This is a genomic window from uncultured Hymenobacter sp. (assembly GCF_964243305.1).
In the GTDB taxonomy this organism is placed as follows: Bacteria; Bacteroidota; Bacteroidia; order Cytophagales; family Hymenobacteraceae; genus Hymenobacter.
Genome location: NZ_CAXTEF010000003.1, coordinates 1 through 56,263, shown reverse-complemented (window position 1 = coordinate 56,263; position 56,263 = coordinate 1). Strand labels below are relative to the sequence as shown.

Sequence of the window (56,263 nt, the reverse complement as noted above, 5' to 3'; positions counted from 1 at the left end):
TTCTTGATGATGTCGTCCAGCTCGGTCTGGTTGGCTCGCACCGTCGTGCTGTCTAGGGTTGGGAACAGCGGCAGCACTGTATTATAGTCGTTCACGCGCGCGCCGTACAAGGCTGTTTCCACCGCGCGCAGCTTTTCGCGGGCAATAAAATAGGCATTGTCGCGGGCCGCAATATTATTAAAGGAGTGCGAAATCAGACCTTTATCGGAGGCGCAGCCTCCCAGCAGCAGAGCCGGCAGCCAGACCAGCCAGAGCCAGCGAAGCGTAGAAAGCGAGGAATTTATCAAAGCAGAAGAAAAGGCAAACCTGCCGTAAGCTGAGCAGAGAAGAACCGCCAGAACGCGCCGCCCCGGCCGAAATGTTCAGGCCCGGCGGTCCGCGTCGACCAATTAACGCACCGGCTGGGGTAAAATTACGCCTTTCCAGCAGCCCGCCCCACTCCGCCCTAACTTTGCCGTTCCCTACCCCCTCAGCTACCGCTCATGCCCCCGCCGCCCGACCTGCCCCCGCCCGGTCCGCCCGACCGTCTGCGCGCCTTCGCTAAATACTCTGGCATTGCCTTCCAGATGCTGGCCACCATTGGCCTCAGCGCCTGGCTCGGCACCTGGCTCGACGGCCACTACCACACCCGCAACCCCTGGTTCACCATTTCCCTGATGTTGCTGGGGTTGCTGGCGGCCCTGTACCAAGTCATCCGCAGCCTGACCAAAGAGTAGGGGGGGTAGGAAGCATTACTAAAAAGCCGGTCATGCAGAGCGCAGCGAAGCATCTCGCGTGCGGTCGTCAGGGTAGTAACTCAATCGTTATTTACCGCTGAGTGCTGCCCGCCCGAGATGCTTCGCTGCACTCTGCATGACGTTCTAAATGTAACCAGCCATGCGCCGCTTCCTGCGCCAGTTTCTCACCTTCACCACCGGGCTCGGCCTGTTGCTTTACGCGCTGCATCGCGTCTTCGGGCCGGCGCTGATTCATCCACTCACGGGGCTGGTATTCGGTTGCTTGGCGCTGCTCACGCTACTCACTTACTGGGTCACGGCGCGGCTCGTGGACCGCTCCCCCGACAATTTTATGGGCGCCTATTTCGGGGGCGTCGTGCTGCGGCTGCTGCTCTCTTTAGGGCTGATGCTGACCTACCTGTTGCGCGGCGGCGCCCACGAAGGCCGGGGCACCTGGACCTTCCTTGGGGCCTTCTTCCTGCTCTACTTTTCCTGGGCTGGTTTTGAAATTTGGGCTATTTTGAGTAACTTGCGGCCGTTTTCGGGGAAGCAAGTAACGGAACCATAACACGTTAGCCCGAAACACGTCACTAACCAACTTTGAATGAAGCGCTTACTGTCGATTCTGCTTTGCTTCGTCTCCCTATCCGTTTTCGCTAGCGAGCCCGCCGCATCGGCTGCCCAAGAGCAGGCGTTCAATCCGGGCGAAATGATTCTCGAACACATCGGCGACTCGCACGAGTGGCACTTCGCCACCTTCGGCGAAGGCGAGCACGGCACTCACCTGAGCCTGCCCCTGCCCATCATCGCCTACCAGCCGGGCCAGGGCCTGTCAGTCTTCTCCAGCGGCAAGCTCTCCCACGGCCAGAGCCACAACGGCCTGAAGCTGGAGCACGACAAGCTTGTGGCCGCCGACGGTAGTGGAAGCAAAGTGTACGATTTCTCTATTACCAAGAATACGGCCTCGCTGCTGTTCAGCAGCCTGCTGCTGCTGCTCGTCTTTACGGCCGTTGCCCGCGGCTACCGTCGCAATCAAGGCCGGGCGCCCAAGGGCATTCAGTCGTTTTTTGAGCCGATTATCCTCTTCATCCGCGATGAGGTAGCCAAGAAATCCATCGGTCCCAAGTACGAGCGCTACATGCCCTACCTGCTCACGGTGTTCTTCTTTATCTGGTTCAACAACCTGCTCGGCCTGATGCCCGGCGCCGCCAACCTGACCGGCAACATCGCCGTGACCCTGACCCTGGCCGTGCTGACGCTGATTATCACTTTGGCCTCATCCAATAAAAACTACTGGGCCCACATCTTCGCCACGCCCGGCGTGCCCAAAGCATTGCTGCCCATCATGATTCCGGTCGAGCTGATTGGCATCGTGGTAAAGCCGTTCTCGCTCATGGTGCGTCTCTTTGCCAATATCACGGCCGGCCACATCGTGATTTTGAGCTTCATCAGTCTCATCTTCATCTTCAAGTCGGCCGCCCTCGCGCCGGTGTCGCTGGCTTTCGGCCTGTTCATCAACGTGCTGGAGCTGCTGGTCGCCATTCTGCAAGCTTATATTTTCACGCTGCTCACCGCCATGTACATCGGCGGCGCGGTTGAGGACCACCACGACGCCGACTTGCAGATGGGCTATGACGATGGCTCGCCCACAACGCACGTGGCCCACTAAAGCTCTTCACGCGGGGCCGCTGCCTTGCAATCCTTTTTTTCGGCCGGACTGTAGCACTCCCCCCCTCCCCGCTACGGGCTCAGTCAATTTTTTCTCTTTCCCTTTTCTCTTTTTTATGTTTCTTTCTTTGTTGTTGCAGGCCGTTGCTGAGGTAGCGAATAATAGCGGTGCTGGTTTGGCCGTGATGGGCGCCGGTATCGGAGCTGGTTTGGTAGCGTTGGGCGCGGGCCTGGGCATTGGCCGCATTGGCGGTAGCGCAATGGACGCTATTGGCCGGCAGCCGGATGCTTCGGGCAAGATTCAAACCGCTATGCTGATTGTGGCCGCCCTGATTGAGGGTCTGGCGCTGTTCGCGGTGGTCGTGTGCCTGCTAATTTCCTTTAAGCTCTAAGGAAAAACGAGCTACAACTCGGCAGCCCGTTGCACGTCGCTCCGGCGCCCGCTGCAACGGGCTGCTTTCTTTTTCTAATCTATTCGGGCGGCCATCGACTGGCGGTCAGCGGCCAAGAGGCCGGCGGCTGACCGCCAAAACAGCCCGGTACCTGATAATTTATTAATCCCATGCAAATCGTAACGCCTAATTTCGGCCTGATTTTCTGGCAGTTGGTCATCTTCCTGCTGGTATTGTTCCTGCTGGCCAAGTTCGCCTGGCGCCCAATCCTGCTCTCGCTTAAGCAGCGCGAAGACAGCATCGACAGTGCCCTGCGCATGGCCGACCAGGCCAAGCTGGAGATGCAGCAGTTGAAAGCCGGCAACGAAAAGCTGCTCGCCGACGCCCGCCTGGAGCGCGACCGCACCCTGAAAGAGGCCCAGACAATGGCCAATCAGCTCATCGAAACCGCCAAAACCAAGGCTACGGAAGAAGGCAGCCGCATGATTACGCAGGCCCGCGAAGCCATCCAGCAGGAGAAAAACGCGGCCCTAGCCGAGGTGCGCAACACCGCCGCCCAGCTCAGCCTCGACATCGCTGAGCGCATCCTGCGCCGCGAACTGGCCGACCCCGCCGCCCAAACCCGGCTCGTGGACGAATATCTAAAAGACGTTAAGCTGAATTAACTTGAGCTGTTAGCTAATAGCTGTTAGCTGTTAGCTCTGCGCTAATCACATCCCAAAAGCTAATGGCTAACAGCTATTAGCTAACAGCTAAAAACATGTCCCAACAACGAGCTGCTTCCCGCTACGCGAAATCCCTGCTGGACCTGGCCCAGGAGCGCGGCACGCTGGACGAGGTGAAAGCCGACATGGACTTGTTCGCCAAGACCCTGGAGGGCAGCCGCGACTTCCGGCTGCTATTGCGCAACCCCATTGTGAAGCACGACAAGAAGCTGGCGATTTTGAAAGCCATTTTCGAGGGCAAGCTTTCCGAGGTGACCATGCGCCTGCTCACCATCATCACCGAGCATAATCGGGAAAGTGCCTTGGAGTACGTGGCAAGTGAGTTTCACACCCAGTACAACACCATGCGCGGGATGCAGGCCGCGACCGTCACTTCGGCCGCGCCGCTGACCTCCGCCTCGCGCGAGGAAATCAACCAGCTCGTGCGCCAGCAGACGGGCTTGAAGGACGTGGAGCTGACCGAGAAAGTCGATGCGGACCTGATTGGCGGCTTCGTGCTGCGCGTCGGCGACCGGCAGATTGACGACTCGGTGCGCACGAATCTGCGCAAGCTGCGCACTTCGCTGACCGAGAATGCTTATCAGAGTCAATTGTAATGACGCACTCGGCTGCGTCCCGGTGTTGAAGGCAGGGGCCGCGCCGCTACCGAGGTCGCCTCGCTGATTCCCTACCCCCCTCGCTGGCGTCAATGCCAGGAAGCGCAGCCTACCCGCGCTTCTTTTATACTCTCCCTAATTCCCTACCCCCTCTTATATGGCTGATGTACGCCCAGACGAAGTTTCCGCCATCCTGCGGCAGCAACTGTCCAATTTCAAATCGGAAGCCGAGCTGGAAGAAGTCGGCACCGTGCTCCAGGTCGGCGACGGCGTGGCCCGCATCTACGGGCTGAGCCAGGCGCAGGCCGGCGAGCTGATTGAGTTCGAAAACGGCCTGCAAGCGCTGGTGTTGAACCTCGAAGAAGACAACGTGGGCGCCGTAATGCTCGGCGATTACAGCGAGGTGCGCGAAGGCGCCACGGTGAAGCGCACCAATAAGATTGCCGCCATTCAGGTCGGCGACGGCATCGTGGGCCGCGTGGTGAACACGCTCGGCGTGCCCATCGACGGGCGCGGTCCCATCCAGGGCCAGACCTACGAGATGCCCCTGGAGCGCAAGGCGCCCGGCGTGATTTACCGCCAGCCCGTGACCGAGCCGCTGCAAACCGGCATCAAGAGCATCGACGCCATGATTCCGATTGGCCGCGGTCAGCGCGAGCTGATTATCGGTGACCGCCAGACCGGCAAGTCGGCCGTGGCCATCGATACGATTATCAACCAGCGCGAGTTTTTCGAGCGCGGTGAGCCTGTGTTCTGCATCTACGTAGCGGTCGGCCAGAAGGCCTCGACGGTAGCGCAGGTGGTGAACTCGCTCACCCGCGGCGGCGCGATGGACTATACCGTGGTCGTGTCGGCTTCGGCCTCGGACCCGGCGCCGATGCAGTTCTTTGCCCCGTTCACGGGCGCGGCCATCGGCGAGTTCTTCCGTGACACGGGCCGTCCGGCGCTCGTGGTCTATGACGACTTGTCGAAGCAGGCCGTGGCCTATCGTGAGGTGTCCTTGCTGCTGCGCCGCCCGCCGGGCCGCGAAGCCTATCCCGGCGATGTGTTCTATCTGCACAGCCGCCTGCTGGAGCGCGCCGCCAAAATCAATGCCTCGGACGTCATCGCCCGCGACATGAACGACCTGCCCGAGAGCATCAAGCACTTGGTGAAAGGTGGCGGCTCCCTGACCGCCCTACCCCTCATCGAGACGCAGGCCGGCGACGTGTCGGCCTACATCCCGACGAACGTGATTTCCATCACCGACGGGCAGATTTTCCTCGAAACCAACCTCTTCAACTCCGGCGTCCGCCCCGCCATCAACGTGGGTATCTCGGTGAGCCGCGTGGGTGGCAACGCTCAGATTAAGAGCATGAAAAAGGTTGCGGGCACGCTGAAGCTCGACCAGGCGCAGTTCCGCGAGCTGGAAGCCTTCGCCAAATTCGGCTCCGACCTCGACGCTTCGACCAAGCTCACCATTGAGCGCGGCCGGCGCAACCTCGAAATCCTCAAGCAGGCGCAGTTTTCGCCCCAGCGCGTGGAAGACCAGGTTGCCGTCATCTACGCCTCGACCAACGGCCTGCTCGACCGCGTGCCGGTGAACCGCGTGCGCGAATTCGAAAAGGAGTTCACGCAGACCATGACCGCCCGGCACCCGGAGGCGCTGGCTTCGCTCAAAGCCGGTAAGCTCGACGACTCGATTACCGGCGCCATCCGCCAGACGGTGAACGATATGATGCCGAGCTACGCCACGGCGTAGGGAATAGGAAAAATGAAATAGCACGTCATGCAGAGCGCAGCGAAGCATCTCGCTCGCGGCAGTAATCAAGCTTGACTTCACGATTGGATTACTACCCCACGCCAGATGCTTCGCAAGCTCAGCATGACCGTCTTAATGTACTTTAACAGATAGCAGCCAAATGGCTAACCTTAAAGAAGTCCGGGCCCGCATCACGTCCGTTTCCAGCACCCAGCAAATCACCAAGGCCATGAAGATGGTGTCGGCGGCGAAGCTGCGGCGGGCGCAGGACAACATCCTGCGGATGCGGCCCTACGCCCAGCGCCTGAACGCCATGCTCGGCAACCTAATGGCTTCGGCTGACGAGGATGTGCTGGCCGAGTTCGGCACGGTGCGGGAGGTGCGGCGGGTACTGATTGTGGCCGTCACCTCGGACCGTGGCTTGGCGGGTGCGTTCAACTCCAACGTGTTCAAGGGCGTCAATGCCCTGATTCGGGAGCGGTACGCCAACCTGTCGGCGGCCAGTATTTCAGTGATGGCCATCGGCAAAAAGGCGCACGAATACTACACCAAGCGCGGGCAGGCCGTGGGCAACTACACCCACGTCTTCGCCCAGCTTTCCTTCGACACCGTGCGGGTGGCAGCCGAGGCGGCGATGGATGCCTACCGCGCCGGCCAGTACGACGAAGTGGTGATGGTGTACAACGAATTCCGCAACGTGGCAACCCAGATTATCCGCACCGAGCAGCTCCTGCCCCTGCTCCCGGCCGCAACCCCGGAGGCAGCTGTGCAGACCACCAACGTGGACTACATCTTCGAGCCCAGCAAGGACGAAATCGTGCGCACGCTCATTCCGCAAAGCCTGAAAATTCAACTATACAAAGCCGTGCTGGAAAGCAACGCCTCGGAGCACGGCGCCCGTATGACGGCGATGGACAAGGCCACCGACAATGCTGGTGAGCTGCTCAAGTCGCTCAAGCTGACTTACAACCGCACCCGGCAGGCGGCCATCACGACCGAGATTCTCGAAATCGTCGGCGGCGCTGAGGCACTGGCGGCAGGGTAGCGGTGAGATAGTGATTTGGTGAAATAGTGAAAGGCCCGTTTCCGATGTGGAAGCGGGCCTTTTGCGTGGAATATATGGAAACGAGGGGGCACATTTGGTGGTGCGGGTAGCCTATGCCCTAGCACTAACACCCTCTTTTCCTTCTTTATGAAACACGTTTACACTTTCCCTAGCGCTTGGCAGTTGGCCGCGTTCCTCTTCTTATGGCTCATCGGGCCTGCGGCCCGCGCCCAAGCTCCCGCCTGGCAAACGGCCGTACTCGGCAATGGCGGTTCGTCGCAAATAGCGGCTACGGCCGCCGACGCCAGCAGCAACGTGTACGTGGCCGGGTCCTTCCGTGGAACGCTCGTCTTAGGTAGCCTGACCCTGACCAGTGCTGGCGAAAGCGACGCGTTCGTGGCCAAGTGGAGCGCCGCCACCAGTAGTTTCACTTGGGCTCAGCGCGCGGGTGGGCCGGGGGTTGATAGAGCCTATGGGGTGGCCGCAAGCGGGGCTAACGTGTACGTGGTGGGGGAGTTCAATGGCACGGCCGGCTTCGGCGCCATTGCCTTGGTCAGCGTCGGGGGCAACGACGCGTTCGTAGCCAAGCTCACCGACACCGGCCCTAGCGCCAGCTTCACCTGGGCCCAGCAGGCGGGCGGGCCGAGTTTTGACCAAGCCAATGGGGTGGCCGTGAGCGGGGCTAACGTGTATGTAGTGGGGAGCGTGACGCCCCCAGCCAGCTTCGGCCCCTTGACCTTCGCCAGGCCAACCAGCAGCGACTACGGCTTTCTGGCCTCGCTGGGCGACGTGGTCCTGGCCACCCGGACCGCGGGGCCGCTGGCGAGCCTGAGCCTGTGGCCCAACCCCGCCCACGCCGCCGCTGCCGTGCGGATACCGGCCGTGCCCGGCGCCGCTCAGGCCACTCTCACCCTGCTCGGCGCGCTGGGCCGCACGGTGCGCACCCAGACTTTACGCCTGCCCGCCGCTGGCACGACAGCCGAGCTTCCCGTCACTGGCCTGACGCCGGGCCTCTACCACTTGCGCGTGCAGGCCGGGACCTATCGGGTGAGCCAACGGCTAACGGTAGAGTAATCGGAACCCTACAGCTTCATGTACGCCCGCTCCGAGCGCGCCTTGTCCGGCTTCGGCACGCGCGGATTCTGGTCCAGCAGCTCGCGCAGATGTTCCGGCCGCAGGCCGGTGAAGTCATTGATGACGTGCAGCGGCGCCTGGAAGTTTTTCTCCTTAAGCGACGAGAGCACGGCCACGCAGCGCATGCCGGCCTTGTAGGCGGCCTGCTCGCCGAGCACAGCGTCCTCGAAGACGAGGCAATTCTCGGGACCTACCCCCAGCTTTTCGGCCACCGTGGCGAAGGTGTCGGGGTGGGGCTTGCCCTTGTCCACATCGTCCTTGCCCACCACCACATCGAAGTGGCGGCGCAGGTCGAGGTGGTCGATGATGTAGCCAATGGTGTCGGCTGGCGAGCCGGTGCCCAGGCCGATTCGGAAGCCGGCGGCGCGGGCCGCCACCAGAAAATCGGTCAGGCCGGGCGTCTCGCGGCGCTTCTCATAATACAGCACCCGGTAGAGAAACTCGCGCTGAGCGGCGTATTCCTTGAGCTGCTTTTCCGGCACCGGGTGCTTGAAGATAGTCTTGAGAATATTGGTGGCCGGCATCCCGTTGAAGCGGGCGAGCAGCTTTTTGGCGTTGGTTTCGAGGCCGAGGTCGCGGAAGAGCAGCTGAAAAGCCTTGGCCTGCACGGGCGTGTTGTCGACGAGCACGCCGTCCATGTCAAAAACCAGGGCGTAGGGGTTGGAGTTGGGCATGTGGGGTTCAACGGCGGGCAGGGGGGTAGGGGTTAGGTTGAGCTTGGCGAGCAGCAGGTCCGGTACGTAAGTCCCCGACCTATCTTTGCGGCCCGCTTTGCCAATCTTTTGCTTTTGAAAAAGCTCCTTCTATTTGCGCTGGCGGCTCTGCTGGCCGTGCCGGCGCAGGCCCGGAAACCCAATTCCCTACCCCGCCCCAAGCTGGTCGTCGGCATCGTCGTCGACCAGATGCGCTACGATTTTCTTTATCGCTACTGGGATAAGTACGGCCCGGATGGCTTTAAGCGGCTTCTGAAGCAGGGCTTCAGCTACGAGTCGGCGCACTACAACTACGTGCCGACCTACACCGGACCGGGCCACGCCAGCATCTACACCGGCACCACGCCCAGCGTCAACGGCATCGTGGGCAACAACTGGTTTGTGCGCGAAACCGGCAAAGTCACCTACGTGACTGAGGACAAGTCCGTGCAGGCCGTGGGCGGCACCGCCGCGGCCGGGCAGCAGTCGCCGCGCAACCTGCTCACGACCACCATCGGCGACGAGCTGCGGCTGGCGACAAATTTCCAGAGCAAAGTCATCGGCCTGAGCCTGAAGGACCGGGGCAGCATCCTGCCCGCCGGCCACTCGGCCACCGCCGCCTACTGGTACGACGGCGCCAACGGTGCCTTCATCAGCAGCAGCTTCTACATGAGCGATTTGCCTGCCTGGGTGAAAGCCTTCAACGACCAGAAGCTGGCCGCCCAATACCTGAGCCAGCCCTGGAACACGCTGCTGCCGCTAAGCCAGTACACCGAAAGCACGGCCGACGACGTGAGCTGGGAATCAGCTTACAAAGGCGAAGCCCGGCCCGTGTTCCCGCACGATTTGCCCCGCCTGAGCGGCGCCCTACCCCCCCAGGTGAAGGCCACCCTGCAAGCTACGGGCGAGAAAACCGCCCCCGCCGGCTCGCCCGCCACCAACTACGACCTGCTTCGCTCCACGCCCTTCGGCAACTCGCTGACGCTGGATTTTGCCCTCGAAGCGCTACGCGCCGAGCAGCTCGGCCAGCGCCCCGGCATCACCGATATGCTGGCCGTCAGCTTCAGCAGCCCTGATTACGTGGGCCATCAGTTCGGGCCCAACTCGGTGGAAGCCGAGGATACCTACCTGCGCCTCGACCGCGAGCTGGCCCGCCTGCTCACGGCGCTGGACCGGGCCGTGGGCAAAGGCCAGGCCCTGGTGTTTCTGACCGCCGACCACGGCGCGGCCCACGCCGTTGATTTTCTGAAAAGCCAGCGCCTGCCGGCCGGCGCCGTGGGCCCGGCCGCGCTGCGCGACTCGGTGCAGCGCGCCCTGGTGCGGCGCCACGGCCCCGGCACCTGGGTCCTGGATTTCGAGAACCAGCAAGTCTATCTCAACCGCCCACTGCTGGCTCAGAAGCGCCTGCCACTGGCCGACGTGGAGGCCGAAGTAGCTGATTATCTGCGCGCCTACCCCGGCGTGGCGGCCGCCCTGCCCGCCCTGGATTTGCAAAGAAGCCACTGGACCAGCGGCCCGGTGATGCAGCAGGAAAACGGCTTCTACGCCCCGCGCAGCGGCGATGTGCTGGTCACGTTCGCCCCCGGTTGGCTCGAAGCCTACGCCTTTCCGGTGGTGAAGGGCACGACCCACGGCTCGGGCGGCGCGTATGACACGCACGTGCCGCTGCTCTTCTGGGGCTGGGGCGTGCGCCACGGTGAATCGGCTGCGCCGGCTCGCATCGTAGATGTGGCCCCCACGCTGGCCCGCTGGCTGCACATTCAGGAGCCCAGCGGCTGCACCGGCGCGCCGCTTTTGGAGGCAATGAAATAATCGACTGTCATCCTGAGCTTGCGAAGGACCTTCTCACGTGAGAAGGTCCTTCGCAAGCTCAGGATGACAGTCGATTTCTACTTCCCTTTCGTATTTCAATTTTCAAAAATCACCCACCCCCAAAATGGCCAACCATTTCAATTCCTGGCACGACGTCGTGCCCGGCACCAATTCCCCCGTCAACGTCAACGCCATCATCGAAATCCCGAAGGGCAGCAAGGGCAAGTACGAGCTGGATAAGGACAGCGGCCTGCTTAAGCTCGACCGGGTGCTGTTCTCGGCCGTGCACTACCCCGCCGCCTACGGTTTCATTCCCCAAACGTATTGCGACGACCACGACCCGCTCGACATTCTCGTGCTCTGCTCCGTCGACGTGCCCCACATGTGCCTGATGGAAGCCAAGGTCATCGGCGTGATGCAGATGGTGGACCAGGACGAGGAGGACGACAAAATCATCGCCGTGGCTGCCCACGATGTGAGCGTGAACCACTACAACGACATCAGCGCCCTACCCCCCCACCTGCTGCTGGAGTTCCGCCGCTTCTTTGAAGATTATAAGGCGCTGGAAAACAAGCAGGTAACTGTGGAGCGCTTCATGGGCCGCGAAGACGCCTACAACATCATCGAGGACGGCATCAAGCTCTATAAGGAGACCTTCGGGGAGAAGGCCGGGGTGAAGCTGCTGAAGTAGCTTTGGTTGCCCTTCGCCCTACCCCGCCCCGTCATCCTGAGCCCGGCGAAGGACTTTTTCCCGCGAGGAAAAGCACTAATCAACCGATTACTGCAAAATCATTCTGCTTTGATAAGCTCCTTCGCTGAGCCCCGAGAACCAGCAGCAAAGCGAGGCCGCCGTGAGCACCTGGAAGTAGCTAGCCACCGCGCGCTTCTGGTTTGAAAGCTCGCGAAACTGGCAGAGCGAGATGGTGAGCATCATCTCTATCGTGGGCCTGAGCATCTTCCTGCGTCAGCACGGCTCGCCCCAAAGCAAGCCCGTGGACGCCCCAATAGCCAAATCAGGAAGGAATGAAGAGTGAGGAATCATGGTCAGGCGCATCGTTTATTCGTCCCTTCTCATTCTTCATTCTTCGTTAAGCGCAGCGTTATATAGCAGCTTGTGGCTAGCGGCGGCGGCGGGCCTGCTCACGGCCGGCACGCTGCGTGAGTGGGGGGTAGGGCTGGGGCGGGGGGGTAGGGAAATAGCCCACCTGCCCTGGCTCGCGTTTGCCGCCACGCTGCTGGTGTATAATCTTGATGCGGCGCTGCCCTACAAGCACGGGCAGCCCGCCGGCGCCTCGGCCCGCCGGCAGTGGCAGCAGCAGCACCGCAGGCTGCTGCTGGCGCTGGCGGCGGGAGCGGCGGCGATGGCGGGCTGGTTTTTTCTGGTCGATGGCTGGTGGCGGCACCCGGTGCTGCTGGGGCACCTGGCGGCGCTGGCGCTGCTCTATTCGGTGCCAGTGCCCGGCTGGGCCTGGCGTGGGTTGAAGCGCGAGGGGGGGGGTAGGGGCCGCGCCCTGCGCGAAATTCCGCTGCTCAAGGGCTGGCTTATTGCCTACGTATGGGCCGCCGTCACGGTGGGCCTGCCCGCGCTGGCGCTTGAGCGGACTCTCGCCCAAACCTGGCCCCTGCTGGCCCAGCGGCTGCTGCTGGTGCTGGCTCTGGCCCTGGTCTTCGACATCCGCGACGTGAGCCGCGACCGGGCGGCGGGGCTGCGCACGTTTCCGGTGGTGGTGGGCGTGGCCGCGACGCGCTGGCTGGGCGTAGCGGCCCTGGCCTTGTCGGTGGGGGTAGGGATTTATCGGGGCGAAAGCCTGGCGGCGCTGCTGCTGCCGGCTGGCTGCGCCGCCGCCGCCATCGTGGGCGCTACGGAGGCGCGCGGCGACTATTACTTTGCCCTCTTCACCGATGGGGTGCTGCTGGTGCGGGCAGTGATGTATTTCGTGTTTTAAAGCTCGTGCCGGCCGCGGTGACTTTCTTATGGGCGGCCAACGTTAATTTAAAAGGCATAGAAGCGGGCGCCTGTCCCGCCGCGCCGGCGTTTTCTGGCGTCACCTGACCACTGCCGGAGCCCTGGTGATGAGTTCGACCGCCCGGTCGCGCAGCTCATCGTGCCCTGCCCGCAGCCCTGCTATGGTCGGACGCACGAGCACGTCGGGCACGAGGCCGACGCGCTGCGTCTCGCGGCCATCGGGATAGTAAACCCCGAGGCCGGTCATCAGCGTTTTCAGGTCGCCGGGCAGCGTAATGCGGGTTGAGTTGCCATCCGCGCCCGCCGTCTGGCTGCCCAGCAGCGTAGCGTGCGGCGTGGCTCGCAAGGCCATCGCCGTGAACTCGGCCGCGCTCCGGCTCACCTCATTGACCAGCACCACGACCTGACCAGTGTAGGGCGCCGGGCCCACGGGCTTGATGGTGTCAGCCGGAAACCACACGAAGCGTCCTGGGTAATTAGGGTCACGCTGCGTAAATTTCGCGAACGGGACTGGCCGCGCCAGAAAAAAGCCCGGCATTTCCGTAGCGACAAAATCGCCCGGATAGTTGCGCTGGTCCACCACGATGCCTTTCGTGTGGGCAAAGGCCTTCATAATCACGGCCAGCTTATTCGCCTTGATGCGGGCCATGTCGACGTAGCCCACGTCGGGCGTCAGAAACCGGTACATACTATCGGCCACGGCCGGCGCTACGGGCGGCACCGCTCCCACCTTCACGGCGGGCGCGACGAGGCGCAGCGGCCGGCCGGCGCGCACCACCCGCACGGCGAGCTGCGGCGTGGCGCAGTAGAGCAGGTTCAGGGCAATCGTATTCAGCTGCGCCGCCCGGTTGGAAGCCCCGGTTTCGGGCAGGCGCTGCTTCACCAGGGCGGCCACTGAGGTGCCCGCCAGGTGGGTCAGGATGTCGCCTGGCGCCAGCGGCGGCGGGGGCACGAGCCCATCGCGGCGCACGCGCACGACCACGGCCTGGTCATCCAGGAACTGCACGTCGGCGGCCACCTGGTAGGCGCCGCGCTCGGCTTCCAGCAGCGGGTCGGGCGGGTAGAACCGGGCGTGGCCGTCGTGCACGCGGGCAAACAAGGCCAGCGCCGCGTGCCGGTAGGCCAGGGGCGTGGTGGCTTCGGCAAAGCGGGGCAGCAGGTCAGTCAGCACGTCGGACCAATCCTCGTTCCAAGTATACGGGTAGGGGTAATAGTACTGGAGCATGTTCCAGTAGCGGCACAGGGCCAGCAGGCGCAGGCCCGGCGTGGGGCAGGCCTGGTCGGCGTAGGCTTCCTCGTGGGGAAAGACCGTATTGGACCCATTTTGGGTCACGTAGTAGGGCGCACCCTGGTAGCGGTTGGCCTCAATAAAGGCCAGCTGCTGGCGCAGCGGCGCGCTGAAGCGCTTCGCATTCCAGGCCCAGCGCAGGTCGGGAGCCAGGCGCACCGGCTTGGTGGGCGGTACGGCGCAGGCCGGGCAGGCTGGCACGGGCCCCAGGCCGGTAATCCAGGTACTAAGCAGGCGGCTGCACTCGGCCTCTGAGCGGCAGGCGAGCACCAAAGGCAGTTGGCGCAGCAGCTCGGCGTCCCAGTCGCGCTGGCCGCCCGCCACGGCTGGGTGAAAGTATTTTAGAAAGCCCCACACCTGACCCAGCGCCGCGACATGTTCCACCTGCCGGGGCGTTAAGCGAGGCAGCTCTTCGGTCGCTGCGGGGGGTAGGGCACCAGAAAGAGCCGCCGCGGCAAGCCCCGGCTGGGCGCGCAGACTGGGCACGGAGCAATTAAGCCCAAGGGCCAGTAAGGAAAGCAGGAAACGGGACATGCTATGAAGAAAGGAGAAGGTCGCTTGGATAGGGGGTGGCTTTTACTCTTTAGGGTGACGCCTGGTGGAGGACCAGTTGGTTTCCCTTTTGCAACCAAGTGATGGTGTGGCGCCACGCGTGCATTTTCTGAATACCGCGACTTGCCAGCAGGTGCCAGGTTTCGCCATTGGTACGGGTTTCCAGCACCTCGCCGGTTTCGGCCAGGATGTAGCCCGTAGGAGTGCCAGGCACAAACTCGACCTGCTCGAAGCTGGTGAACGGGGGCACGGGCACAGGCCGCCACTGCCCGGTGGTGAAGCGCAGAAGCTGTTTGGCGGGGAGCGCGACGTACTCAAGGTTGCCTTGGCTGAGGTGAGGCTTGCGACCCGCCAAAGTCACCCAGAGGTCGCCGGTACCGGCTTGAGACAGGGAATGCACGTCCACCGTATCGGGAACATCCAGCAGTTTGCTCGGTGGGCGCAGGCTAGTTGGTAAGATGAATATGTTGCCCGCAGTAGCGCTCATTACTGTGCGGGGAAAGGTTGGCATCCGGTCGCTACCAAAGACGTAGAGAACTGAATCCTGGGCTGAGATTAGAAAGCCCGTGATACCGCGGCTCACTCGAACGGAGTAGGGATGCTGGCTGGAATTTGTGGCCAGCTGGGGCGTGCGCGTGGCGTCGGTGCCATAAATCCAGATATCGCCATCGCCGTGCAGCGGTACCTTGCCAGCCTGCTCGCGGGCGTAGGTGCCCACCAAAAAGTTGCGCCCGATGGCAGTCAGGGCCGTAGAGTAGAAATTACTCGGAATTTGATGCGTTTCCCAGCTACTACCCTGGTTTTGCGTGAGGGCGATGAATGAGTTTTGCCCTTTGTTGCCAACATAATGATGAAATGAGGGGCGGCTCAGGGGCAGTTGGGTAAGCCAGGTAGCGTGGGGTGAGTTGGGGTCGGGGGTGCGGTAGCGTTGCCACGCCGAGCCACAGGAAAACAGTAGCGCACCCGCCAGCAGGAACCCGCTCAGGTGAGAGAGCAGGCGGCGGGTCCGGTGTCCCTGCTGGCGCCCCCACCAAACCAGCCACACGAGCAAGAGCAGGGGTAGTGCGGCCACGCCCAATGCCCCTTTTTGCGCCGGGTGCTCGGCCGCCGGGGTCGTGCCGACCAAGGCTCCGTGCGTTTGGTCGCGGAAATAGAAATGCGAGATGGTAAACTGACCAGGTGTTTCTACCAGCGTGGTCTGCTGGCCCGTGAAGCGAAATAACTGCCCGGTTTGGGTTAAGACGTAGCCCGAGGAATCAGTTAAGAATTGAAAGTCCCGGAGTGGCGGAAGATTACTGAATGTAAAGGTTCTCATTGGGACTGAGCCGAAAAAACACTGCGCTAAGCGCAGGGGGTGGTAAACGCAAAAGTTGCTTTATTTCGAGAAGCGTTGCATAGAACACCTCACGTAAAGCGGGTTTCTACAAACTGCCTACCTCTGTATGTAAAGGGACAATTCTCTTTATCAGCAACATTCTTAGCTAATCCGCCTGATAAAGCTGCTCAGTCTCAGCAGATTTCACAAGGCCTATTTCAGGTTTACTTTCAACCCGTCAGCTCGCGCAGCGCCGGCCCAGTTTGCCTCACCAAATCTCCCGCAATCAGCCCGGCCTCGCCCACCTCGGCCGCCGCCAAATCGCCGGCCCGACCGTGGGCAAACACGCCCAGCCGCGCCGCCTCGAAGGCCGTGAGCTGCCGGTGGGCGCGCAGGGCCAGTAGCAGGCCGGTGAGCACGTCGCCGGAGCCGCCGGTGCCCATGCCGGGGTTGCCGCTGCCGTTGAAGTGCAGCTCGCCTTCGGGCGTGGCCAGGCAGGAGTAGGCGCCCTTCAGCACCACCAGGCAGCGATGGACTTGGGCAAAGTCGCGCAGCAAATCCAGGCGGTGGTAGTCGTCGCGGGCGGGCTGGGTGAGGCGCTCGAATTCCTTGGGGTGGGGCGTGAGAATGGTGTTTTCAGGCAGTAACTCCAGCAGCTCGCGGTGGGCGCCGAGCAGGTTAAGCGCGTCGGCGTCGAGGACCAGCGGTAGGGGGCGGGCTTCGGAAGTAACGGTCGCCGCTTCCAGCAGCGAGCGCAGCACGGCCAGGCTCGCCGTATCCTGCCCCAGGCCGGGGCCGATGCCCACGGCCTGATAGGGCGTCAGGTCGGGCAGCTCGCTGATAAAGTCCGGGTGCGGGTCGGCCAGGTACATGGCTTCGGGCACGGCAGTTTGCAGGATGTCATAGCCGCCGGCCGGCCCGCGCACCGTGAGCAGGCCCACGCCGCCGCGCAAAGCGGCGCGGGCGGCCAGCACGGCGGCGCCCACTTTGCCGCGGCTGCCGGCCAGCAGCAAGGCGTGGCCGAAGGTGCCCTTGTGGGCGAATTTCGGGCGGCGTGGCAGGGCGCCGGTCAGTGCGGCGGCATCAGTGAAGTGCCAGGGGGTAGGGGCTTGCGCGATGAAGTCGGCGCTCAACCCGATGTCTAAAACTTCCCACTGGCCCACAAACCCAGCGTTCTGCGGCAACAGGAACGCCAGCTTGGGCAAGCCGAAGCTGACGGTATAATCAGCGCGCACGACAACAGAATCGAGCGGTTGTGCTTCATCTGCAAACAATCCGCTTGGTAGGTCTATGGCTACAACCCTGGCTTGAGCAGCGTTTAGAATTTGTGCTACAGCGGCTCCAACACTATAAAGTGGGCGTCGCAATCCGGTGCCAAGCAGAGCATCAATTACTAGAGTACCTGATTCGACTATTGGTAAGTCGTCGTGCCGAATATTGAGAATAGGAATGGTGGGAAGTTGTTGACGTGCACGTATCCAATCCTCAGAATAATTGCTAGAAGGTAGCAGGGCCACGCGCATCTGGTAGCCAGCTTGGTGTAGCAGCCGGGCGACGGCCAGGCCGTCGCCGCCGTTGTTGCCGGGGCCGCACAGCACCAGAATTTCACCAGCTTCGGCTTGGTCGAATTGCCCGAAAAACCACTCGGCAAAAGCGGCGGCGGCGCGCTCCATCAGCTCGCCGGAAGTGATGTTTTGGCTCTGTATGGTGGCTTGGTCGAGCTGGCGGGTTTGGGCGGCGGAGAGGATTTTCATGGATGAGGTGCGAGGGCGCGCTGGGGAACGAATGACCAAGCGAACCGTACGCTTGCCAATGTTTAAGTACGTAACAGGCCTGCTGGCCGTCGCCGTAGCGGCGGGATGCTCTGACAAGCGGCCCGAAACCGCCGCCCGCGTCCGGCCCGCCGCTACCCCGGTCGCGGCGGCCGATACGGTGCCGGGCAGCGGGGGCATCATCCCGCGGGCCGTGGCCCTGGCCCAGGTGCCGGCCAGCCTGCGCCAGCCGGGCCAGCTGCTCGAAGCCTGGCACTGGCCCGATGCCAACGGCGAAAACCTGCTGGTCGTGTTTCGCGGCGAAGCGGCCGCGCCGCCCCCGCCGGCCGCCGCGGCGTCCTACGCGTTCAATGAGCTGACGACCGGCGCCGGGCCGGCCTACACGGCCCAGCTCAGCGTGCGGCAGTACGTGCGCCGCCAGGGCGCCTACGCTGAGCTGTGGCGCCTGCGCGACTTTGTGACCAACTGCCCGCTGCGCCTGACCCTGCGCCCGCTGCCCGGCAGCACAGCCATCACCGACCTCGACCACGACGGCCGCAGCGAAACCACGCTCATCTACGCGCTGGCTTGCCGCAGTGGCCCCGCCAGCGCGGGCCTGAAGCTGATTATGCGCGAGGGCAAGGCCAAGTACGCGCTGCGCGGCGCCACGGTGCGACCAGAACCGCCGGCTGCCGCCGGGCCGGGCCCACCCACCGACCCCTGCTGCCTGAATGAGCTGAGCCCGGCCCAGCGGCGCCTGGGCGAGCCGGGCGGCTACTACCAGACCGAGGCGGGCTTCCGGGGCGCGCCGCCGGCCTTTCTGCCCTTTGCCAGGCAGCACTGGCAGAAGTTTAGCTCTGAAAACAACTAGGGGGGTAGGGAAACCGGCCGCCTGGTGGCCCGGCGGGGCGAAGGCAAAAGCGCGCAAACTTCCTGCTGCCGGCCCGCGTTTGGCCTGAGCGCATTCGCATCGCAGCAAATCCCCTCATCCGCAAACTTTAAACTACCCCATGCAAACCTGGAACGACGTTATCCGCCTCGCCAACCACGGCGCCCCTACCCCCCCCCGCCGCGTCGAGAAGACCCCCGCCGAGTGGCGCCAGCAGCTCACGCCGGAGCAGTTTCACGTCACCCGCGAGCACGGCACCGAGCGCGCCTTCACCGGCGAGTACTGCGAGGCCCATGAGGCGGGCCTCTACGCCTGCGTGTGCTGCGGCACCCCGCTCTATGACTCGCGCACCAAGTTCGAGTCGGGCACCGGCTGGCCCAGCTTCACGGCGCCCGTCGAGGAGGCGGCCGTGCGCTACAAGAAGGACACCAGCTACGGCATGACCCGCGTCGAGGTGCTCTGCAACGTGTGTGATGCCCACCAGGGCCACGTCTTCCCCGACGGCCCGGCCCCGAGCGGGCTGCGCCTGTGCATCAACTCGGCCAGCATCAAGCTGGTGCAGTCGCCGGCCGAGCCGGCCGCGAAATAAGGCGGCGGGGAATAAATTGTAATAATTAAATAATACAAGGTAGCCTCTTGCCGGGCAGCGTACTTTCGAGCCTGATTAGCCAATAGTGGCTGGTCAGGCTTTTTATATTTTTCTTATATGATTAAAAAGGTACTCGTTATTCTGGGTTTGACGCTGACTTCGGCGGCGCAGGCCCAAACCACTCCGGCTGTTACGGACCAGGTGCGGCTGCCGGGCCAGCACCCCGGTGTCAACCCGCAGGCGGCCCGGACCGGCGAAGTCTCGCAGCTACAGCAGGTGCTGGCCCAGAACTACGGCGGTGGCGCCTGGACTGATGTTGGGCGTCAGACCTACCTGCGCTACCACACCGCCACGCTGCCGGGCCTGATTCGGGCGGAGCGTAAAAACGGGGCAAACTGGGTGACTACCGGGGCCCACCGCTACCAGTACAACACGGCCGGCGAAATCCAGTCCGACACCACCGACCAGTACGTGCAGGCACCGGCTGGGGCTTATGCCGCGACCGTCAGCGCCTTCAATACGCCCAGCCAGGTGCGCCAGCAGTGGCATACCATGCGCGACCTGTTCAATCCCACTGAGCCTTGGGATACGCTCCAGCGCAGCACTTACACCTACAACGCGGCTGGTCAGCGCACGCAGCGGCTAGAGGAGTCATATGCTTTTGGCTCATTCGAGGAGCACTCGCGCCACCTGTGGACTTACAACTCGCTGGGTCAAATCACCGTGTATGAGATACAAAGCGCGCCCAATGGTGACGCGGAGTGGGGTCCGTTGCAACGCTTCACGTACACCTACAACGCGGCCGGGAAAATGCAGCAGTTCGTGGCGGAGATTATTAACATCGCCACCCTGAACAGCTACGTACTCTCGTCCCGCCACACGCTTCAGTATGACGCGCAGGGCCGCGAGTCGGTGCTGGCCAGCGAAGAGCGGGAAAACGATGCCTGGCTGGTTAACTCCCAGACTCTCTACGCTTACAACCCAACTGGCGACCTGGCCTCGGCCACGCTGCAAGGCTGGGACGGCAGCGCGTTTCAGAACGTGCAGCGCCTGCTGTTCACCTACGCGCAGGTGCTGAGCGCGCACCAGCCCGCCGCCGGCGTCCGGGCGCTGGCCGTGGTCCCCAACCCCAGCACCCCCGACGCGCCCGCCCAACTGCTGCTGGAGCCCGGCGCGGCTTCGGCCACGGGCGCCGTGTACGACCACCTGGGCCGCCGCGTGGCCGGGCTGAGCTGCCCGCCGGCCCAGGCCGCGCGCGGTTTCCTGCCCCTGCCCGCGGGCCTGCCCGCCGGCCTCTACGTAGTGCGCCTGCAAACGGGTGCCCGGCAGTGGCAGGCCCGCTGGGACAAGCGCTAAGCGGCCTGGCCCGCTGCCAGAATCTTTGCTGACCCCGGCACAAACGGGCCGCTCCCCGCACCGGGGGGCGGCCCGTTTTGTTGTGCTTGCCCGTACTTTTCGGTTGTTGCTTTATTCCCTACCCCCCTCCCACCCCGCCATGTCCCTGCTCTTCACTGATTTTGCTTCCTGGAGCGCCCACTGCGCCGCCACCGGCGAGCCGCTTTACCAGCCGGTGCTGGACTACGAAATCGAGCAGAAAGGTCGCGCCGAGGCCGACATCTGGGCCGGCCTGCAACGGGCCTACGACGTGATGCGCGAAGCCGTGCACGAGGGCCTGACCGGCAACATGACTTCCCGCTCGGGCATGATAAACAACGGCGCCAAGAAGCTGGCGGCCTCGCCGGTCACGGTGCTCTCGCCGGAGTTTAAGCAGCTCATCACGCGGGCGTTAGGAGCTAAGGAAGTGAACTCCTGCATGGGCCGGGTGGTGGCGGCGCCCACGGCCGGCGCCTCGGGCATTCTGCCCGGCGTGCTGGTCACGCTCCAGGACTTGCATAAGCTCGCTGACCGTGCCATTCTGGAAGGCTTGCTGGTGGCGGCTGGCATAGCCCTGATTATCGAACAGAACGCCTCGCTGGCCGGCGCGGTGGGCGGCTGCCAGGCCGAAACCGGCTCGGCGGCGGCGATGGGCGCGGGGGCCATCGTGTACTGTCTGGGTGGGCCCGTGGAGCAGGTGTTCGCCGCCGTGGCCGTCACCATTCAGTGCATGTTGGGGCTGATTTGCGACCCGGTGGCGGGCCTGGTCGAGGTGCCCTGCGTGGTGCGCAACGCCTCGGCGGCGGCCATTGCTTTTTCCTCGGCCCAGATTGCCATTGCCGGCATCGACCCCGTGATTCCCGTGGACCAGTGCGTGGCGGCGCTCGGCGAAGTGGGGCAGAGCATGGAAACCCGCTATAAGGAAACCGCACTCGGCGGGCTGGCGAACACCAAGCGGGCCAGGGAGATTGAGCGGGTGGTGCTAGTGCAGGAGGTGGATATTCTGCCGGACTCCTGAAGTAAGTTTAACGCGAAGTTTAAAAAAAAGTTAAAAATTAAGTTTCGCGAAGTGTATGCACGAAAATCAATTAGCTGGGCTCGTGATGACGGCTGCGTTCCGGGTGCATACTGCGCTGGGGCCGGGGCTGTTGGAAGCGGTATATGAAGGGGCATTATTGCATGAGTTGCGCAAAGCTGGATTACGAGTCGCCAGCCAGGTTGCGTTGCCCGTAATATATGACGGGGTGAAGTTGGCGGATGTTGGCTATCGCCTGGATTTGCTGGTTGAAGATAAACTGATTTTAGAGCTGAAATCCATTGAGGCGTTGGCGCCTATTCATATCAAGCAGCTTCTGAACTACCTTAAACTGTCTCATCTCCGACTGGGCTTGCTCATCAATTTCAACGTCATCTCCCTTAAAGACCATATTCACCGCGTTGTCGACAACCTCTAATCTTACTTCGCGAAACTTAATTTTTTAACTTCTTTTAAACTTCGCGTTAAATTGAAAGCTCATCAATTCCAAAAAGACGCGGAGCTAAAAGCCTTCGACCTGGAGCACCGCCGCAAAATCCGCTTCAACATCGGCAAATACGACGCGGCCGTCACACTGGGCTTGGGCTACTACGCCGACCACGAGCTGGCCCGCGCCCGCGGCGCCTACCTTAAGGCGCAGGCGCTGGAAAAGCTAGACGAGTACTTGCTGGAGTTTGAAAAGAATTTCAGCGCCCGCGGTGGCCGCGTCATCTGGGCGCAGAACACGGAGGAGGCTTTAAACGCCATCGGCGAGCTGACCCAGGCCCACCAGGCCAAAACCGTCGTCAAGGCCAAAAGCATGACGACCGAGGAAATCCACCTCAACGACTACCTCAAAAAGCAAGGCATCAAGTCCGTCGAAACCGACCTGGGCGAGTTCATCGTGCAGCTCAACGGCCAGCGGCCCTACCACATCGTGACGCCCGCCATGCACCTGAGCAAGGCCGATATCAACGATATCTTCGTCAAACACCTGGGCACCGAACCCACCGACGACGCCCAGACGCTGGTGCTCACCGCCCGCCACCTGCTGCGGGGCCAGTACACCACAGCCGAAGTCGGCGTGACCGGCGGCAACTTTCTCATCGCCGACGTTGGCGCCGTGGCCGTCACCGAGAATGAGGGCAATGCCCGCCTCTCGGCTACTTTCCCCAAGCTCCACATCGCGGTAGTCGGCATCGAGAAAGTCATTCCGCAGCTTACTGATTTGGATTTGTTCTGGCCGCTGCTCAGCACCAGTGGCACCGGTCAGCAGGTCACGGTGTATAATACGCTCTACTTCGGCCCGCGCCAGCCCGGCGAAGCCGACGGCCCGGAGGAAATGGTCGTCATTCTGCTCGACAACGGCCGCACCAACCTGCTCGCCCAGCCCGGAAGCCGCGAGGCGCTGCGCTGCATCCGCTGTGGCGCCTGCCTCAACGTGTGCCCGGTATACAAGAACATCGGCGGCCACACCTACGAGACGACGTATTCCGGCCCCATCGGCTCGGTCATCTCGCCCCACCTGAGCGGCCTGCCCGAGCACCAGCACCTGAGCTTCGCCAGCACCTTGTGCGGGGCCTGCACCAGCGTGTGCCCGGTCAAAATCAACCTCCACAACCTGCTTTTGCGCAACCGTCAGCAGAGCGTGCGCGAGGGCCACAACACCACCCAGGAAAAGCTGGCTATCGGCCTGTGGCGGCAGGCCATGCAGCACCGCTGGCTTTTCGACGTGCTCCCTACCCCCCTCAAAAGCTGGAGCCTGGGTTTATTGCTTGATAAAGTGGGCTGGAACCGCCGCCGCGCCGCGCTGCCGGTGGCGGCCAAGTCGTTCCGGCAGCTTTGGGCGGCGGAGCGGGGGTAGGGAATGATTTGTGCGGATATTTATCAACAATACAGGCAATATTCTGCCTATTTATAATGATAAGATGCTAATCGTGGTTGAATAATTATAAATTAGGCGGTATATTGCCGCCATGTTAGAGAAAACGTTAGGGCTAACTATTGAGTACTATCGAGATAAGTCAGGGCTTACTCAGCACGAACTGGCTGAGCTGAGCCATGTATCAGCGCGCACTATCAGAGAGTTGGAAGCAGGCCGAAGCAACATTGGCATTCAACCACTGGGACGCTTGCTGCAAGCGTTGGGACTGACATTACAGATTCAGCCAGCCAGATGAAAACCACGCTTGCGGAAGTTTTTTTCAACGGAATGGTTGCTGGAGTCCTAAGTCAGGGTCAAGAAGGTTTTACTTTTCGCTACGATGCCGACTACCTCGCCTCCGCCCAGCCGCCCATTAGCCTGACCTTGCCCAAGCAGACTGCTGTCTTCCGGTCGCCCGTCTTATTCGCCTTCTTCTTTGGCTTGCTAGCCGAAGGCACGGCGAAAGAGATTCAGTGCCGCGACCTGCTGCTCAACGAAAACGACCATTTTACACGCTTGCTGCGCACGGCGCACTCCGAAACCATCGGCGCCGTTACCGTGCGGCCGGTTGCCAAAAAGCTGTTATGAGCTACTGTGCTGCCTGCCTGCGCCGGCTGAAGAAAACTGAATTAGACTTTTGCTTGCTTTGCCGCATGGAGCTTTTTAACGGTGCGCCAGTGCCCGCGCGCTTGCCATTAGCAGCGCCGAAGCAGGCCACGCTACAGGAAGCCGAGCATTTTCGGCAGCTCACGCGCCAGATTTCCATCTCCGGAGTACAGGAAAAGTTTTCGCTCGCCCTCAGTACTGATGAGCCCGGCCGGTTGGAATTAGTCGTGCGCGGCGGGACGTATATTCTCAAGCCCGTTCCTCCTGCCCGGTTCGCGGCGGTGCAAAGCGTGCCGGCCAATGAGCATTTCACGATGCAGCTGGCCCGGCAGGTATTTAAGCTGCCCACTGCTGCCTGTGCGCTGATGCAACTGGCCGATGGTAGCCCCGCCTATCTTACCCGGCGCTTCGATGTAGGCCCTGACGGGCTGCATCTGGCGCAGGAAGATTTCGCCCAACTAAGTCAGCGCACCGAGCAGCAACACGGGCTCAACTACAAATATGATTTTAGTCACGAGGGCATCGGCACCTTGCTGAAGCACTATCTGCCAGGCTACTATCTGCCTGAAGCTACCCTCTTCTTCCGCCTCACCCTCTTCCATTATCTCGTCTCCAACGGCGACGCCCACCTCAAGAACTTCTCGCTGCACCGCCGCCCCGAGACCGGGGAGTACCGCCTTACGCCCGCCTATGACCTGCTCAACACCAGCCTGCACGTGCGAGACGGCAACGGGCTGGCCCTGGACTTATTTGCCAACGACCACGAGACGCCGAGCTTCGCGGCCAATGCCTACCTGGCCTACGATGACTTTCAGGAGCTGGGCCGTCGCCTGGGCCTGCCCGCCAGCCGGGTGCGCCGCCTGCTGCTGGATATAACCGGCCACGAAACGGCCACCGAGCAGCTGCTGGCCCGCTCGTTTCTGCCGGCCGAGCAGCGCGAGCAGTACGCCGCCAGCCTGGCCAGCCGGCGCCAGCGTCTACGCTACTCGCTGGCCAGTGCCACTTAGCTTTTCAGAGTTTTTCATTCGGGTGGAGCAGCCTCGAAATTAGCCATCCCTACCCCCCTTTGCGTTTGAAATGGCGCGGGGCGCCAAGCCGCGCCTTGTCGCTACTTTATGGAGTATCTTTTTCTAGGCTGGCGGGTGCTGTTGGGCTTGTCGGGCATCGGGCTGGTCATCGTCACCTTGTCGGCCGCCATCCGCTCGTTTATTCTGCCGCGCAACGAGACCGTACGGGTCAATGCCTTCGTATTTATTGGGGTGCGGGCGCTGTTCGACTTGGCTGCTTCGGCGGCGCGCACCTATGCCCGGCGCGACAGCATCATGGCCCACTACGCACCCGTGGCCCTGGTGGCGCTGCCCATTGTGTGGGAAGCCATGCTGAGTTTGGCGTACACCCTTATCTTCTGGGCCTTGGGCGAAGGCTCCTGGTACAAGTGCTACCAGCTTAGCTGTAGCTCCTTGCTCACGCTGGGCTCCTCGAAGTCCCATAACGTGGCCGTCACCGTGTTCAGCTACTCCGAAGCCACGCTGGGGCTGCTGCTGCTCACGCTGCTGCTCTCCTACCTGCCCACCATCTACCAGGCCTTTTCGCGGCGCGAAACCACCGTGGCCCGCCTGGAGCTGCGGGCTGGCGCGCCGGCCAAGGCCAGCACGCTGCTCTTGTGGCTGCACCGCGGCGAGGGCGGCTTGCAGGATGATACCCAGCAGTGGGGCGACTGGGAACAGTGGTTTGTGGAGCTGGAGGAAAGCCACACCTCGCTGCCCATCATCTCGTTTTTCCGCTCGCCCCAACCCGGCCGCTCCTGGGTGACGGCCTGCGGGCTGATTCTGGACACGGCCAACCTCTTTTTCGCGGCCCTCGACGTGCCGCGCCTGCCGCAGGCCGAGCTGACCTTCAAGGCCGGCTGCATCTCCCTCAACCGTATCTACCGCTACTTCGACACCAAGGCCAAAGTCGAGCCGACCAACCTGCTGCCCGGGAGCGAGGCCGACGAGAAGCCCGGCCAGGCGGACTTCGAGGCCGCCTGCGACGAGTTGGCTGCGCGCGACCTGCCCGTGCGCGCCGACCGCGCTGCGGCCTGGCAGCAGTTTCAGGAGCTGCGCTCCCGCTACCAGCCGGCCCGCGAGTTTCTGGCCGAACTCACGATGGCCCCGGAAAGCAAGCTGACCTGAGCGGCCCGCCGAGCGGCCGGCTGCGGCTTTGAGAACAAGCCAGGGCCGCCGGCCGGCGAAACCCAGCCGCTTGGGGTAGAGAGGGGGGTAGGAAAGTTAAAGCAGCTGAAGCAGGGCCGTGATGCGCGCGTCAGCGAGCTATTCCACCGAGCCGCCTGGCTTGACTGAGCGCTCCCCCGGCCGCTCTACCTTTGCCCGGCCTACCCCCTCTGATTAGTGAAAACAGATTTTGCCGCGGTCCTGGCCGCCGAGCGGCTGCCCCGCTGGTTCTGGCCGCTGCTGCTGGGGGTGAACTCTGCGACTTTCTGCATAAAAAGGGCTTCGGCGATGAGCGGCCCGACCAGCCGCTGGCGCCCACGACCCCCGGCGGGCCGCCCTACCTGGCCGAGTGCATCGCCCGCGGCGCCCGCTACCTCTACACCAAACACTCGCTGGTTTTCCACGACCCGCGCCTGCGGCCTTACTTGAAGCGCGAAATCATGAGCGTCGGCAACTTCGAGGTCTGGGAGCTGCAAATGCCGGCGGCTTTGCCCAAGTGAAGGGGGGTAGGGGTTGGGCAGTGGCGGCAGGCTGCTTGGTAAGGTGAGACCAAAAAGCACTCTGGCGCGTGCCAAAGTGCTTTTTGGTTAGTTGACAAACCCCTTGGAAGGGGTAGTGAAAGTCGCCCGAAACCTGTCTAGCCGTCATGCTTCAACAAGCGCAGCATGACGTCTGAAGACTTTCCTTATGCCCCCTTAGGGCTTATTAGAATCGACTACCACGCGGTTGTCGCGGTTGGCCAGCTCCCAGGCGGTGTGGAAGATGAGCTGGTTGCGGCGGGTCAGGGCGGGGAAGTCGATTTTGTCGATGTCGTCGGTGGGGCGGTGGTAGTCGGGGTGCAGGCCGCTGGTGTAGAAAATGACCGGCACCTTGTGCTTGGCGAAGTTGTAGTGGTCGGAGCGGTAGTAGATGTGCTCGGGGTCGGCCGGGTCGTTATACTTATAATCCAGCGCGACGGGATTGTACCTGGTGTTGGTAGCCTCGCTCAGCGCGTGCAGCTCGGAGGAGAGCTTGTCGGAGCCCACCAGGTAGAGGTAGTCGCCTTTGCCCATATGAGTGCTGTCGACGCGGCCGACCATATCGATGTTGAGGTCGGCCACGGTGCTTTCGAGCGGGAAAACCGGGTGGTCGGTGTAGTACTTCGAGCCGAGCAGGCCTTCCTCTTCGCCGGTATTAGCCAGAAACAGAATACTGCGGCGCGGGCCGTGGCCCTCCTTTTTGGCTTGCGCAAACGCCTGCGCCATTTCCAGCACCGACACCGTGCCCGAGCCATCATCGTCGGCCCCGTTATAGACCACCCCATTCTTGATGCCTTCGTGGTCGTAGTGGGCCGAGATAACCAGCACTTCATCTTTCTTATCGGTGCCCTCAAGGTAACCGAGCACGTTTTCGGTGGTGAAGGTCTCTCTTTTGTTTGCCGCCTGTAGCGTGAGCGCAACTGGCTTAAAGGGCGAGGCGATGGGTTTGCCGGCAGCAGCCACAGCCTTCTGGTACTTGACTAAGCCAGCGGTGGTGGTGCCCAGCATCGCGGCGCCCATCTCGGGCGAGACGATGAACAGGTTCGTGCTGATGTTGCTCGACTTTGGCACCGGCTCGTCGGGAAAAATCAGCTGCTCAGTGCGGTCGAACAGGCCCTTGTAGTCCTGGGGGACCTGGGCAAACGCTGCCGCGCTCGAAGCAATGCGAAACGTGGAGCGGGGGGCCAGCGAGCGCACGGCCGGGGAGCGCGCCGTCATCTCCGCGACGCCGCCGGTACCGTAGGAGCTGGGCTGGCCGGCTTTGCCCAGCAGCGGCTGGCCCGTTTTGGTCAGGGGCTCGCCGAGCAGCATCACCAGGTGCTGGTCCTTCAAGTTGGCGGCACCAGTGGCGAAGTCGGCGTAGCCTTTGGTGCTGATGCCGTAGCCCACAAAAGCGGGCTGCACCGTCGCCGACGTGGTGGAGGCGTCGCGCAGCAACAGATAAAAATCCTTGTCCACCACAAACGTCCGATTCCCAATCTTCACCGATGAGGCCGGGTCCAGCCCGACGCGGCTCAGGGTAAAATGCTGAATGTAAGGGTTGTCCGAATCTTTCACCGGCCCGGCCAGCCCCAGCTCAGCAAACTGCTTGCTTAGGTACTCAGCGGCCATTTTCTGGCCTTTCTGGCCGGTTTCGCGGCCCTCGTACTCGTCCGAGGCCAGCACGCTCAGGTGCTGGCGCAGGTCCTCCTGGGTGATGGTGCTGGCGTAGGTCAGTGACCAGTCGGTGGTGGCTTCGGCGGCGGCAGGGGGGGTAGGGATTTTGGCCGCCCGGCCGGGCTTCGACTTCACCTTGACTTTGGTGGGCTGGGTTTGGGCCGGGGCCAGGTGGGTGGCGGCCAGCAGCAGCGCGGCGGCCAGCAGGGGATTTCGCATTGTGGAAGAGGACGTTTAGAGGTGAAGCAGGAGTTGAAGCCTGATTGCCTTTTGAGGCTAGCTAGGGCTTGTTGGAATCGACCACGATGCGGCCCTCGCGGTTGGCCAGCTCCCAGGCGGTGTGAAACACCAGCCGGGCCCGTTTCTCCATTTTCGCAAACTCAATCTTGCCGATTTCGTCGCTGGCCTGGTGGTAGTCGGCGTGCTCGCCGTTGAAGAAAAACGCCACGGGTATCTTCTTCGCCGCGAAGTTGTAGTGGTCGGAGCGGTAGTAGTAGCGGTTGGGGTCGGCGGGGTCGTTGTACTTGTAGTCCAGGTCGAGCTGGGTGTACTGGCGGTTCATCTGCTCGTTCACGGCGTGCAGCTCCGAACTGAGCTTGTCGGAGCCGATGACATAGACGTAGTCGGGCTTGCCCTCGTGCTGCGGGTCGGTGCGGCCAATCATGTCGATGTTGAGGTCGGCGATGGTGCCGGCCAGGGGCAGCACTGGGTTGTTGGCGTAGTACTGCGAGCCGAGCAGGCCCTTTTCTTCGCCCGTCACGGTCAGAAACAGGATGCTGCGGCGCGGGCCGTGGCCTTCCTGCCGGGCTTTGCTGAAGGCCTCGGCCAGCGCCAGCACAGCGCTGGTGCCGGAGCCGTCATCATCGGCCCCGTTATAGACTTCGCCATTCAAAGTGCCTAGGTGGTCGTAGTGGGCCGAAATGACCAGCAGCTCGTCCTTTTTGTCGCTGCCTTCGAGGTAGCCCAGCACGTTCTCGGTGCCAAAAGCCTCGCGCTTTTTCTCGGTCTTGACTTTGAAGCTGGCTACCTTGAACGGTGACTTAACTGGCTGCTTGGCCGCGCCCACGGCCGCTAAGTACTTGCGCACAGCCGCTTCATTACTTTTCAGCAGCGTATAGCCCACGGCCGGCGCCACGTACAAACCCGGCGCGTAGCGCACCGGCTGGTCGGCGAAGCGGATGCCCGGGGCCGTGATACCGGGCGTGAGCCGGCCCACGAGCTTGGCGAAGTTGGCATTGGGGCTGAAATCGACGAAAAACACGCTGCGGGCGCCTTTTTTGGCGGCTTGCTCCAGCTTGGCGCTGGGGTTGGCCTGGCCCCAGCGGGTCGGCTGGCCATCGGTGCTGAGGGCGGGCTTGCCGTCAGCCGTCAGCGGCTCGCCGCTGAGCAGGAGCAGGTCCTTGCCTATCACGTCGCCGGCCAGGGCGTAGTCCGAGTAGCCTTCCTGCTCGATGCCGTAGCCCGCAAACACGGGCTGCACCGTGGTCAGCTGCTGAAACGGCGGGTTGCCGCGGGCGTAGAAATCCTGGAGCCAGGCGTAGGTTTTATTGCCCACCTGCAAGGTCTGGCCGCCCGGTGCCCAGGTGCTGCGCTCCAGCTCAAAGGCCTGCTGATTGGGGTTGGCGCCGGTTTTCACCGGTCCGGCCAGTCCATCTTCCCGGAAGCGCGCGGTGATATAGTCGGCGGCCATTTTCTGGCCTTTCTGGCCGGTTTCGCGGCCCTCGTACTCGTCCGAGGCCAGCACGCTCAGGTGGCGGCGCAGGCCATCGGCGGTGATTAAATCGGCGTAGCGCACCGACCAGTCGGGGTTGGCATCAGCGGAGGGGGTAGGGATTTCGGCGAATTGCGGCGTCACCCGCACGGGCTGGGTGGTGGGCTGATTGATTGCCCGGTTTTTGGATTTGACCTTGACTTTGGTGGGCGTCTGGGCCAGCAGGGGGGGTAGGGAAGCGGCGGCCAGCAGCAGGGCGAGGCAGGTTTTTTTCATGGGGTGGGAGGCAATAGAAACTAGCACGTCATGCAGAGCGCAGCGAAGCAGCTCGGGCGGGTGGTAATCCAATCGGGTGGTCAAGCTTGATTACTTCCCCACGCGAGATGCTTCGCTGGCGCTCTGCATGACGGGCGTTTCGGAATGAATTAAGCTTTGGTTATCAGTACGGTAGCATACGCCGCCACGCCCTCGCGCCGGCCTACGAAGCCCAGCTTCTCGGTTGTGGTGGCCTTGATGGAAATCAGCTCCGGGTCGATTTGCATCACCCCGGCCAGCGTCTGCTGCATGGCCGGGATGTGGGGGTTGACCTTGGGGCTTTCCAGGCAGATGGTCGAGTCGATGTTGCCGATTTCGTAGCCTTTTTCGCGCAGCAGGCGCAGCACGCCGGCCAGCAACTTCTTCGAGTCGATGCCTTTGTATTGCGGGTCGGTGTCGGGGAAGTGAAAGCCGATGTCGCGCAGGTTGGCGGCGCCGAGCAGCGCGTCGCAAATGACGTGGATGAGCACGTCGGCGTCGGAGTGGCCCAGCGCGCCGTGGGTGTGGGGCACTTGAATGCCGCCGAGCCAGAAGGGCAAGCCGGGCTGGAGTTGATGCACGTCGTAGCCGAAGCCGGTGCGGAAAGTCATAAGCAGCGGCACCTTGAAAGGACGGGAGGGGGTAGGGAGCCTGGGCAAAAGTAGGCAGCGGGCCGCCGCTCGAAGAAAGGCAGCAACGGGCAAAGTATTCGGGCGGGCGGCGCGTCTGGTTTGGGGCGGGGAGTTTGGGGCGGTGCAAAGCAATAACGAAAAATCAATGGAAACTTTAGAATCATTAAAAGTTTCCGTCGTATCTTTGCCTCGCAACTTATGGAACCCAAAACCCGCATCCTGCTCTCGGCCGAAAAGCTGTTCATGCGCGCCGGCATCCGCTCGGTGAGCATGGATGACATTGCGCAGGAGCTGGCCATCTCAAAAAAGACGCTCTACAAGTGGTTTGAAAACAAAGACCAGATGGTGCACGCCGTGATGCAGAGCCACCTGGGCCGTGAAGCCGGCGAGTGCGAGGGCCTGATAAAAGAGGCTACCTCGGCCATCGACGAGCTGTTTCGGATGATGGACTGGCTGCGGGCGCAGTTCTCGGACGTGCACCCCGGCATCTTTTACGACTTGCAGAAATACTACCCCGAAAGCTGGGTTTTGTGGACCGAGCACAAGCACAGCTACATCCTGCGCCAAATCAGCGACAACCTGCACCGCGGCATCCGCGAGGGCCTTTACCGCGCCGACCTCGACGTGGACGTGCTGGCCCGCCTGCGCCTGGCCCAGATTGAGCTGGCCTTCAACGCCGATGTGTTTCCGCCCCGGCAGTTTGAGGTGCAGCGCCTGCAACAGGCCATCCTCGAACATTTCATGCTGGGCGTCGCCACGCTCAAGGGCCACAAGCTCATTAACTCCTACCGCCACGTCATCGAGGAAGAGTAAGGCTTAAGTAATTATTACTCAACCATAACGAAGCTTTGTTTTCCCCGTTTTGTTGGTTTTATGAAACATCTTTTTGCTTTTTCCAGTCTGCTGACCGCCGCGCTACTAGGCGGGGCGCCCCAGACGGCGCGCGCCCAGCAGACGCCGCCCAACCTGGGACAGCCCGCGGCCGGCGCCGCGATGCCCCTCACGCTACAACAAGCGGTGAGCTACGCTATCCAGAACAAGTCGAGCCTGCTGGCCACGCGTTTGGCCGAGCAGACGGCCCGCGCCCGCGTGGGCGAAGTCAAGAGCGGCGGCTTGCCGCAAGTGAGCGTAAGCGCCAACATCGCCGACAACTTCAAGCTCCAGAAGTCGCTCGTGGACTTCGGGGCGTTTGGCGCTCCGCCGCTACGAGGCACCACTCTCACGGCCGATGATATTAAAAACGCGCAAGCCGGCGGCGCCGTGACGCTCAATCCGGCCTACGGCGAGGTGGTGCGGACCGGCCCATCGCCCATCGCCTTCGGCCAAACCTACGCCGGCTCGACCAGCGCCAGCGTCTCGCAGGTGTTGTTCGACCCCTCGCTGTTCATTGGGCTGCGGGCGGCCAAGGTATACGAGCAGCTCTCGAAAAAGCAAACCCAGCAAGCCGAAATCGACGTGGTGGAGCAGGTCAGCAAGGCGTATTATAGTACGCTCGTGGCCCGCGCCCGCCTCGCGCTGCTCTCGCGCAACGTGCAGCGCCTCGACACGGTCTTGTTTCAGACCCAGAAAACCTTTCAGGCGGGCTTCGCCGAAAAGCTCGACGTGGACCGCCTGCGGGTGCAGCGCAACAACTTAGTGGTGGACCAGCAAAATGCCCAGCGCCTGACCGAGTTGAGCGTGGCCCTGCTCAAGTTTCAGATGGGCCTGCCCCAGCAGCAACCCGTGCAGCTCACCGACTCGCTGGGCGCAGCCGTGGTGGATGCGGCGGCTTTGCGTCAGCGCCTGGGGGTAGGGAATTTTCAGACCGGTGGCGGCGCCAATGGCATCAACGCGCTGCCCACGCAGCCCGCCGCTACGCCCGGCCAGGGCAACGCGGCCGAGCAAAACCGCCTCGACCAGCAAACCGCCCTGAGCGGCGCCCGGCCCGGCCAGGCCGCGGCGGCGTTCAACTACAACAATCGCATCGAGTTCTCGGTGCTCGAAACCCAGCAGGCGCTGGCCGGCCTGGACCTGAGCAACCGCCGCGCCGGCGCCTACCCCCGCCTGCTACTCACGGGCGCCTACGGCTTCACCGGCTCCGACCCCAAGCTCGGCGGCCTGCTCGATTTTCGCGGACCCAGCTCGCGCAGCAGCGCCGGCTTTATCAACCAGAACTGGTTTGGCTTCGGCAACGTGGGGCTGAGCTTGAACGTGCCGGTGTTCGACGGCTTCCGCCGTAAATACCAGGTGCAACAGGGCCGCATTCAGCAGCAAACCATTGAGCGCGGCCTCGAAACCCTGCGCCAGAGCATCGACTTGCAGGACGCGCAAAGCCGCGCCACGCTCATCAATGCCCTCGACGTGCTCGATAATCAGAAGGCTAACCTGGATTTGGCCGCCGACGTGTCGCGCGTCACGCGGATTAAGTTTAACGCCGGCGTAGGGTCGAACCTGGAAGTTATTAGCGCTGAAACCGACTTGCGCGCCGCCCAGACCAACTACTACGGCGCCGTTTATGACGTGCTGGTGGCGAAGGTGGACCGCGATAAGGCCACCGGCGAGCTGTATCAGCAAACCAAGTAATTTAATTGATTTTCCTACCCCCCGGTTGTCATGCTGAGCCCCGCGAAGCATCCTCTCGCCGGAGAACGAACCCAAAACGGTTGGTTACTGCTCGTTCCGTAGTGAGAGGATGCTTCGCAAGCTCAGCAGGACAAATGGGGGGTAGGGAAACCCTCAGCCTAACAACGATTTAAGAAGATGCGCCCAATTACTCTTTTCCTCGCCGCTCTCACTGCCGCCACGCTCGCCGCCTGCGGCGGCTCGAAAGACCCCAAAGCCGAACTCGCCGCCCTTAAAAAAGAGCAGGCTGATAATCAGGCCAAAATCGCGGCCCTCGAAGCCAAGGCCGGGCCGGCCGCCGCCGATGGCAACCCGGCCCTGACGGCCACGCCCGTCTCGGTGCTGAACGTGCAGCCCGAGAGCTTCAAGAGCTACCTCGAAGTGCAGGGTCGCGTTGATTTTGACCAGAACGCGACCGTGGGCGCCCGCGCCGCCGGCACGCTCACCAGCCTGCGGGTGCAGCGCGGCGACCGGGTGCGCAAGGGGCAGGTGCTGGCCACGGTGGACGCCTCGATTCTCGATGCTGGCATCGCTGAATTGCGCACGCGCATGGAGCTGGCCCGCACGGTGTATCAGCGGCAGAAAAGCCTCTGGGACCAGCAAATCGGCACCGAAATTCAGTTTCTGACCGCCAAGAACAACTACGAGGCGCTGCGCCGCAACCTGAGCACGCTCAATGAGCAGCGCGCACTCTATAGCGTGGTGGCGCCCTTTAGTGGGAGCGTAGATGAGGTGCTGCCCAAGCTGGGCGAGGTAACTGCGCCAGGGGCGCCGGTCGTGCGCCTGACCGGGGGCACAGGCGGCAAGATTCTGGCCGACGTGTCGGAAGCCTACGGCAACAAAATCAAGGCCGGTGATAAGGCCCTGGTGACTATCCCGGACATGGGCAACGAGGAAATCACGGCCACGGTCCGCACGGTGAGCCGCACTATCAACGCTACGAGCCGCACCTTCACCGTGGAGCTGCGCTTAGCTGGCAACCGCGCCGCCACGCTGCGCCCCAACATGGTGGCGACGGTGCGCATCCAGAACTACGACCGCGAGAAGGCCACGGTGCTACCCGTCGATTTGGTGCAGAAGGACGAGCAGAACAGCTTCGTCTATGTTGCCAGCAAAGAGGGCAACAAGACCGTCGCCAAGAAGCGCGTTATCAAAACCGGCGCCACCTACAACGGCAAGGTGGAAGTCACCAGCGGCCTCGCGGCCAACGACCAGGTGATTTCGGCCGGCTACCAGAACCTGAACGACGGGCAGGCCGTGGCGGTGGCAGGCGCCGCCAACGCCGTCCGCTAAGCAGCCGACCACTCGGTTGAAGTCCGCGTCGTTCCCTACCCCCTCGTTCGGACGGCAAGCGGATGGTCGGCTCTGAGCCGACCGTCCGCTCCCAATTAAGCTTTCCATTTCACTGAAAGAAAGTTATGCAAGACGTAGAAAAAGAATTCGGCCCGACCAGCTGGTCCATCAATAACAAGACGAGCATCTACATTATGACCGTAATACTTTGTATTGCGGGCATCTTCGCCTACATCAAGCTGGGCAAGGAGAAATTCCCGGATATCGTGATTCCGCGCATCATCGTGGCCACGGTGTATCCGGGCACCTCGCCGGCGGATATTGAGAACCTGGTCACGCGCCAGCTCGAAAAGGAGATTAAGAGCGTGAACGGGGTGAAGAAAATCAACTCGACCTCGAACCAGGACTATTGCATCGTGGACGTGGAGTTCAACTCCAACGTGGATGTGCAGTTCGCCAAGCAGCTCATCAAGGACGCCGTGGACAAGGCGGCCAGCGAGCTGCCCAACGACCTGCCTACCCCCCCTTCGGTGAACGAGGTCAACATCTCGGAGCAGCCGATTATGTACGTCAACCTGGCCGGCAACCTGCCCGCCGCCCAGCTCAAGAAGCTGGCCGACGACTTTCAGGACCGGATTGAGGCGCTGCCCGAAATCACCCGCGTGGATATCGTGGGCGCGTTGGAGCAGCAGGTAAACGTGGACGTGGACCTCAACAAGCTGCGCGCCTCGCGCCTGGGCTTTACTGACATCACCCGCGCTATCGGCGCCGAGAACATCACGGTTTCGGGCGGCTCCATCGACGTGGGCAACCAGAAGCGGGCCGTGCGCGTGGCCGGGCAGTACGTGCGCGCCTCCGACATCGCCGACATCCAAATCAAGAACCTCAACGGCTCGGCCGTGCGCCTGGGTGATATTGCTACCGTGGAAGACGCCTTCAAGGACCGCGAGAGCTACGCCCGCCTCGACGGCAAGCCTTCGGTGAGCCTGAACGTGGTGAAGCGACAGGGCGAAAACCTGATTGACGCCTCGGATAAGATTAAGAAAATCGTGGCCGACTCGAAGGGCAGCGTGCCCCGCGAGCTGACCATCACCATCACCGGCGACTCGTCGAACGACACCCGCGTGACCCTGCACGACCTGATTAACACCATCATCATCGGCTTTTTGCTGGTGACCCTGATTCTGATGTTCTTCATGGGCACCACCAACGCCCTGTTCGTGGGTTTGTCGGTGCCGCTGAGCATGTTCCTGGCCTTCGTGATGCTGCCCACACTGGACTTTTCGCTCAACATGATTGTGCTCTTCGCCTTTCTGCTGGCGCTGGGCATCGTGGTCGACGACGCCATTGTGGTCATCGAAAACACCCACCGCCTGCTCCACGAGCACCCTAACCTGACTACGCCCAACGCGGCCAAGTTCGCGGCCGGCGAGGTGTTCGTGCCGGTGCTGGCCGGCACGCTCACTACGGTGGCGCCGTTTATTCCGCTCATGTTCTGGCCCGGCATCGTGGGCTCGTTCATGTACTACCTGCCGGTGACGCTGATTCTGACCTTGCTCTCGTCGCTCATCGTGGCCTTCATCATGAACCCGGTGTTTGCCGTCAGCTTCATGCAGCGCGATGAGCACCTCGACCGCGTGGAGACGCCCAAGCTGACCCGCAACTTCCTGCTGGCAATGGGCGGCCTGGCTCTGATTGCCGTCGTTGGCTACGTGGCCGGCTCGCCCTTCGTGGGCAACCTGATGCTAACCGTCATCCTGCTGATTTTCCTGAACAAGTTTGTGTTCGTGCGCATGATTGCCTGGTTTCAGAGCCGCGCCCTACCCCGCTTCCAGAACGGCTACGCCAACTTGGTGCGCACCGTGACGGGCGGCACGCTCTGGCGGCAGGGCGCGATTCTGGCGGGCATGGTGGTGTTGTTCGTCCTCTCGATTGTGGCCGTGGGCATTCGCAAGCCCAAGGTTGCCTTCTTTCCCAAGGGCGACCCCAAGTTCATCTACACCTACCTCAAGATGCCCGTCGGCACCCGCGTGGACGTAACCGACTCGGTGACGAAAGTGCTGGAACAGCGGATATATGGTGTCATCGGGCGCAATAACCCCGACGTGGAATCGGTGCTGACCAACGTGGCCATTGCCGCCGGCGACCCCGGCGAGGCCACCACGCAGGGCGTCTCGCAGTCGCACCTGGGCAAGGTGGGCGTGGCCTTCAAGGAGCTGAGTGAGCGCACCGGCCCGGTGACGAGCACCTATATGGACAAAATCCGGCAGGTGGTGAAAGGCATTCCCGGCGCCGAAGTTTCCGTGGACCAGGAGTCCAGCGGGCCGCCCCAGGGCAAGGACATTGCCATCGAGGTGGCCGGCGACGACTATGTGCAGCTGGCGGCGCTTTCCAAGAAAGTGACCCGCTACATTGATTCGCTCAAGATTGGCGGCATCGAGCAGCTGCGCTCGAACCTGGAGGACCGCAACCCCGAAATCGCCGTCAACATCGACCGCGTCCGCGCCAACCGCGAAGGCCTGAGCACCGCCCAGATTGGCTCGGAGGTGCGCACGGCCATCTACGGCTTCGAGGCCAGCAAATTCAAGACCGCCGACGACGACTACCCGATTCAGGTGCGCTACGCCAAGCCCTACCGCGACGACGTGGACGCCATCGTGAACTCGCCGCTCACCTTCCGCGATGCTACCGGCGCCGTGCGCCAGGTGCCGATTTCCGCAGTAGCGGATGTGACCTACAGCACGACCTACGGCGGCATCAAGCGCAAGGACGTGAAGCGCGTCATCACCATTTCCTCGAATGTGCTCAACGGCTTCACCGGCCCCGATGTGGTGGCCAACATCCGGCAGGCGCTCCAGGCATTCCCTACCCCCCCCGGCTACACCATCCGCATGGGCGGCGCCGAGGAAGACCAGAAAGAGACCAGCGACTTTCTGCCCTTAGCTGGCTTGCTGGCGCTGGGCTTGATTTTCATGATTCTGGTCACGCAGTTCAACTCGTTCAGCAAGCCGCTCATCATCCTGAGCGAAGTGCTGTTCTCCATCATCGGGGTGCTACTGGGCCTGGCCGTCACGGGCATGAACATCAGCATCGTGATGACGGGGGTAGGGATTATCGCCCTGGCCGGCATCGTGGTGAAGAACGGGATTTTGCTCGTTGAATTCACCGACATGCTGCGCTCGCAGGGGATGCCGATGCGCGAGGCCATCATTTTGGCCGGCCGCACCCGCCTGAATCCGGTGATTCTGACCGCCACAGCCGCCGTGCTGGGCCTGATTCCGCTGGCCATTGGCTTGAATATCGACTTCTACGAGCTGTTCAACTCCGGCAACCCGCACTTCTTCATCGGCGGCGAATCGGTGGTGTTCTGGGGCCCGCTGGCCTGGACCATCATCTTCGGCCTGAGCTTCGCCACGCTCATCACGCTGGTCGTAGTGCCGGTGATGTATCTGCTCAGCGAGACGCTGAAGGGCAAAATCACGGGAAAAAACCCCGATGCGCTTGCAACCAAACAAGAAGCCGCGGACTCTGAGGAGATAGAAGCCGCTCGCCCGGCCGTGCTGGCTTAAGAGCCGGCTCCGCGAAATCTGACCCTTTTGGCCCGGCTGGCTCGCTGCTGGTCGGGCCCTAGCGGGTCAAAGTATTCAAATTAGCTTTCACAAGTGGTTTAAAGTCTGCGCAATAAAAAGCGCACAGTTACGCTCTCCACCATTCTTTTTTCTGCAAAAAATGTACATCTCTTCCACTATCGATACCTTGCCAGCGGGCTCCCTACCCCCCGCCGTGGCTTCGGCCGCCATCAAGCAGCAAGTGCTGCGCATCATCAGCAAGCGCAAAGCTATTCGGGCCTCGCGCCTGCGCGTGAGCAGCAGCCTCAGCCGCGACCTGTGCTTCGACACCGTTGATGTCGTGGACATCATCCTGGAGCTGGAGCGCAGCTTTCACATCACGGTGCCCGACGAGGTACCGTTCTATACTGTGGGCGACTTTGTGCGCTACGTGACGGCGCACGCGGCGTGACGCCTTTGGCTTAATGAGGAGGGAGGAATGAAAAATAAATGGCCTTGACCACTGATTTTTCATTCTTCCCTCCTCGTTCTTCATTGAAGGTATTAAGGGGTTCCTTTTCTAAATGGGCCAATTTATTAGGATAGTTCTTTTTGAGCAGAGCCGCTTATGCTTGTAACAATGGACTCAAAATAGAAATTAATCAATAATTATCTGTAGATTAGCCGTCGAAGTCAGCTTACTTTCATCATTACCTTCATTTTATGAAAGACTTTTCCATTTTTCTTCGGAGCATTACACTGAGTATACTTATCATCAGCGCTCAAGCATGTACAAAAGAAGAGACAGCCCCAATTGCTGCTAGTGCTGATACAATTAGCGATGCCAAGTTGACAAAAGAGACTGAGAGTGAAGGTAATACAGTCGATGGTAGCCAACTTGAAACCAGACGTGAAAAAACTTTAAGTCAATCAAGTGAAAAAAAACCGGATAAGACCGGTGAAGTTTCTCGTACACTAGAGTGCTATGACTATTGGGATGTATATTATAATACATATACTGGAGAAATAGTAGGTAGAGAGTACGTAGGTAGAGAATGCTCTGGGGGTGACTATGGTGGTGGAGGCGGTGATGGTGGAGGCGGGGGTGGGGGCAGTGGTAGTGGCGGCGGGACTAGTGGAACCAGTTTTCCCAACGGCATTTACGATGAATTAGCTACTGTTCAACAAACCACTCCTACATTAGGTAACTATGCCGCTACGTTGCGGCTGAGCCCCAATACCTACCAAGTAATCAACGTAAAGGTCGAGTTAAATACAGTAACTAAGGACCTCAAAAAAATAGTTGTGACTCTAAATGGTGTGACGTGGCTCACTAAGGTAACTCAGGTAGGTGACGGCACTCTAACTAAGTACAACGCGACTACCGATACGTACTCCTTCCAAGTAGGGCTTCTGAAAGAAGTAGGAGGGGTTTGGAGCACTACAAAAACTATATATGGTACAATCTCTCCTACTCGCGGAGTTGGTACATTAACTATTCCCTAATATATTAACCCTCTTTTTATATGATAATCATGTCATTTTCAACATCCTACTGGGTTGAATCAATTGGCTACACTTTCCTTTTAATGGCCAGTATAGCTGTTGCGTTTTTGATGCTACGTGCGTTAGTGCGACTTAATTATCGAAAGAAGGGGGGTAGAATTCTATAAACCCTGTCCATCATGACTCTAAATGAAAAGAAAGCCGCTAGTAGAACTGTCACTTAGTGACAGTTCTACTAGCGGCTTTCAGACATATTCATAAAATACCTTTTATGATGTGAATTTATCGGAAAGACAGGCATTCACTCTTTTAGAAGAGGAAACTCATTAGGCACGGCGGTCTACCGCACGTTGCCGCCCGCATCCATGCCGCCGGTGCGGCTGCCTTCACGGCTGCCGCTGGTGTTGAACGTGTCGTCGCCTCCACCGCCGTTGGGCGAGCTGGGGCGTACGTCGGGGCCGGCATTATGCACGGGGGCGCTCGTGCTGCTGCTGGGCGAGCCCAGACCGGCGTCGGTGGCCGATTGGCAGCTCAGAGCGGGAGCCGAGGGCAGGTCGATGGTGCCGGCGTTTTTGGCGGATTGCGAGGCCGGCTGGGCCCGGTCGCGGTCGGAGTCTGATAAGGCAGTGGTGCCGCCGCTCTTGTTGCCGGCGGTCATGTTGTCAGCGTCGGGGGCCGCTTCACCTTGCTCGTCAAGGGCGTCGGCGCGATGCTTGGCGTAGTTGCCAGAGGAAGCGGTAGCCGTGCTGGCCGCCGCGAAAGTAGAAGCCTGGGTTTCCTTATCGGTAGGGGAATAAGCGCCGCTGGCGGCCGGTTGAGCGGCCGGCCGGTGGTCTTCTACCACAGCCGCGCTGCTGGTTTCCCAATCAGCAAACTTTTCTAACTCATGCTTGATGGTGGTCGAGAACCAGGCGACCAGCGCCACGTCGTCGAGCATACCGAGTACCGGAATGAAATCGGGAATCAGGTCAATCGGACTCAGAAAATAGATGAACACGGCCACGGCGGCGGCGATCGTAGTGCCGGGCACGCCGGTGTACTCGCCCGAGGCGGCGGCGCGCACCAGCCGGAACAGGCTTTGTAAGGTGGTCCAGGCTTCGTGGGCCAGCGTGCCCACCTCATTTTTCTCGCTGGCCTTTTGATAGGCATCGGTCAGCAGCTGTTTGAGGCGGGTGGGCTGCTGAATATAAGCTTCCGCCTTGCCAAGAAACTTCTTGAACAGAGCGGAGGCGGCAACGTCGTTGCCGGAGGGGTTGCGAGGGTCCATAGGGGGTAGGGAAAGTGAAGAAAGCAGCGGGGCTGCCGCCGGCTTATACTGGTTTTAGGGAGTAGGGGTTGAATCCGGAAGCGGCGCTGGGGGCAGAAATCGGCCGTCGCAACCTGCGCGGCGCCGGCAGCCTGCCGGCGACTGGTTTTGCCCGCCTACGGTTCTGCTTGCCGTTTTTGCGAGAAGCCGGCTTCATCCCCGAAACTTTCTGCGGCGTAGTGTGGGCATGGAAACCTACGTACTGGGCGACCTTCATGGCGCCTGCCGCGCGCTCGACCAGGTGTTGGAGCGCAGCCCTTTCCGTCCCGGCCTCGACCGCCTCATCCAGATTGGCGACGTGTCCGACGGCTGGCCCGAAACGCCGGAGTGCATCGAGCGGCTGCTGCATATTCCGAACAGCATCTGGCTGCAAGGCAACCACGACGCCTGGACGACGGAGTGGATGGTGACGCGGCCCCCCTTCGAGGAGCTGGACCAAAGCTGGTATAAGCAAGGCGGCCGGGCCACTTACGACGCGTACCTGCGCGGCCCGCACGAACAGATTCAGCAGCACTACCAGGCGTTCTTCGACCAGCAGCGGCCGTACTTCGAGGATGAAGGCAACCTCTACGTGCACGCCGGCTACGACCCCACCCAGCCCATTGCGGGGCAGGACCCGCTGGAGTTGGTATGGATGCGCGAGTTCTGGGAAAAAGGCTTGCAGGCGAGGGCCTATCAGGAGTGCTTTATCGGCCACACCCCGACCTGGCCCGCCCGCTCCAAGCCGGTCAAACGGGCCAACGTGTGGAACGTGGACCAGGGCGCGGCCTACGGCGGCCACCTGACGATGATGAACGTGCGCACCAAGGAATTTGTGCAGAGCGACCCGGTGCGGAGGCTATATCCGGGCGTGAAAGGCCGCTAAGGTGCCCTGCTTTAGCTCACCGTCGGCGGGTTGTTGGGGGCGGGCTCGCCGCCGGCCAGCTGGCTCACCATATCATCGAGAATCTGCTTGCCGTAGCCGATGCGGTGGGCATATTCCAGGCACAGGCCATACTCGCGCGGGTCAATCCGGCCGTCTTGCAGCATCATCTGCACCAGCGTTTGCAGCTCCAGGGTGCGCTGCGGACCTTCCGAGGCCACCACGAAGCTCAGCACACTCAGGTTGTCGGCAATGGGCATCACCTCGTCGGGCTTGAAACCCAGGCGGTTGCCAATTAAAAGCAGAAACTGGCTTTCGCTGTCGTCGAGCTGCCCGTCGGCGGCGGCCACCAGAATCAGGTTTTGGAAGAAGGACAGCTTTTTCTGCGGCGTATCGAGCACCTCTTCAAGCGGACGGACAGACTGCATAGCGTTCGGGGGTACGGGTCGGTGAGGGTTGGAATAGCCCGGCTGGGGCTGGCTTATACTGCTTCTGGCCGCCTCAGGTTGGTGCTAATCGCCCCGCTATCGGCACCGCAAAGCCCCGCCCTGACGAGCAGAGCGGGGCTTCAGGTGGGTTTGGGTCCGGCGAGGGGGGTAGGGAGTTAGTGGCCGGCGTCGGCGCCCGGCCCGGCATCCGCTTGGCTGGTAGCGGCGGCGCTGGCGTTGGCGGCCTGCACGCCGCTCATGCGGCCGGCGGCGTAGAAGTTGCGCTGGTAGTAAGGCTGGCTCAGCGAGCTGACCATCACGCCGCCGTTGGTGGCCGAGTGGGCGAACTTGCCGTTCTTGAGGTAGATGCCCACGTGGTAGATGGCACCGCCCTGATGCCGGAAGAATACGAGGTCGCCGGGCTGCAGGTCGGCTTTGGCCACGCGCTGCGCCCGCGAAAACATGGAGCGCGACGAGCGCTGCAAGGTGATGCCGTACACCTGCTGAAACACCCGCGTCACGAAGCCCGAGCAGTCGGTGCCCTGGCGCGAGGCGGCCCCGTAGCGATAAGGTGTCCCGACCCAGTCAATGACGGTCTGCAAAAGGCTCTTGTTCTCGGTGTGGGCCAGCTTCAGGCCCAGGGTCTGGGCGTAGTAGCCGTAGGCCAGCGAGTCGCGGGCGGCGGCTGGAGCCGGGAGTGCCGGGCGGCCGGTGGGAGCGGCCACGGAGTCCGAAAAAGCGGGTAGCAGCGATGCCTCGGCTACGGCCGGGGCCACCTGGGAGGAGGGGGCGCCAGCCGAGGCCGAGGCATCGGGCAGTTTTTCGAAGCAGAAGGAGAGCGTCAGAGCGGCAGCGGCGAGGCAATACAGGAGCGGGTTCTTCATTGGTCGTCGGGTGGGTGGCCCCGGCGGGCGCCCTGAAGCTGGCCTGCCGGGTAAGAAAAATGAGGGTCTATTGCGCTAGGCAAAGCGGCGACTACCGCGGGGGGAAAAGTGAGTAAAGAGCGGCCGGAGAAAGACTTTTTAAATTAGATATTTCTCGACCGTTGAGCCAAAGCTAGGGTAACTTTCTCGCAGCTCAGCCATTTTAACTGAAAAAAAGTCAAGGTTTCCAGCTAAAGTCTAATAAATCAGGCAAAAAAAGTTCGGGCCGCTTGCAACCACTGCCCGGAGTTGCCCGTACCTGGCGCCTTTATATAGCCTTATGACGACTTCGCCCCGCACCCTGGTTTTTTCGCCGTTGGCCCGCATTGCCCGCCTCGTGTTGGGCACCCGCCGCGTGGCGATGGTCATCGGCCAGACCGTGCATTTGAGCGGCGCCTCGCGCCGCGAGTTTCTGGCCGAGCCGGAGTGGGTGGCCCACGAGCTGGTCCACATCCGGCAGTTTCGGGAGCACGGCTTTTTGCCGTTTCTGGCCAAATACCTGCTGGAATCGGCGCGGGTCGGCTACTACCACAATAAGTATGAGGTAGAAGCCCGCGAGGAGGCGCGCCGCGTGGTCGGTGAGCAGGCGCACCGGGCGGGGCGCTTTCGGGTGCGGTAGGCGCCGGGCGGTGTGGGCATAAAAAAGCCCCTGGTGATAACACCAGGGGCTTTTTGATTTAAGAAGCAAGACGGTCATGCTGAGCCCCGCGCAGCATCTCGACCGCTGACTATCCAAAATAAAGGAACAATGATAGAATTACTTCCCCGAGCGAGATGCTTCGCGGGGCTCAGCATGACCGTCTTTCTGCTTCTTACTACTTCTCGGTGAACATCTTCTTCATCATGCTGGCAATCATCGTGTCGGGCTCGACATTGCTGAGCATGGCCTGAATCTTATTGGTGATGCCCGAAATTACGCGCACCTCGCCGTTCATCAGGGCCTCGTAGCCGTCCTTGGCCACGTCCTTGGCATCGGCAAGGCTGCCTTGAGCCGCTTTGGTATTTTCGGCGCCAGCTGCTTCGAAAAACTCGGTGTCGGTGGCGCCGGGGCAGAGCGTGGTCACGGTCACGCCGCTTTCCTTCAGCTCATTGGCCAGCGCCTCGGAGAAGCTGAGCACGAACGACTTGGTGGCCGAGTACACGGCCATGTTGGGCGAGGGCGTGTAGGCGGCCGTTGAGCCCAGCTGCAAAATGCGGCCGTGGCCGCGCTGCTTCATGTCATTGCCAAACAGGTACGTCAGCTCGACCAGGGCCAGGATGTTGGTGTGGATGACGTCGGAGTTGCGCTGGATATCCGCCTCCAGAAAAGGGCCAAATTCGCCGAAGCCGGCGTCATTGATGAGGATATCAACGCTGAGGCCCTTCTGCTGGACGGCGTCGTACACTTTCTGGGCGGCTCCCATCTGGCTCAGGTCCTGGGTGATAAGCGTGGGCTCGATGTGGTGTACCGAGCGCAGGTGCTCGGCAAACGCGGTCAAGCCGCCCGGATTCTGGTCCACCAGGATGAGCTGGTACTGGTCTTTGGCCAGCAGGTGGGCCAGCTCCTGGCCGATGCCGGAAGCGGCGCCGGTGACGAGGGCAGTGTGGAGGTTGGGGTCTTTAGCCATTAATAGGGGGGTAGGGAACAGGAAGGTGGAAGGTAGGGGGAAGTGCTAGCTGAAGCCGGCAGCTTGGTTTACTCCATTGCCGCCCCGATAGTTGCTGGGCGCGTGCTGGGCGCGCGGCTTGGTTTCAGCGGCAGATTATGGTCTGGCCGGGGGGTAGGGAAAAGACCAAAAGGCTGAGTTCATTGGCCCTACCTTGGCCGTGGTCGGCCGCAATTGGCCGGGGCCAGGCAACCTAACCCGCCGGAATTACGAATAGCCAGCACTGCCGCGCGGCCCGCGGCCGGTTTTCTTCTCATCTACTTCTATTCTTCTACCCTCATGGCTACCACTCGCAAACAAGGCGCTACCGATCAGACCCAGGACGCCGCCAACAACCAGCAGGACAACCACGCCCAGACTCCCGACCAGGGAGCAGCCAACAGCGGCGCTTTTGCCCAGTCCTCGTATCAGAACACCCAGCAGCAGTCCGGCACTTTCACCGGCGGCCAGGATACGGGCGCGGAAAGCCGCGCCAGCGACAGCAGCAGTATAGTTGATACGGCCGTGCAGGCCGGCAAGAAGTGGCTCGATGAGTCGGGCGTGCTCAAGAATGCCAATCAGCTGCCGCAAGCGGCCAAAGAGTGGGGCACCAAGGCCCTGGGCAGCGTCAGCGCGCTGAGCACGACCCAGAAAGTGGTGGGCGGCGCCCTGCTGCTGGCCGGCGTAGCTTATCTGAGCACCCGCGGCGGCAAGTCGAAGTCCAAGCGCTCGTCCGGGTCGGATGACGAGGCCAGCTACCGCTCCGGCGGCCGGTCGGGAAACTATCGCCAGGGTTCGTGGGCCGGCTACGCGGGCGGCAAATCAGCCTCGCGCCGCAACGCCGAATCGGGTAGCCGCTCCGACGTTTCTTCCTACGGCACCGAGCGCCGCGCTACGGGTGGCACCATAGGTGGCAGCGGCGGCGGTGCCTATGGCCGCGGCGCCAGCAGCTCCGATAATGACTTTGGCAGCGGCGGTAGCGGCAGCAGTGGCTACGGCAGCAGCCAAAACCAGAGTGACCGCGGCACGAAGGGCGGTTTGGGCGGCAGCAGCCAGCAAGGCAGCTACCGCAGCGGCAGCACCTACGGCAGCAGCTCCTCGGCCTCTTCCTCGGTGGGCAGCGGCCAGGGCAGCTCCGGCGGCTTGGCCAACAGCAACGAGCAGGACTACGACACCTCGCTCTAGAATATTGCGATTGATTAGCAGCTTCTTACAAAGCCCGGTGCCCGCAAGGCACCGGGCTTTTTTGCGACCTGACGCCGGCCGGCTAGGCGAAGAGACCTACCAGTAGTTGTTAGCTGATTCTCAGATAAAGTTATGTTACCCCAGGATTACCAAATTGTTATGCAAGCCGAGTTCACAATTAGTTAATCCTAGCTTTGCGCTGAAAATCCGGGGAAATGCCCTGGATAAATAAAAAAGCGCTTCTTATGAAAGACAGAATTCTACTGTTCATCCTGCTCGGCTTTATGCTTTTCACGAGCGTTGACAAGGCAACGGCCCAGGGCGTGACGACCTCGGCCATCAAGGGCCTGGTTCTCGACGCCAAGGGGCAGCCGCTGCCCGGCGCCACGGTGCTGGCCACGCACCTGCCCTCGGGCACGACCTACGGCAACGCAACCCGCGACAACGGGCAGTTTGACCTGCTCAACCTGCGCATCGGCGGGCCTTACGAGATTAAGGTCTCGTTCGTGGGCTACGAGACCTTCGTGCAAAACAATGCGCAGCTCGTGCTCGGCAAGACGTTCGAGACCCGCGTCACGCTCAGCGAGGGCAGCGGGCAGAAGCTGGAGGAAGTGGTGGTGCGCGGCAACCGCGACGCCCAGATTAATCCCGACCGCACCGGCGCCGTGACCAACATCAGCTCCACCGCCATCCGCACGCTGCCCACGATTAACCGCTCGCAGGAAGACTTCACGCGCCTCACGCCCCAGGCCAGCGGGCAGAGCTTCGGCGGGCGCAACACCCTGTATAACAACTTCTCGCTCGACGGCTCCATCTTCAACAACTCGTTCGGCCTCGACTCGCCTACCCCCGGCGGCCAGACCAATTCGCAGCCCGTGAGCCTCGACGCCATCGAGCAGATTCAAGTCAGCCTCGCGCCCTACGACGTGCGCCAGGGCGGCTTCACTGGCGCCGGCATCAACGCCGTGACCAAAAGCGGCACCAACGACTTCCGGGGCACGGTCTACACGTTTTACCGCAACGAAAACCTGATTGGCCAGCGCATTGAAGGCGCCAAGGTCACCAACCCCGACCTGCAGTTCAACCAGACCGGCTTCGCCCTGGGCGGCCCGATTATCAAGAACAAGCTCTTCTTCTTCACCAACGCCGAGCTGACCCGGCAGACCGACCCCGGCCAGACCTTCCGGCCCGCCGCCAGCGCCGCCGAAGCCCAGCAGGCCCAGAGCGGGCAGCTCAACGGCGTGAGTCGGGTGCTGGCCTCCGACCTGACGGCCATCCGCGAGCGGCTGCGCACGGTCTACGGCTACGACCCCGGCGCCTTTCAGGGCTTCAACTACCGCACGTATTCGGATAAGATTCTGGCTAAGCTCGACTGGAACATCAGCTCCTCGAACACGTTTTCGCTGCGCTATAACTACCTCAAAAGCTACCGCGAGCAGGGGCCGCACCCGATTGCCATCGCGCCGTCCTCGCGCGTGCCGGGCGTCAACACCCTGCAATTCGCTAACTCCGGCTACACGATTAACAACAACCTGAACTCGCTCGTGGCCGAGCTGAACAGCACGTTTGGCGGCGGCAAGTTCAGCAACAAGGCCCAGGCCAGCTTCTCGGCCTTCCGCGACAAGCGCGACCTGCCCGGCCAGCCGTTTTTTCCGCAAATCGACATTACTCAGGGCGGCACGACCTACGCCAGCGTGGGCACCGAGCAGTTTTCGGCCAACAACCTGCTCGACCAGAACATCTTCCAGTTTAACGACAACCTGAGTTACTTCGCCGGCGCCCACATCATCACCGGCGGCGTCAACTACGAGCGGTTCAACTTCGTCAACGGCTTCAACCTCCAGCGCTACGGCTACGGCCGCTTCGACGTAGCCGACTTCCTGGCCCTAACTCGCCCCGGCACGGCCACAAACCCAAACCTAGCCTTCTTGGACTTAAACGCCCTGGCGACGGCCGGCGGGCAGCGCCCCATCAAGCAGGTCGACGTGACCGTGGCCCAGCTCGGCCTCTACGTGCAGGATGAGTACCAGCTTAACCCGGCCCTGAAGCTGACCCTGGGCCTGCGCGCCGATATGCCCATCTACGGCACCGACGTGGCACCGAACGCTCAGATTACGGCCGCCACGTTCCAGAACTCGGAAGGACAGCCGACGCGGGTCGACGTATCGCAGTTTCCGAGCAACAAGCCGCTGTTTTCGCCCCGCCTGGGCTTCAACTACACCTCGCAGGGCGAGGGCGCCAAAACCCAGGTGCGCGGCGGCACCGGCATCTTCACCGGCCGCATTCCGTTCGTCTGGATTAGCAACCAGGCCTCCAACGCCAGCTTCGACAACTCCTACACCTTCCAGATTAACGCCACGGGCAAGGACTTCCGGTTTCCGCAGGTGTGGCGCTCGAACCTGGCTATTGATCAGACGCTACCGGGCGGCATCATCGGCACGGTGGAGGCCATCTACTCGAAGGACCGCAACGCGGCCGTGCACCGCAACTACAACATCGGCGCCCCCACGGTGCAGCTAGCGGGCGCCGACAACCGCCTCGTGTACCCGGCCAGCGGCCCGCGCCTGTATGACTTCGGCACCGCCAACGGTCCGTTCAACGGTCCTGACGGCCAGCCCACTTTCCTCGACGCGGGCCTGATTACCTTGGAAAATACCAACAAAGGCTACCAGTATTCGCTCACCGGCCAGCTGCGCAAGGAATTCGCCAACGGCTTCTACGCTACGGCGGCCTACACCTACGCCCAGGCCAAGGACATCACCTCCAACCCCGGCGAGATTGCCGGCGACGCCTTCCAGCGCCTGCCCATCGTGAGCAACCCCAACCAGCCCCGGCTGGCGTACAGCGACTTCGGCCTTCAGCACCGCGTGATTGCCGCCGCCGGCCGCCGCTTCGCCTATGCCGACGACCATCTGGCTACCACGCTGGGCTTCTTCTTCGAGGCCGGCCAGGGCAACCGCTTCAGCTACACCTACGCCGGCGACCTCAACCGCGACGGCATTCCGGGCAACGACCTGCTGTTCGTGCCCGCCTCGCGCGACCAGATTAACCTGGTCGACATCACCACGACCAACGCCGCCGGCCAGACCGTCGTCGTGACGTCGGCCGCCCAGCAGTACCAGCAGCTCGCCGCTTACATCGGCCAGGACGACTACCTGCGCAGCCGCCGCGGGCAGACCGTGGCGCGCAACGGCGCCCTGAGCCCCTGGTATACCCAGCTCGACGCCAAGCTGCTCCAGGATTTCTCCATCAAGACCAGTGGCGGCCGGCGCAACACCCTGCAAGTCAGCCTCGACATCCTCAACCTGGGCAACCTGCTCAACCGCAGCTGGGGCAACCGCCAGTTTGTAGGCAACAACCGCCTCATTGAGGCCAGCTACAACGTGGCCACCCCCAACACGCCCGCCTACACCTACCGTGGCCCCAGCCAGACCTTCTTCACCAGCACCGACCTGGCCAGCCGCTGGCGCGCCCAAGTCGGCCTGCGCTACATCTTCGAGTAAGTTAGTTACTGGTTATAAGTTGCTGGTTGTTAGTGCTCTGCCGAATAATTGCAAACAGCCAGCAACTCAACTAACAGCTATCCCCTTCCAAGCCTGGAGCGTTCTGCTCCGGGCTTTTTTGGCGCTTGGAAAGACGAAGTTGCTGACCGGCTTTAGTGTCCCGCACTGGCGTTGGCCGCTGGCAAGGGGGGTAGGGAACCGGTGGGTCGGGTGGCCGGGCGGCGGTAGCCAAAACGGCCAACGCGGTAGCCGAAGCAGCGGCAGGCAGTCTGGCTCATACAAACAGGCCGGTCTCGGCGCCCGGCCCGGCCGTGGGCCGCATCGCGGCAGCCAGTTGCCGCAGCCAGTGGTTCCAGCGAATAGTGAGCTTTTTCATCAGTGCTGGTGGGGAAAAGGCAGTTATTATCTACTGCAAATTTCTGGGCTGCGCGTTATCTGGCCGTTGCTGCGCCGTGATGAATGCGTTACTACCGGCCGGCGGGCACTCCGGCGCCGGGCGGGGGGGTAGGGAAGCGCGCCGCCAGCCCCCGCGCCGCGCCCAGCGCGGCCAGCCCGAACACGAACGGCAGCACCGGGGCCAGAAAGCGCACGTCCCAGTCATCAACGGTGAGCATGACGACGCCGGCTTGCAGCAGCGGCACGGCCAGTAGAAAGGCCCGCGCCGGCAGCCACACGTCGGGCCGGCGGGCGCCCCGCGCCGCCAGCCAGTAAGCCGGCCAGAGCACGAGGGCGTTGGCCAGGCAGTGCAGCCGGGAGTATTGCGGCTTGAGGCCGCTGGCAAACACGAACAGCTTGCCCAGCATGAGCTGCAGCAGAAATTCGGGGTTGTGGGCGGCAAAATACAGCACCCGCGGCACCTGGCCCAGGCCGGCCGGCGGCAGCTGGAGCGCCGCCGCCGGATGCTGCGCCCAGGCGCGGGCCCCGAACATCAGCTCACCGCGCGCATAGGTTTCGACAATAAAAAACGTGTTCAGCTGCTGGTTGAGGGCCCCGAGCAGCAGCGGTACCGCCAGCGTCAGCAGGCCCACGGCCGTCCAGAACAGCCGGCGGCCCGGCCGCTGAGCCAGCTGGGCCAGGCCCGCTACCCCGGCCGCCGCCGCCACCACGAAGCCGTTGGGCCGGGCCAGCAGCGTAAGTCCCAGCACGAGGCCCAGGCCCAGCCAGGCCGCCCGCCCGCCGCCTGCCCACACCTGCACCAGGGCCGCAAACGCGAGCACCGAAAGGCTGATGAACAGCGACTCGGTGAGCAGAAAGCAGTTGAAGCGCTGAATGTCGGGCCAGAGAATGAACAGGCCCGTGGCCAGGGCTGCCGCGCCCGTTCGGCCCCCCGCCAGCTGCCGGAGGGCGCCGTAGAGGGCGCGGGCCGCCAGGCCCGAGGCCAGCACCTGCCCCAGCACGATGCCCCACCAACCCGCGCCCAGCCCCAGCCAGAAGCTCTGGAACAGAATGTAGACCAGGTAGCGCTGCCCGTGCTCGTACACGAAACGGTCGTTGGGGTCGGCGAACTTGTAGTAGCCATGCTGCGCTACGCTGCCGGCATATTCGAGGTAGCGCCAGCTGTCGGCGGCGTAGCGCGGGCCGCGGTAGTAGAGCAGCAGGCCGGTCTGCACCAGCAGCCACAGCCCCGCCAGCAGCGCCCCGTGTGCCGGCCACCAGCGCCGCCCCCACTGCCCGTCCTGCGCTCCCCGGATTGCGGAATGAAATAACATGGTGGCCCAAAGATAGCGGCCGGCCGAAGCCGGTAGCTTTGCGCCTCGGCGCGGGCGGTGCCCGCTTGCCCTACCCCCCTTGCCATGCCCAACGCCTTGCTCCGCCTGGTCCGCCGCCTGCTGCCGCTTTTGTTTCTGCTGGGGCTGGGCTGGTTTCTCTGGCGCAAAGTCAGCCCTGCGCTGGACGCGCTCAGCCCATTGGGGGGCAGCGGCGGGGCCGTCACGGTGACGCACCACACCGTGCTCACCCAGGTCGAGGCGCTGGGCCGGCTGGAGCTGGTGCGCTACCGCTTCCGGGACGTGGTGGAGTATCGCAAAGCCAGCGCCTACCCCTTTCTGCCCGACGCCAAGGTGGCGCTGGTGGTGGGCGGCGAGGCCGTCGGCTGCCTCGACCTGCGCAAAATCCGCCCTCAGGATGTCATCCTCGAAGGCGACTCGGTGCTGCGCCTGCTGCTGCCGGCCCCGGAGCTGTGCTCGTTCCAGGTCAACCACGACCAAAGCCGGGTTTTCAGCACCGAAAACGGCTTTTTTCAGGATGCCAAGCTGGTGGATGAAGGCTACCGCTACGCCGAGGCCCAAGTGCGCCGCGCCGCCCTGCAAAGCGGCATCCTGCCCCAGACCCGCCGCAACGCCGAGCAAATCCTGGTGCCCCTGCTGCGCACGATGACCGGCCGCCGCGTGATTTTGGGCGAGCCGCTGGCCGTGCCGCCGGGAGTAGGGCCGAAGGGGTAGGGACGCAGCGAGAGTCCATGAGTGCGTTTAGGGTGCCGACCAGTTCACGCTGGTTTAGGGGAGCCCAGGCCACCTCCAAAAGGCGCGACCCGCTCCGCCTGCCACACTAAACTCAAATGAAACTAGGGCTTGATTGTAAACAACTTACTGTCAAACAGTTGTTACACCTTATCGTGCTGTATTAACACGAAATAATATGATATTACTTTTTAATAGTCCCGCCAATGTCCTATAATTTAAGGGCCTGTCGTCAAATTTTATTGACTGGAATGCTTAGAACTGTGTTTTTCGGAACGAAACATTATGTTAAGTTTCGATTTCTATGTCCCATAATCGCAAATATTCATTTGCATTGCCGAAACCAATCCGATACGTTTGCCAGCAGTCGCCTCACCGGCCGGGAGGCGCTCATTCTCACCCTTTTCCCTACCCCCTATGAACAAGCTACTGCTACTCACCCTGCCCCTGGCCTTGCTGCTGGGCTGCAAGAAAGACGACCCCGACCCGGTGGACCAGCTGCCGCCCGCCACCCAGACCGGCGCCAATACCCTCGGCTGCCTCATCAACGGCCAGCCCTGGACTCCGCAAGGCAATGATGGCTCTTCGAACTACCGAGTCGTTTATGACCGCGCTCTAGGTGGTGCTTTTGATTTACGGGCTTATCGTTATCAACAAAAGCCTACTGATAATTACCAGTACATGATACTTTTTGCTACACGACTTTACGCCCCTAAATCGTATAGTTTTCGTGACTCTCTTGATACGGAAGCATATATAAGCGACCGAATGACTGGTTGTGAGCTTACCAGCCGGGATAAAGCTATTTATCGTCGAGGCACGCTCACTATCACGCGCTTGGACCTGCAAGCGGGCATCATCTCGGGCACGTTCGATTTTGTCTTGGCCAAGCCCGGCTGCGACACCGTGCGCGTCACGCAGGGGCGCTTCGACAAGCGCCTGTAGCTCGTTTTTTCCTCCTTTTCTCTCACTCTTTTCCAACTCTGTTCCCGCTCATGAAAAAGCTTTACTTTTTGCTCCTGGTTGCCTGCGGGCTGCTGGGTGCTCGTCCGGCCCAGGCGCAGGAGCCCCTCAGTGGCTCCGACTCCCTGCGGCGCAAGCTCACCAGCATCTTCGCCAACATCGACAAAAGCCAGGTGCCTACTGGCTATCTCTACGAGGCAACCCCGCGCCTGATAAGCCTGCTGCCCTATAACGGCACGCTTACCGATTCGAGCCGCACAGACATGGACGTGCTGCGCTACCTGCGCCTGATGCTCGCCAATGCCCGCGTGTACGGTACCGAAACCCTACCCACCTTATCAACTTATAACACGAGATTAGACGCTGCGGTGGCAGCCAGCGGCGGCGTTATTCCCGTCAGTATGCAGTACATGTCGTACAACACTATCCGACCCGATGCGCTGCAAAACAATCTGCTACGGGTGCAGAACGAGCAAGTGTTCGACGTGGCCGGCCGGCCGCAGAATCCTTATGAGGTTAAGGTCTTGTTTGCGGCGGCCCCGGTTCGCTCGTTTGCGCCAACCAACCGAGTCTCGTTCATCATCCGGCGCGACCTATACCTGACCAACGCTACTGCGTCAACCTACCCGCCGCAGATTGATTTCGGCGATGGTCGCGGCTACCAACCAGGTGCCTGGGACCAACCCGTCAGCACGACCTACGCCACGGCCGGCCTCAAGCGGGTAAAAGTGAAGCTGCCATTTATCTATTCGAATGGCACCCCGGAAAGCTGGTTTGATTTCAACGTGCTGAGCGTAGCTCCCGGCACGCTGAGCGCCACCAAGTCCACTACCACCGCTAACGCAACCGCCAACTCCGCGGCAGCCGATTTTGAGCGGCCTTTTACTTCCTCCACCGGGAGCCATTCCGGCGGCACCGCGTTCGTTATTTACGGCAACTCGCCGGCCGGCGTGAAGCACACACAGTTAACCAAGTCCTTTATCATTTCCGAGGGATACAACTTGTATTCTATTGCGCCGGAGCTGCGGGAGTGTAATAATCCTAACAATACGATTGATGATTTTTTCAAAAATATCAACATAAACTTTGTGGGTCCACAAGGAAATGTGACGGGGAACTTCCAAACCAAGCTCCTGAACGCCGGCTACGACATCGTGTACATCGACAATGCCAACGGCTCCGATGACATTGTGCGCAACGCCCGGCTGTTTGAGGACGTGGTGAACTGGGTGAATGACAACAAGGTGGGTGGCCGGACCACCGGCGAGAAGAACGTGGTGATGGGCCAGTCGATGGGCGGGCTGGTCTCGCGCTACGGGCTGGCCCGGATGACCAAATACGCTGGCGGCGCCCACACCCGGCTGCTCATTCTGCACGACAGCCCACAGCGCGGCGCCAACAATCCGGTCGGTGTGCAGTCCCTGACCCGTTCTTTTGATGTGCCCTTTATCTTCGGGCAAAGCCTGGCCGACCTCAATGGTCAAATCAAGGCTGCCGTCCGGGTGCTCAACCAACCTGCCTCCCAGCAGCTTTCCATCCTCAACGCCTTCAATGGCCGGGGCACCGACATTCGGACCAACACCTTTTTCAATGGGGCCGGGGACTATGCGCAGATGGTTTCGCTCTCCGCGCCTTATTCCATCATCGCGGTCAGCAACGGCTCGCAGTGCGGGCGGGCTCAGAGCACGCCAACTAGCGTCGCCATCACGGAGTCGGCACTGGCTGTGCTGATACCGATTCCTGTCGTAGGTCTGGCGGGCATTACCGGCAATTTAGGCGCCTACGGCTTGCCCGCCTACGGCCAGCAAGCTATTATCAGTCGGGCCAATATTCGGCTGGAGTATCGCATTCGCATCGGTTATTGCCCATTTTGCGTGACCATTCCCATTCGGTTCAATTTGCTGAAGGAATCCGCCCTATCGCCGCCCAACACGCTTCCCTATGAGACGCTGCCCGGCGGCTCTACTAACCCGGCCCAGCAAGCGGGCAACTGCGCCGATGGCTTCGACCTTGGCAGTCTCAACGGCATCTACGCGGCCTACCTGCGCACGCGGCTCTACAACGGCGACCTCTGCTTCGTGCCCAGCTACAGTGCACTGGATGTGCCCACGGTGACGCCAACTACGGCGTTTGCCAAGTACATTAACAACTTCACTGACAACCCCAGCGCGCCCAGAGTAGCGCGCTACATTGCCCAGGAAAGCGTGAACAGCGGCGCTAAGTTTAATGTAGCCCATATCAGTTTCACGCCCCGCAATAGCGAGTGGCTATTTAACGAGATGCAGGGATTGGCCCACGCCAGCAATTACTGCTCGACGGAATGTTCCGCCCCGCTGACTATCACGAACCCTGCCGCGCAGGGACGGTTATGCGCGGGATCCTCGGTCACGCTCTCTATTCCCAACCTACCGGCTGGCACATCGGTTTCCTGGTCTACAAGCCCGGCCGGCTACTTCACGCCCGCCACCGGCACGGGTCCTACGTTTACCGCCACAGCCGCCAACGCGCAGGGTACGGTCACGATAACGGCGCTAGTAGGCGCTTGTCAGGTGCCGGTCACCACAACCATCGGCGTGGGCCCGGCTCCCATCGACGGCTCCTACTACTGCGGCAGCGGCTGTGTGGCCTACCCCCCCACCCAGGGGCAGCTAAGTGGTTTCACGGTTGTGCCGCCCGGCACCTACACGATTAACTTAAGCACGACCGGCAACCGCACCTACGGGGCCTGGCAAGGGATGGTGGATGGAGGCCGCTGGAGCACTTATAGCAACAACACCTCCGGCGTGGTGACGCTCAGCGCCGGGCAGCGGGCGCAGTTCACGGTCCCGTTCTCCGGCTCTGCTTGCGGCGCGGGCAGCGGTACCTTCTCGCTGGCCGCGTACAGCAGCTACCGCCTGGTCGCCACGCCCAACCCGGCCAGCAGCGAACTGACCGTAACCGCTGTTGACGAGGACCAGCCCGAAGCCAGCCTCGTGCCCAGTACGACGGCGTCCCCATTTGAGGCCGAGCTGTATGACAATCACGGCAAAAAAGTGAAGGCCGGCAAAAGCGAGAAAGGCAAAGCCGTGCTCGATGTGCGCGACCTGCCGGCTGGCCTCTACAACCTGCGCGCCGGCAAGGGTAAGGAAGCCATCTCCGAACACATTCAGGTTACGCACTAGCCCTGCCGGGCCAACTGCTTCTATCTTCCAAAAAGCCAGCTACCGCCCCGGTAGCTGGCTTTTTGCCTTTGCAATGCTGCACCCTG

52 protein-coding genes (1 of these 52 cut by a window edge) are annotated in these 56,263 nt (G+C 61.9%); 37 read left to right on the top strand and 15 right to left on the bottom strand.

The genetic code is table 11. The features are described from left to right. Positions 1-287: the 5' portion of a hypothetical protein gene (locus ACFE70_RS03135; RefSeq protein ID WP_375416256.1), read on the bottom strand. The gene continues 2,884 nt to the left of window position 1, outside the view; 287 of the gene's 3,171 nt are visible here — the first part of the coding sequence; the start codon lies at positions 285-287; the stop codon falls past the left edge of the window. 195 nt (positions 288-482) lie between these two features. Here ACFE70_RS03135 and ACFE70_RS03130 point away from each other — a divergent pair, with 195 nt between their 5' ends. The 9 genes from ACFE70_RS03130 to ACFE70_RS03090 all read left to right on the top strand — a co-directional run bounded on the left by ACFE70_RS03130 (position 483) and on the right by ACFE70_RS03090 (position 7,957). Next, positions 483-716 carry an AtpZ/AtpI family protein gene (locus ACFE70_RS03130; protein ID WP_375416255.1) on the top strand — a complete coding sequence of 78 codons (234 nt, stop codon included), beginning with the start codon at positions 483-485 and terminating at the stop codon, positions 714-716. Positions 717-876: 160 nt separating this feature from the next. After that, positions 877-1,284, top strand: coding sequence for a hypothetical protein (locus tag ACFE70_RS03125; RefSeq protein ID WP_375416254.1), 408 nt, complete (start codon positions 877-879; stop codon positions 1,282-1,284). A 36-nt stretch (positions 1,285-1,320) separates the two neighbouring features. Continuing rightward, positions 1,321-2,385 carry a F0F1 ATP synthase subunit A gene (atpB, locus tag ACFE70_RS03120; protein WP_375416253.1) on the top strand — a complete coding sequence of 355 codons (1,065 nt, stop codon included), beginning with the start codon at positions 1,321-1,323 and terminating at the stop codon, positions 2,383-2,385. Positions 2,386-2,500: 115 nt separating this feature from the next. Next, positions 2,501-2,776 (top strand): ATP synthase F0 subunit C, encoded by a 276-nt coding sequence (gene atpE, locus ACFE70_RS03115; RefSeq protein WP_375416252.1) that lies wholly within the window; start codon positions 2,501-2,503, stop codon positions 2,774-2,776. Positions 2,777-2,946: 170 nt separating this feature from the next. Further along, positions 2,947-3,441 (top strand): F0F1 ATP synthase subunit B, encoded by a 495-nt coding sequence (locus ACFE70_RS03110; RefSeq protein WP_375416251.1) that lies wholly within the window; start codon positions 2,947-2,949, stop codon positions 3,439-3,441. Positions 3,442-3,536: 95 nt separating this feature from the next. Next, entirely contained in the window at positions 3,537-4,097 is a 561-nt protein-coding gene (gene atpH, locus ACFE70_RS03105) for an ATP synthase F1 subunit delta (protein WP_375416250.1), read from the top strand. Between the two features lie 157 nt (positions 4,098-4,254). Beyond that, positions 4,255-5,838: a F0F1 ATP synthase subunit alpha gene (atpA, locus tag ACFE70_RS03100; protein WP_375416249.1), complete on the top strand. Its 1,584-nt coding sequence runs from the start codon at positions 4,255-4,257 to the stop codon at positions 5,836-5,838. Between the two features lie 160 nt (positions 5,839-5,998). Continuing rightward, entirely contained in the window at positions 5,999-6,883 is an 885-nt protein-coding gene (atpG, locus tag ACFE70_RS03095; protein ID WP_375416248.1) for an ATP synthase F1 subunit gamma, read from the top strand. Positions 6,884-7,030: 147 nt separating this feature from the next. Further along, positions 7,031-7,957, top strand: coding sequence for a T9SS type A sorting domain-containing protein (locus ACFE70_RS03090; protein WP_375416247.1), 927 nt, complete (start codon positions 7,031-7,033; stop codon positions 7,955-7,957). 8 nt (positions 7,958-7,965) lie between these two features. On the opposite strand, the gene ACFE70_RS03085 is transcribed toward ACFE70_RS03090, so the two are convergent. After that, positions 7,966-8,691 carry an HAD family hydrolase gene (locus ACFE70_RS03085; RefSeq protein WP_375416246.1) on the bottom strand — a complete coding sequence of 242 codons (726 nt, stop codon included), beginning with the start codon at positions 8,689-8,691 and terminating at the stop codon, positions 7,966-7,968. A 114-nt stretch (positions 8,692-8,805) separates the two neighbouring features. Here ACFE70_RS03085 and pafA point away from each other — a divergent pair, with 114 nt between their 5' ends. Continuing rightward, the gene (gene pafA, locus ACFE70_RS03080) at positions 8,806-10,521 is read left to right on the top strand and encodes an alkaline phosphatase PafA (protein WP_375416245.1); all 1,716 of its coding nucleotides are present in this window, start codon (positions 8,806-8,808) and stop codon (positions 10,519-10,521) included. Positions 10,522-10,645: 124 nt separating this feature from the next. Continuing rightward, positions 10,646-11,212: an inorganic diphosphatase gene (locus ACFE70_RS03075; protein WP_375416244.1), complete on the top strand. Its 567-nt coding sequence runs from the start codon at positions 10,646-10,648 to the stop codon at positions 11,210-11,212. An 87-nt stretch (positions 11,213-11,299) separates the two neighbouring features. Here the strand turns inward: ACFE70_RS03075 and ACFE70_RS03070 are convergent, their stop codons facing one another. Then, the gene (locus tag ACFE70_RS03070) at positions 11,300-11,455 is read right to left on the bottom strand and encodes a hypothetical protein (RefSeq protein ID WP_375416387.1); all 156 of its coding nucleotides are present in this window, start codon (positions 11,453-11,455) and stop codon (positions 11,300-11,302) included. Here ACFE70_RS03070 and ACFE70_RS03065 point away from each other — a divergent pair. After that, positions 11,442-11,555: a DUF6766 family protein gene (locus ACFE70_RS03065; RefSeq protein WP_375416243.1), complete on the top strand. Its 114-nt coding sequence runs from the start codon at positions 11,442-11,444 to the stop codon at positions 11,553-11,555. The genes ACFE70_RS03070 and ACFE70_RS03065 overlap by 14 nt on opposite strands. A gap of 78 nt (positions 11,556-11,633) precedes the next feature. Beyond that, positions 11,634-12,467, top strand: a complete 834-nt coding sequence (locus ACFE70_RS03060) for a UbiA family prenyltransferase (RefSeq protein WP_375416242.1) — start codon at positions 11,634-11,636, stop codon at positions 12,465-12,467. Positions 12,468-12,566: 99 nt separating this feature from the next. Here the strand turns inward: ACFE70_RS03060 and ACFE70_RS03055 are convergent, their stop codons facing one another. The 3 genes from ACFE70_RS03055 to ACFE70_RS03045 form a co-directional block, all read right to left on the bottom strand. Further along, complete coding sequence (locus ACFE70_RS03055) at positions 12,567-14,309, bottom strand: S41 family peptidase (protein ID WP_375416241.1); 1,743 nt, start codon at positions 14,307-14,309, stop codon at positions 12,567-12,569. A gap of 49 nt (positions 14,310-14,358) precedes the next feature. Then, the gene (locus tag ACFE70_RS03050; RefSeq protein ID WP_375416240.1) at positions 14,359-15,642 is read right to left on the bottom strand and encodes a hypothetical protein; all 1,284 of its coding nucleotides are present in this window, start codon (positions 15,640-15,642) and stop codon (positions 14,359-14,361) included. Positions 15,643-15,872: 230 nt separating this feature from the next. Further along, the gene (locus ACFE70_RS03045; RefSeq protein WP_375416239.1) at positions 15,873-17,396 is read right to left on the bottom strand and encodes an NAD(P)H-hydrate dehydratase; all 1,524 of its coding nucleotides are present in this window, start codon (positions 17,394-17,396) and stop codon (positions 15,873-15,875) included. Positions 17,397-17,454: 58 nt separating this feature from the next. Between ACFE70_RS03045 and ACFE70_RS03040 the strand changes: the two genes are divergently transcribed. From ACFE70_RS03040 to ACFE70_RS02990, 11 genes are all read left to right on the top strand, one after another. After that, a complete protein-coding gene (locus ACFE70_RS03040) occupies positions 17,455-18,264 on the top strand; it encodes a M949_RS01915 family surface polysaccharide biosynthesis protein (RefSeq protein ID WP_375416238.1) in 810 nt (269 codons plus the stop codon). A gap of 139 nt (positions 18,265-18,403) precedes the next feature. Then, entirely contained in the window at positions 18,404-18,871 is a 468-nt protein-coding gene (msrB, locus tag ACFE70_RS03035) for a peptide-methionine (R)-S-oxide reductase MsrB (RefSeq protein WP_375416237.1), read from the top strand. 117 nt (positions 18,872-18,988) lie between these two features. Further along, entirely contained in the window at positions 18,989-20,227 is a 1,239-nt protein-coding gene (locus tag ACFE70_RS03030) for a hypothetical protein (RefSeq protein ID WP_375416236.1), read from the top strand. 139 nt (positions 20,228-20,366) lie between these two features. After that, positions 20,367-21,263, top strand: coding sequence for an L-serine ammonia-lyase, iron-sulfur-dependent, subunit alpha (sdaAA, locus tag ACFE70_RS03025; protein ID WP_375416235.1), 897 nt, complete (start codon positions 20,367-20,369; stop codon positions 21,261-21,263). A gap of 55 nt (positions 21,264-21,318) precedes the next feature. After that, positions 21,319-21,699 carry a GxxExxY protein gene (locus tag ACFE70_RS03020; protein ID WP_375416234.1) on the top strand — a complete coding sequence of 127 codons (381 nt, stop codon included), beginning with the start codon at positions 21,319-21,321 and terminating at the stop codon, positions 21,697-21,699. 51 nt (positions 21,700-21,750) lie between these two features. Then, positions 21,751-23,124 carry a lactate utilization protein B gene (locus tag ACFE70_RS03015; RefSeq protein WP_375416233.1) on the top strand — a complete coding sequence of 458 codons (1,374 nt, stop codon included), beginning with the start codon at positions 21,751-21,753 and terminating at the stop codon, positions 23,122-23,124. Between the two features lie 112 nt (positions 23,125-23,236). Continuing rightward, positions 23,237-23,440 (top strand): helix-turn-helix domain-containing protein, encoded by a 204-nt coding sequence (locus ACFE70_RS03010; RefSeq protein WP_375416232.1) that lies wholly within the window; start codon positions 23,237-23,239, stop codon positions 23,438-23,440. Beyond that, on the top strand, positions 23,437-23,772 hold the full coding sequence (locus ACFE70_RS03005; RefSeq protein WP_375416231.1) for a HipA N-terminal domain-containing protein: 336 nt from the start codon (positions 23,437-23,439) through the stop codon (positions 23,770-23,772). Before ACFE70_RS03010 ends, ACFE70_RS03005 begins: the two co-directional genes overlap by 4 nt. A 65-nt stretch (positions 23,773-23,837) precedes the next feature. After that, the gene (locus ACFE70_RS03000; RefSeq protein WP_375416230.1) at positions 23,838-24,797 is read left to right on the top strand and encodes a HipA domain-containing protein; all 960 of its coding nucleotides are present in this window, start codon (positions 23,838-23,840) and stop codon (positions 24,795-24,797) included. 108 nt (positions 24,798-24,905) lie between these two features. After that, positions 24,906-25,964, top strand: coding sequence for a hypothetical protein (locus ACFE70_RS02995; RefSeq protein ID WP_375416229.1), 1,059 nt, complete (start codon positions 24,906-24,908; stop codon positions 25,962-25,964). A 191-nt stretch (positions 25,965-26,155) separates the two neighbouring features. Further along, positions 26,156-26,503: a hypothetical protein gene (locus tag ACFE70_RS02990; protein ID WP_375416228.1), complete on the top strand. Its 348-nt coding sequence runs from the start codon at positions 26,156-26,158 to the stop codon at positions 26,501-26,503. Positions 26,504-26,698: 195 nt separating this feature from the next. On the opposite strand, the gene ACFE70_RS02985 is transcribed toward ACFE70_RS02990, so the two are convergent. The 3 genes from ACFE70_RS02985 to ispF all read right to left on the bottom strand — a co-directional run bounded on the left by ACFE70_RS02985 (position 26,699) and on the right by ispF (position 30,793). Further along, positions 26,699-28,396, bottom strand: coding sequence for a M28 family peptidase (locus ACFE70_RS02985; RefSeq protein ID WP_375416227.1), 1,698 nt, complete (start codon positions 28,394-28,396; stop codon positions 26,699-26,701). A 61-nt stretch (positions 28,397-28,457) separates the two neighbouring features. Beyond that, on the bottom strand, positions 28,458-30,164 hold the full coding sequence (locus tag ACFE70_RS02980) for a M28 family peptidase (RefSeq protein WP_375416226.1): 1,707 nt from the start codon (positions 30,162-30,164) through the stop codon (positions 28,458-28,460). 149 nt (positions 30,165-30,313) lie between these two features. Further along, positions 30,314-30,793, bottom strand: a complete 480-nt coding sequence (ispF, locus tag ACFE70_RS02975; protein WP_375416225.1) for a 2-C-methyl-D-erythritol 2,4-cyclodiphosphate synthase — start codon at positions 30,791-30,793, stop codon at positions 30,314-30,316. Positions 30,794-31,012: 219 nt separating this feature from the next. Between ispF and ACFE70_RS02970 the strand changes: the two genes are divergently transcribed. From ACFE70_RS02970 to ACFE70_RS02945, 6 genes are all read left to right on the top strand, one after another. Next, the gene (locus tag ACFE70_RS02970; protein ID WP_375416224.1) at positions 31,013-31,627 is read left to right on the top strand and encodes a TetR/AcrR family transcriptional regulator; all 615 of its coding nucleotides are present in this window, start codon (positions 31,013-31,015) and stop codon (positions 31,625-31,627) included. A gap of 60 nt (positions 31,628-31,687) precedes the next feature. Beyond that, complete coding sequence (locus ACFE70_RS02965) at positions 31,688-33,376, top strand: TolC family protein (RefSeq protein ID WP_375416223.1); 1,689 nt, start codon at positions 31,688-31,690, stop codon at positions 33,374-33,376. A 177-nt stretch (positions 33,377-33,553) separates the two neighbouring features. Further along, a complete protein-coding gene (locus ACFE70_RS02960; protein ID WP_375416222.1) occupies positions 33,554-34,708 on the top strand; it encodes an efflux RND transporter periplasmic adaptor subunit in 1,155 nt (384 codons plus the stop codon). 125 nt (positions 34,709-34,833) lie between these two features. After that, a complete protein-coding gene (locus tag ACFE70_RS02955; RefSeq protein WP_375416221.1) occupies positions 34,834-38,277 on the top strand; it encodes an efflux RND transporter permease subunit in 3,444 nt (1,147 codons plus the stop codon). A 160-nt stretch (positions 38,278-38,437) separates the two neighbouring features. Then, positions 38,438-38,728 (top strand): acyl carrier protein, encoded by a 291-nt coding sequence (locus tag ACFE70_RS02950; protein ID WP_375416220.1) that lies wholly within the window; start codon positions 38,438-38,440, stop codon positions 38,726-38,728. Positions 38,729-38,979: 251 nt separating this feature from the next. Continuing rightward, on the top strand, positions 38,980-39,762 hold the full coding sequence (locus tag ACFE70_RS02945) for a hypothetical protein (protein ID WP_375416219.1): 783 nt from the start codon (positions 38,980-38,982) through the stop codon (positions 39,760-39,762). Between the two features lie 340 nt (positions 39,763-40,102). Here ACFE70_RS02945 and ACFE70_RS02940 read toward each other — a convergent pair whose 3' ends face one another. After that, complete coding sequence (locus ACFE70_RS02940) at positions 40,103-41,029, bottom strand: DUF1232 domain-containing protein (protein WP_375416218.1); 927 nt, start codon at positions 41,027-41,029, stop codon at positions 40,103-40,105. A 226-nt stretch (positions 41,030-41,255) separates the two neighbouring features. On the opposite strand from ACFE70_RS02940, the gene ACFE70_RS02935 reads away from it, so the two are divergent. Continuing rightward, positions 41,256-41,933 carry a metallophosphoesterase gene (locus ACFE70_RS02935; protein ID WP_375416217.1) on the top strand — a complete coding sequence of 226 codons (678 nt, stop codon included), beginning with the start codon at positions 41,256-41,258 and terminating at the stop codon, positions 41,931-41,933. An 11-nt stretch (positions 41,934-41,944) separates the two neighbouring features. Here ACFE70_RS02935 and ACFE70_RS02930 read toward each other — a convergent pair whose 3' ends face one another. Beyond that, positions 41,945-42,358, bottom strand: a complete 414-nt coding sequence (locus ACFE70_RS02930) for a TerB family tellurite resistance protein (protein ID WP_375416216.1) — start codon at positions 42,356-42,358, stop codon at positions 41,945-41,947. A 176-nt stretch (positions 42,359-42,534) separates the two neighbouring features. After that, positions 42,535-43,242, bottom strand: coding sequence for a C40 family peptidase (locus tag ACFE70_RS02925; RefSeq protein ID WP_375416215.1), 708 nt, complete (start codon positions 43,240-43,242; stop codon positions 42,535-42,537). Between the two features lie 319 nt (positions 43,243-43,561). Here ACFE70_RS02925 and ACFE70_RS02920 point away from each other — a divergent pair, with 319 nt between their 5' ends. After that, positions 43,562-43,900: a hypothetical protein gene (locus ACFE70_RS02920; protein WP_375416214.1), complete on the top strand. Its 339-nt coding sequence runs from the start codon at positions 43,562-43,564 to the stop codon at positions 43,898-43,900. A 196-nt stretch (positions 43,901-44,096) separates the two neighbouring features. On the opposite strand, the gene ACFE70_RS02915 is transcribed toward ACFE70_RS02920, so the two are convergent. Continuing rightward, positions 44,097-44,888 carry an SDR family NAD(P)-dependent oxidoreductase gene (locus tag ACFE70_RS02915; RefSeq protein ID WP_375416213.1) on the bottom strand — a complete coding sequence of 264 codons (792 nt, stop codon included), beginning with the start codon at positions 44,886-44,888 and terminating at the stop codon, positions 44,097-44,099. 318 nt (positions 44,889-45,206) lie between these two features. On the opposite strand from ACFE70_RS02915, the gene ACFE70_RS02910 reads away from it, so the two are divergent. Then, positions 45,207-46,091 (top strand): hypothetical protein, encoded by an 885-nt coding sequence (locus ACFE70_RS02910; protein WP_375416212.1) that lies wholly within the window; start codon positions 45,207-45,209, stop codon positions 46,089-46,091. Between the two features lie 245 nt (positions 46,092-46,336). Further along, positions 46,337-49,594: a carboxypeptidase regulatory-like domain-containing protein gene (locus ACFE70_RS02905; RefSeq protein WP_375416211.1), complete on the top strand. Its 3,258-nt coding sequence runs from the start codon at positions 46,337-46,339 to the stop codon at positions 49,592-49,594. A 152-nt stretch (positions 49,595-49,746) separates the two neighbouring features. On the opposite strand, the gene ACFE70_RS02900 is transcribed toward ACFE70_RS02905, so the two are convergent. Both ACFE70_RS02900 and ACFE70_RS02895 read right to left on the bottom strand, forming a co-directional pair. Beyond that, a complete protein-coding gene (locus ACFE70_RS02900) occupies positions 49,747-49,872 on the bottom strand; it encodes a hypothetical protein (protein WP_375416210.1) in 126 nt (41 codons plus the stop codon). Positions 49,873-50,061: 189 nt separating this feature from the next. After that, positions 50,062-51,303: a hypothetical protein gene (locus tag ACFE70_RS02895; RefSeq protein WP_375416209.1), complete on the bottom strand. Its 1,242-nt coding sequence runs from the start codon at positions 51,301-51,303 to the stop codon at positions 50,062-50,064. Positions 51,304-51,387: 84 nt separating this feature from the next. On the opposite strand from ACFE70_RS02895, the gene ACFE70_RS02890 reads away from it, so the two are divergent. The 3 genes from ACFE70_RS02890 (at position 51,388) to ACFE70_RS02880 (ending at position 56,177) form a co-directional block, all read left to right on the top strand. Beyond that, positions 51,388-52,035, top strand: coding sequence for a DUF4230 domain-containing protein (locus tag ACFE70_RS02890; RefSeq protein ID WP_375416208.1), 648 nt, complete (start codon positions 51,388-51,390; stop codon positions 52,033-52,035). A gap of 435 nt (positions 52,036-52,470) precedes the next feature. Continuing rightward, positions 52,471-52,998, top strand: coding sequence for a hypothetical protein (locus ACFE70_RS02885; RefSeq protein WP_375416207.1), 528 nt, complete (start codon positions 52,471-52,473; stop codon positions 52,996-52,998). A gap of 50 nt (positions 52,999-53,048) precedes the next feature. Further along, positions 53,049-56,177, top strand: coding sequence for a T9SS type A sorting domain-containing protein (locus tag ACFE70_RS02880; protein WP_375416206.1), 3,129 nt, complete (start codon positions 53,049-53,051; stop codon positions 56,175-56,177). Positions 56,178-56,263 lie beyond the last annotated feature (86 nt).

Bases quoted from the DNA above. Each gene is read 5' to 3' on its own strand.
- ACFE70_RS03045 (WP_375416239.1), bottom strand. From the start codon at position 17,396: ATGAAAATCCTCTCCGCCGCCCAAACCCGCCAGCTCGACCAAGCCACC.
- ACFE70_RS03005 (WP_375416231.1), top strand. From the start codon at position 23,437: ATGAAAACCACGCTTGCGGAAGTTTTTTTCAACGGAATGGTTGCTGGA.
- ACFE70_RS02965 (WP_375416223.1), top strand. From the start codon at position 31,688: ATGAAACATCTTTTTGCTTTTTCCAGTCTGCTGACCGCCGCGCTACTA.
- ACFE70_RS03110 (WP_375416251.1), top strand. From the start codon at position 2,947: ATGCAAATCGTAACGCCTAATTTCGGCCTGATTTTCTGGCAGTTGGTC.
- ACFE70_RS02995 (WP_375416229.1), top strand. From the start codon at position 24,906: ATGGAGTATCTTTTTCTAGGCTGGCGGGTGCTGTTGGGCTTGTCGGGC.
- ACFE70_RS02940 (WP_375416218.1), bottom strand. From the start codon at position 41,029: ATGGACCCTCGCAACCCCTCCGGCAACGACGTTGCCGCCTCCGCTCTG.
- ACFE70_RS02970 (WP_375416224.1), top strand. From the start codon at position 31,013: ATGGAACCCAAAACCCGCATCCTGCTCTCGGCCGAAAAGCTGTTCATG.
- ACFE70_RS03000 (WP_375416230.1), top strand. From the start codon at position 23,838: ATGGAGCTTTTTAACGGTGCGCCAGTGCCCGCGCGCTTGCCATTAGCA.
- ACFE70_RS02945 (WP_375416219.1), top strand. From the start codon at position 38,980: ATGAAAGACTTTTCCATTTTTCTTCGGAGCATTACACTGAGTATACTT.
- ACFE70_RS02930 (WP_375416216.1), bottom strand. From the start codon at position 42,358: ATGCAGTCTGTCCGTCCGCTTGAAGAGGTGCTCGATACGCCGCAGAAA.
- ACFE70_RS03055 (WP_375416241.1), bottom strand. From the start codon at position 14,309: ATGTCCCGTTTCCTGCTTTCCTTACTGGCCCTTGGGCTTAATTGCTCC.
- ACFE70_RS03085 (WP_375416246.1), bottom strand. From the start codon at position 8,691: ATGCCCAACTCCAACCCCTACGCCCTGGTTTTTGACATGGACGGCGTG.
- ACFE70_RS02880 (WP_375416206.1), top strand. From the start codon at position 53,049: ATGAAAAAGCTTTACTTTTTGCTCCTGGTTGCCTGCGGGCTGCTGGGT.
- ACFE70_RS03030 (WP_375416236.1), top strand. From the start codon at position 18,989: ATGATTAAAAAGGTACTCGTTATTCTGGGTTTGACGCTGACTTCGGCG.
- ACFE70_RS03010 (WP_375416232.1), top strand. From the start codon at position 23,237: ATGTTAGAGAAAACGTTAGGGCTAACTATTGAGTACTATCGAGATAAG.
- ACFE70_RS03090 (WP_375416247.1), top strand. From the start codon at position 7,031: ATGAAACACGTTTACACTTTCCCTAGCGCTTGGCAGTTGGCCGCGTTC.
- ACFE70_RS03020 (WP_375416234.1), top strand. From the start codon at position 21,319: ATGCACGAAAATCAATTAGCTGGGCTCGTGATGACGGCTGCGTTCCGG.
- ACFE70_RS02960 (WP_375416222.1), top strand. From the start codon at position 33,554: ATGCGCCCAATTACTCTTTTCCTCGCCGCTCTCACTGCCGCCACGCTC.
- ACFE70_RS03065 (WP_375416243.1), top strand. From the start codon at position 11,442: ATGGTGAGCATCATCTCTATCGTGGGCCTGAGCATCTTCCTGCGTCAG.
- ACFE70_RS02895 (WP_375416209.1), bottom strand. From the start codon at position 51,303: ATGTTATTTCATTCCGCAATCCGGGGAGCGCAGGACGGGCAGTGGGGG.
- ACFE70_RS02935 (WP_375416217.1), top strand. From the start codon at position 41,256: ATGGAAACCTACGTACTGGGCGACCTTCATGGCGCCTGCCGCGCGCTC.
- ACFE70_RS02885 (WP_375416207.1), top strand. From the start codon at position 52,471: ATGAACAAGCTACTGCTACTCACCCTGCCCCTGGCCTTGCTGCTGGGC.
- ACFE70_RS02985 (WP_375416227.1), bottom strand. From the start codon at position 28,396: ATGCGAAATCCCCTGCTGGCCGCCGCGCTGCTGCTGGCCGCCACCCAC.
- atpA (WP_375416249.1), top strand. From the start codon at position 4,255: ATGGCTGATGTACGCCCAGACGAAGTTTCCGCCATCCTGCGGCAGCAA.
- ACFE70_RS02950 (WP_375416220.1), top strand. From the start codon at position 38,438: ATGTACATCTCTTCCACTATCGATACCTTGCCAGCGGGCTCCCTACCC.
- ACFE70_RS02925 (WP_375416215.1), bottom strand. From the start codon at position 43,242: ATGAAGAACCCGCTCCTGTATTGCCTCGCCGCTGCCGCTCTGACGCTC.
- ACFE70_RS02980 (WP_375416226.1), bottom strand. From the start codon at position 30,164: ATGAAAAAAACCTGCCTCGCCCTGCTGCTGGCCGCCGCTTCCCTACCC.
- ACFE70_RS03040 (WP_375416238.1), top strand. From the start codon at position 17,455: ATGTTTAAGTACGTAACAGGCCTGCTGGCCGTCGCCGTAGCGGCGGGA.
- ACFE70_RS02890 (WP_375416208.1), top strand. From the start codon at position 51,388: ATGCCCAACGCCTTGCTCCGCCTGGTCCGCCGCCTGCTGCCGCTTTTG.
- ACFE70_RS02920 (WP_375416214.1), top strand. From the start codon at position 43,562: ATGACGACTTCGCCCCGCACCCTGGTTTTTTCGCCGTTGGCCCGCATT.
- ACFE70_RS02900 (WP_375416210.1), bottom strand. From the start codon at position 49,872: ATGAGCCAGACTGCCTGCCGCTGCTTCGGCTACCGCGTTGGCCGTTTT.
- ispF (WP_375416225.1), bottom strand. From the start codon at position 30,793: ATGACTTTCCGCACCGGCTTCGGCTACGACGTGCATCAACTCCAGCCC.
- ACFE70_RS03130 (WP_375416255.1), top strand. From the start codon at position 483: ATGCCCCCGCCGCCCGACCTGCCCCCGCCCGGTCCGCCCGACCGTCTG.
- atpE (WP_375416252.1), top strand. From the start codon at position 2,501: ATGTTTCTTTCTTTGTTGTTGCAGGCCGTTGCTGAGGTAGCGAATAAT.
- ACFE70_RS03075 (WP_375416244.1), top strand. From the start codon at position 10,646: ATGGCCAACCATTTCAATTCCTGGCACGACGTCGTGCCCGGCACCAAT.
- atpB (WP_375416253.1), top strand. From the start codon at position 1,321: ATGAAGCGCTTACTGTCGATTCTGCTTTGCTTCGTCTCCCTATCCGTT.
- ACFE70_RS02955 (WP_375416221.1), top strand. From the start codon at position 34,834: ATGCAAGACGTAGAAAAAGAATTCGGCCCGACCAGCTGGTCCATCAAT.
- atpH (WP_375416250.1), top strand. From the start codon at position 3,537: ATGTCCCAACAACGAGCTGCTTCCCGCTACGCGAAATCCCTGCTGGAC.
- ACFE70_RS03050 (WP_375416240.1), bottom strand. From the start codon at position 15,642: ATGAGAACCTTTACATTCAGTAATCTTCCGCCACTCCGGGACTTTCAA.
- ACFE70_RS02915 (WP_375416213.1), bottom strand. From the start codon at position 44,888: ATGGCTAAAGACCCCAACCTCCACACTGCCCTCGTCACCGGCGCCGCT.
- msrB (WP_375416237.1), top strand. From the start codon at position 18,404: ATGCAAACCTGGAACGACGTTATCCGCCTCGCCAACCACGGCGCCCCT.
- ACFE70_RS02905 (WP_375416211.1), top strand. From the start codon at position 46,337: ATGAAAGACAGAATTCTACTGTTCATCCTGCTCGGCTTTATGCTTTTC.
- atpG (WP_375416248.1), top strand. From the start codon at position 5,999: ATGGCTAACCTTAAAGAAGTCCGGGCCCGCATCACGTCCGTTTCCAGC.
- ACFE70_RS02910 (WP_375416212.1), top strand. From the start codon at position 45,207: ATGGCTACCACTCGCAAACAAGGCGCTACCGATCAGACCCAGGACGCC.
- ACFE70_RS03125 (WP_375416254.1), top strand. From the start codon at position 877: ATGCGCCGCTTCCTGCGCCAGTTTCTCACCTTCACCACCGGGCTCGGC.
- sdaAA (WP_375416235.1), top strand. From the start codon at position 20,367: ATGTCCCTGCTCTTCACTGATTTTGCTTCCTGGAGCGCCCACTGCGCC.
- ACFE70_RS03070 (WP_375416387.1), bottom strand. From the start codon at position 11,455: ATGATGCTCACCATCTCGCTCTGCCAGTTTCGCGAGCTTTCAAACCAG.